Source organism: Rhodoblastus sp., from assembly GCF_019449565.1.
In the GTDB taxonomy this organism is placed as follows: Bacteria; Pseudomonadota; Alphaproteobacteria; order Rhizobiales; family Beijerinckiaceae; genus Rhodoblastus.
Map to the genome: position 1 here is coordinate 1 of NZ_JAGRPM010000020.1, position 55,009 is coordinate 55,009.

Annotated in this window: 58 protein-coding genes and 3 tRNA genes; 28 read left to right on the top strand and 33 right to left on the bottom strand. The window is 64.0% G+C overall.

Going from position 1 to position 55,009, the window contains the following annotated elements:
* Positions 1-153: 153 nt before the first annotated feature.
* Positions 154-1,596, bottom strand: a complete 1,443-nt coding sequence (locus tag QZ409_RS04260) for a M48 family metalloprotease (protein ID WP_296707339.1) — start codon at positions 1,594-1,596, stop codon at positions 154-156.
* A 103-nt stretch (positions 1,597-1,699) separates the two neighbouring features.
* Positions 1,700-2,554, bottom strand: a complete 855-nt coding sequence (locus QZ409_RS04265) for a hypothetical protein (protein WP_296707340.1) — start codon at positions 2,552-2,554, stop codon at positions 1,700-1,702.
* 72 nt (positions 2,555-2,626) lie between these two features.
* Here QZ409_RS04265 and QZ409_RS04270 point away from each other — a divergent pair.
* Positions 2,627-2,703: transfer RNA gene (locus QZ409_RS04270), tRNA-Arg, on the top strand.
* Positions 2,704-2,721: 18 nt separating this feature from the next.
* On the opposite strand, the gene QZ409_RS04275 is transcribed toward QZ409_RS04270, so the two are convergent.
* The 4 genes from QZ409_RS04275 to QZ409_RS04290 form a co-directional block, all read right to left on the bottom strand.
* Entirely contained in the window at positions 2,722-3,249 is a 528-nt protein-coding gene (locus tag QZ409_RS04275; RefSeq protein WP_296707341.1) for a hypothetical protein, read from the bottom strand.
* A gap of 79 nt (positions 3,250-3,328) precedes the next feature.
* A complete protein-coding gene (locus QZ409_RS04280; protein WP_296707342.1) occupies positions 3,329-4,384 on the bottom strand; it encodes an HAD family hydrolase in 1,056 nt (351 codons plus the stop codon).
* A 59-nt stretch (positions 4,385-4,443) separates the two neighbouring features.
* Positions 4,444-5,166, bottom strand: a complete 723-nt coding sequence (locus QZ409_RS04285; protein ID WP_296707343.1) for a 2'-5' RNA ligase family protein — start codon at positions 5,164-5,166, stop codon at positions 4,444-4,446.
* Between the two features lie 155 nt (positions 5,167-5,321).
* On the bottom strand, positions 5,322-5,972 hold the full coding sequence (locus QZ409_RS04290; RefSeq protein ID WP_296707344.1) for a MarC family protein: 651 nt from the start codon (positions 5,970-5,972) through the stop codon (positions 5,322-5,324).
* Positions 5,973-6,165: 193 nt separating this feature from the next.
* Between QZ409_RS04290 and QZ409_RS04295 the strand changes: the two genes are divergently transcribed.
* The 3 genes from QZ409_RS04295 to draG are packed head-to-tail and all read left to right on the top strand — an operon-like array spanning position 6,166 to position 8,587.
* Positions 6,166-6,825 (top strand): 4'-phosphopantetheinyl transferase superfamily protein, encoded by a 660-nt coding sequence (locus QZ409_RS04295; RefSeq protein ID WP_296707345.1) that lies wholly within the window; start codon positions 6,166-6,168, stop codon positions 6,823-6,825.
* Between the two features lie 38 nt (positions 6,826-6,863).
* A complete protein-coding gene (locus tag QZ409_RS04300; protein WP_296707346.1) occupies positions 6,864-7,712 on the top strand; it encodes an NAD(+)--dinitrogen-reductase ADP-D-ribosyltransferase in 849 nt (282 codons plus the stop codon).
* Positions 7,709-8,587: an ADP-ribosyl-[dinitrogen reductase] hydrolase gene (draG, locus tag QZ409_RS04305; RefSeq protein ID WP_296707347.1), complete on the top strand. Its 879-nt coding sequence runs from the start codon at positions 7,709-7,711 to the stop codon at positions 8,585-8,587. Before QZ409_RS04300 ends, draG begins: the two co-directional genes overlap by 4 nt.
* Before the next feature lie 106 nt (positions 8,588-8,693).
* Here draG and hisG read toward each other — a convergent pair whose 3' ends face one another.
* From hisG to hisS, 3 genes are all read right to left on the bottom strand, one after another.
* Positions 8,694-9,662 (bottom strand): ATP phosphoribosyltransferase, encoded by a 969-nt coding sequence (gene hisG / locus QZ409_RS04310; protein ID WP_296707348.1) that lies wholly within the window; start codon positions 9,660-9,662, stop codon positions 8,694-8,696.
* A 1-nt stretch (position 9,663) separates the two neighbouring features.
* Positions 9,664-10,767, bottom strand: a complete 1,104-nt coding sequence (locus QZ409_RS04315) for an ATP phosphoribosyltransferase regulatory subunit (protein ID WP_296707349.1) — start codon at positions 10,765-10,767, stop codon at positions 9,664-9,666.
* Between the two features lie 93 nt (positions 10,768-10,860).
* Positions 10,861-12,360: a histidine--tRNA ligase gene (gene hisS / locus QZ409_RS04320; protein ID WP_296707350.1), complete on the bottom strand. Its 1,500-nt coding sequence runs from the start codon at positions 12,358-12,360 to the stop codon at positions 10,861-10,863.
* Between the two features lie 117 nt (positions 12,361-12,477).
* On the opposite strand from hisS, the gene QZ409_RS04325 reads away from it, so the two are divergent.
* Entirely contained in the window at positions 12,478-13,392 is a 915-nt protein-coding gene (locus QZ409_RS04325; RefSeq protein ID WP_296707351.1) for a TIGR01459 family HAD-type hydrolase, read from the top strand.
* 86 nt (positions 13,393-13,478) lie between these two features.
* A complete protein-coding gene (locus QZ409_RS04330) occupies positions 13,479-13,943 on the top strand; it encodes a MaoC family dehydratase (RefSeq protein ID WP_296707352.1) in 465 nt (154 codons plus the stop codon).
* A gap of 12 nt (positions 13,944-13,955) precedes the next feature.
* Here QZ409_RS04330 and QZ409_RS04335 read toward each other — a convergent pair whose 3' ends face one another.
* Complete coding sequence (locus tag QZ409_RS04335; RefSeq protein ID WP_296707353.1) at positions 13,956-14,630, bottom strand: methyltransferase; 675 nt, start codon at positions 14,628-14,630, stop codon at positions 13,956-13,958.
* Positions 14,627-16,318 (bottom strand): AMP-binding protein, encoded by a 1,692-nt coding sequence (locus QZ409_RS04340; protein ID WP_296707354.1) that lies wholly within the window; start codon positions 16,316-16,318, stop codon positions 14,627-14,629. Before QZ409_RS04340 ends, QZ409_RS04335 begins: the two co-directional genes overlap by 4 nt.
* A gap of 186 nt (positions 16,319-16,504) precedes the next feature.
* On the opposite strand from QZ409_RS04340, the gene QZ409_RS04345 reads away from it, so the two are divergent.
* The 9 genes from QZ409_RS04345 (at position 16,505) to QZ409_RS04385 (ending at position 24,848) form a co-directional block, all read left to right on the top strand.
* Positions 16,505-16,897: an MAPEG family protein gene (locus QZ409_RS04345; protein WP_296707355.1), complete on the top strand. Its 393-nt coding sequence runs from the start codon at positions 16,505-16,507 to the stop codon at positions 16,895-16,897.
* Between the two features lie 287 nt (positions 16,898-17,184).
* On the top strand, positions 17,185-18,756 hold the full coding sequence (gene ffh / locus QZ409_RS04350; RefSeq protein WP_296707356.1) for a signal recognition particle protein: 1,572 nt from the start codon (positions 17,185-17,187) through the stop codon (positions 18,754-18,756).
* Positions 18,757-18,883: 127 nt separating this feature from the next.
* Positions 18,884-19,243, top strand: a complete 360-nt coding sequence (gene rpsP / locus QZ409_RS04355) for a 30S ribosomal protein S16 (RefSeq protein WP_296707357.1) — start codon at positions 18,884-18,886, stop codon at positions 19,241-19,243.
* A 75-nt stretch (positions 19,244-19,318) separates the two neighbouring features.
* Positions 19,319-19,840: a ribosome maturation factor RimM gene (rimM, locus tag QZ409_RS04360; RefSeq protein ID WP_296707358.1), complete on the top strand. Its 522-nt coding sequence runs from the start codon at positions 19,319-19,321 to the stop codon at positions 19,838-19,840.
* A gap of 2 nt (positions 19,841-19,842) precedes the next feature.
* Entirely contained in the window at positions 19,843-20,535 is a 693-nt protein-coding gene (gene trmD, locus QZ409_RS04365; protein WP_296707397.1) for a tRNA (guanosine(37)-N1)-methyltransferase TrmD, read from the top strand.
* Positions 20,536-20,584: 49 nt separating this feature from the next.
* Positions 20,585-20,660 (top strand) — tRNA-Thr (locus tag QZ409_RS04370).
* A gap of 499 nt (positions 20,661-21,159) precedes the next feature.
* Positions 21,160-22,458 carry a hypothetical protein gene (locus QZ409_RS04375; protein WP_296707359.1) on the top strand — a complete coding sequence of 433 codons (1,299 nt, stop codon included), beginning with the start codon at positions 21,160-21,162 and terminating at the stop codon, positions 22,456-22,458.
* A 5-nt stretch (positions 22,459-22,463) separates the two neighbouring features.
* Positions 22,464-23,738, top strand: a complete 1,275-nt coding sequence (locus tag QZ409_RS04380) for a glycosyltransferase (protein ID WP_296707398.1) — start codon at positions 22,464-22,466, stop codon at positions 23,736-23,738.
* 30 nt (positions 23,739-23,768) lie between these two features.
* Positions 23,769-24,848 (top strand): hypothetical protein, encoded by a 1,080-nt coding sequence (locus QZ409_RS04385; RefSeq protein ID WP_296707360.1) that lies wholly within the window; start codon positions 23,769-23,771, stop codon positions 24,846-24,848.
* Positions 24,849-24,987: 139 nt separating this feature from the next.
* Here the strand turns inward: QZ409_RS04385 and QZ409_RS04390 are convergent, their stop codons facing one another.
* Positions 24,988-25,197 carry a cold-shock protein gene (locus tag QZ409_RS04390; RefSeq protein ID WP_296707361.1) on the bottom strand — a complete coding sequence of 70 codons (210 nt, stop codon included), beginning with the start codon at positions 25,195-25,197 and terminating at the stop codon, positions 24,988-24,990.
* 61 nt (positions 25,198-25,258) lie between these two features.
* On the bottom strand, positions 25,259-25,495 hold the full coding sequence (locus tag QZ409_RS04395; RefSeq protein ID WP_296707362.1) for a hypothetical protein: 237 nt from the start codon (positions 25,493-25,495) through the stop codon (positions 25,259-25,261).
* Here QZ409_RS04395 and QZ409_RS04400 point away from each other — a divergent pair.
* A complete protein-coding gene (locus QZ409_RS04400) occupies positions 25,469-26,110 on the top strand; it encodes a hypothetical protein (RefSeq protein WP_296707363.1) in 642 nt (213 codons plus the stop codon). The genes QZ409_RS04395 and QZ409_RS04400 overlap by 27 nt on opposite strands.
* A gap of 1 nt (position 26,111) precedes the next feature.
* Here the strand turns inward: QZ409_RS04400 and hemN are convergent, their stop codons facing one another.
* The gene (hemN, locus tag QZ409_RS04405; protein ID WP_296707364.1) at positions 26,112-27,464 is read right to left on the bottom strand and encodes an oxygen-independent coproporphyrinogen III oxidase; all 1,353 of its coding nucleotides are present in this window, start codon (positions 27,462-27,464) and stop codon (positions 26,112-26,114) included.
* Positions 27,465-27,571: 107 nt separating this feature from the next.
* On the opposite strand from hemN, the gene QZ409_RS04410 reads away from it, so the two are divergent.
* From QZ409_RS04410 to cutA, 3 genes are read left to right on the top strand one after another with little or no spacing between them, the layout of a single operon-like run.
* Positions 27,572-28,525 (top strand): 2-hydroxyacid dehydrogenase, encoded by a 954-nt coding sequence (locus tag QZ409_RS04410; RefSeq protein ID WP_296707365.1) that lies wholly within the window; start codon positions 27,572-27,574, stop codon positions 28,523-28,525.
* Between the two features lie 57 nt (positions 28,526-28,582).
* Positions 28,583-29,656, top strand: a complete 1,074-nt coding sequence (gene hemH / locus QZ409_RS04415) for a ferrochelatase (protein ID WP_296707366.1) — start codon at positions 28,583-28,585, stop codon at positions 29,654-29,656.
* Positions 29,647-29,979 (top strand): divalent-cation tolerance protein CutA, encoded by a 333-nt coding sequence (gene cutA / locus QZ409_RS04420; RefSeq protein ID WP_296707367.1) that lies wholly within the window; start codon positions 29,647-29,649, stop codon positions 29,977-29,979. The genes hemH and cutA overlap by 10 nt, the downstream gene beginning before the upstream one ends.
* A 17-nt stretch (positions 29,980-29,996) precedes the next feature.
* On the opposite strand, the gene QZ409_RS04425 is transcribed toward cutA, so the two are convergent.
* A complete protein-coding gene (locus QZ409_RS04425; protein ID WP_296707368.1) occupies positions 29,997-30,608 on the bottom strand; it encodes a DUF938 domain-containing protein in 612 nt (203 codons plus the stop codon).
* Between the two features lie 105 nt (positions 30,609-30,713).
* Here QZ409_RS04425 and QZ409_RS04430 point away from each other — a divergent pair, with 105 nt between their 5' ends.
* Positions 30,714-31,556 carry an SDR family NAD(P)-dependent oxidoreductase gene (locus QZ409_RS04430; RefSeq protein WP_296707369.1) on the top strand — a complete coding sequence of 281 codons (843 nt, stop codon included), beginning with the start codon at positions 30,714-30,716 and terminating at the stop codon, positions 31,554-31,556.
* 177 nt (positions 31,557-31,733) lie between these two features.
* Here the strand turns inward: QZ409_RS04430 and QZ409_RS04435 are convergent, their stop codons facing one another.
* Positions 31,734-32,198 (bottom strand): hypothetical protein, encoded by a 465-nt coding sequence (locus QZ409_RS04435; protein ID WP_296707370.1) that lies wholly within the window; start codon positions 32,196-32,198, stop codon positions 31,734-31,736.
* Between the two features lie 232 nt (positions 32,199-32,430).
* Complete coding sequence (gene galE, locus QZ409_RS04440) at positions 32,431-33,423, bottom strand: UDP-glucose 4-epimerase GalE (protein ID WP_296707371.1); 993 nt, start codon at positions 33,421-33,423, stop codon at positions 32,431-32,433.
* 191 nt (positions 33,424-33,614) lie between these two features.
* Between galE and QZ409_RS04445 the strand changes: the two genes are divergently transcribed.
* Positions 33,615-34,505 (top strand): UTP--glucose-1-phosphate uridylyltransferase, encoded by an 891-nt coding sequence (locus QZ409_RS04445; RefSeq protein WP_296707372.1) that lies wholly within the window; start codon positions 33,615-33,617, stop codon positions 34,503-34,505.
* 18 nt (positions 34,506-34,523) lie between these two features.
* Here the strand turns inward: QZ409_RS04445 and QZ409_RS04450 are convergent, their stop codons facing one another.
* From QZ409_RS04450 to QZ409_RS04465, 4 genes are all read right to left on the bottom strand, one after another.
* Positions 34,524-36,242 (bottom strand): outer membrane beta-barrel protein, encoded by a 1,719-nt coding sequence (locus QZ409_RS04450; protein ID WP_296707373.1) that lies wholly within the window; start codon positions 36,240-36,242, stop codon positions 34,524-34,526.
* 119 nt (positions 36,243-36,361) lie between these two features.
* Entirely contained in the window at positions 36,362-37,456 is a 1,095-nt protein-coding gene (locus QZ409_RS04455) for an alkene reductase (protein ID WP_296707374.1), read from the bottom strand.
* 106 nt (positions 37,457-37,562) lie between these two features.
* The gene (locus QZ409_RS04460; RefSeq protein ID WP_283366780.1) at positions 37,563-37,805 is read right to left on the bottom strand and encodes a DUF2312 domain-containing protein; all 243 of its coding nucleotides are present in this window, start codon (positions 37,803-37,805) and stop codon (positions 37,563-37,565) included.
* A 61-nt stretch (positions 37,806-37,866) separates the two neighbouring features.
* Positions 37,867-38,706, bottom strand: coding sequence for an N-formylglutamate amidohydrolase (locus QZ409_RS04465; RefSeq protein WP_296707375.1), 840 nt, complete (start codon positions 38,704-38,706; stop codon positions 37,867-37,869).
* Positions 38,707-38,888: 182 nt separating this feature from the next.
* Here QZ409_RS04465 and QZ409_RS04470 point away from each other — a divergent pair, with 182 nt between their 5' ends.
* Positions 38,889-39,317, top strand: coding sequence for a DUF1036 domain-containing protein (locus QZ409_RS04470; RefSeq protein ID WP_296707376.1), 429 nt, complete (start codon positions 38,889-38,891; stop codon positions 39,315-39,317).
* A gap of 33 nt (positions 39,318-39,350) precedes the next feature.
* A complete protein-coding gene (pyk, locus tag QZ409_RS04475) occupies positions 39,351-40,790 on the top strand; it encodes a pyruvate kinase (RefSeq protein ID WP_296707377.1) in 1,440 nt (479 codons plus the stop codon).
* 26 nt (positions 40,791-40,816) lie between these two features.
* Here pyk and QZ409_RS04480 read toward each other — a convergent pair whose 3' ends face one another.
* The 9 genes from QZ409_RS04480 to QZ409_RS04520 all read right to left on the bottom strand — a co-directional run bounded on the left by QZ409_RS04480 (position 40,817) and on the right by QZ409_RS04520 (position 47,159).
* Entirely contained in the window at positions 40,817-41,527 is a 711-nt protein-coding gene (locus QZ409_RS04480) for a L,D-transpeptidase (RefSeq protein WP_296707378.1), read from the bottom strand.
* A 162-nt stretch (positions 41,528-41,689) separates the two neighbouring features.
* Positions 41,690-42,865, bottom strand: coding sequence for an acetylornithine deacetylase (gene argE, locus QZ409_RS04485; RefSeq protein WP_296707379.1), 1,176 nt, complete (start codon positions 42,863-42,865; stop codon positions 41,690-41,692).
* Between the two features lie 120 nt (positions 42,866-42,985).
* Positions 42,986-43,378: a Co2+/Mg2+ efflux protein ApaG gene (apaG, locus tag QZ409_RS04490; RefSeq protein ID WP_296707380.1), complete on the bottom strand. Its 393-nt coding sequence runs from the start codon at positions 43,376-43,378 to the stop codon at positions 42,986-42,988.
* A 103-nt stretch (positions 43,379-43,481) separates the two neighbouring features.
* Positions 43,482-43,703, bottom strand: a complete 222-nt coding sequence (locus QZ409_RS04495) for a hypothetical protein (protein WP_296707381.1) — start codon at positions 43,701-43,703, stop codon at positions 43,482-43,484.
* Positions 43,704-43,980: 277 nt separating this feature from the next.
* On the bottom strand, positions 43,981-45,186 hold the full coding sequence (locus QZ409_RS04500) for a DNA cytosine methyltransferase (RefSeq protein ID WP_296707382.1): 1,206 nt from the start codon (positions 45,184-45,186) through the stop codon (positions 43,981-43,983).
* Between the two features lie 45 nt (positions 45,187-45,231).
* Positions 45,232-45,519, bottom strand: a complete 288-nt coding sequence (locus tag QZ409_RS04505; RefSeq protein ID WP_296707383.1) for a hypothetical protein — start codon at positions 45,517-45,519, stop codon at positions 45,232-45,234.
* 86 nt (positions 45,520-45,605) lie between these two features.
* Positions 45,606-46,046: a DUF1178 family protein gene (locus tag QZ409_RS04510; protein ID WP_296707384.1), complete on the bottom strand. Its 441-nt coding sequence runs from the start codon at positions 46,044-46,046 to the stop codon at positions 45,606-45,608.
* Positions 46,043-46,312 carry a glutaredoxin 3 gene (gene grxC / locus QZ409_RS04515; protein WP_296707385.1) on the bottom strand — a complete coding sequence of 90 codons (270 nt, stop codon included), beginning with the start codon at positions 46,310-46,312 and terminating at the stop codon, positions 46,043-46,045. Before grxC ends, QZ409_RS04510 begins: the two co-directional genes overlap by 4 nt.
* Before the next feature lie 43 nt (positions 46,313-46,355).
* Positions 46,356-47,159 (bottom strand): ComF family protein, encoded by an 804-nt coding sequence (locus tag QZ409_RS04520; protein WP_296707386.1) that lies wholly within the window; start codon positions 47,157-47,159, stop codon positions 46,356-46,358.
* Positions 47,160-47,233: 74 nt separating this feature from the next.
* On the opposite strand from QZ409_RS04520, the gene QZ409_RS04525 reads away from it, so the two are divergent.
* Complete coding sequence (locus QZ409_RS04525; RefSeq protein WP_296707387.1) at positions 47,234-48,112, top strand: methyltransferase domain-containing protein; 879 nt, start codon at positions 47,234-47,236, stop codon at positions 48,110-48,112.
* On the opposite strand, the gene QZ409_RS04530 is transcribed toward QZ409_RS04525, so the two are convergent.
* The gene (locus QZ409_RS04530) at positions 48,109-48,543 is read right to left on the bottom strand and encodes a helix-turn-helix domain-containing protein (protein WP_296707388.1); all 435 of its coding nucleotides are present in this window, start codon (positions 48,541-48,543) and stop codon (positions 48,109-48,111) included. The two genes, QZ409_RS04525 and QZ409_RS04530, sit on opposite strands and share 4 nt — an antisense overlap.
* A gap of 95 nt (positions 48,544-48,638) precedes the next feature.
* Between QZ409_RS04530 and QZ409_RS04535 the strand changes: the two genes are divergently transcribed.
* The 3 genes from QZ409_RS04535 to QZ409_RS04545 all read left to right on the top strand — a co-directional run bounded on the left by QZ409_RS04535 (position 48,639) and on the right by QZ409_RS04545 (position 52,402).
* Positions 48,639-49,487, top strand: a complete 849-nt coding sequence (locus tag QZ409_RS04535) for an SDR family oxidoreductase (RefSeq protein WP_296707389.1) — start codon at positions 48,639-48,641, stop codon at positions 49,485-49,487.
* 194 nt (positions 49,488-49,681) lie between these two features.
* Entirely contained in the window at positions 49,682-50,050 is a 369-nt protein-coding gene (locus QZ409_RS04540; RefSeq protein WP_296707390.1) for a DUF2946 family protein, read from the top strand.
* Between the two features lie 57 nt (positions 50,051-50,107).
* Complete coding sequence (locus tag QZ409_RS04545) at positions 50,108-52,402, top strand: TonB-dependent receptor plug domain-containing protein (RefSeq protein ID WP_296707391.1); 2,295 nt, start codon at positions 50,108-50,110, stop codon at positions 52,400-52,402.
* 36 nt (positions 52,403-52,438) lie between these two features.
* Here the strand turns inward: QZ409_RS04545 and QZ409_RS04550 are convergent, their stop codons facing one another.
* On the bottom strand, positions 52,439-52,954 hold the full coding sequence (locus QZ409_RS04550; RefSeq protein WP_296707392.1) for a disulfide bond formation protein B: 516 nt from the start codon (positions 52,952-52,954) through the stop codon (positions 52,439-52,441).
* A gap of 3 nt (positions 52,955-52,957) precedes the next feature.
* Positions 52,958-53,539 (bottom strand): YqaA family protein, encoded by a 582-nt coding sequence (locus QZ409_RS04555; protein WP_296707393.1) that lies wholly within the window; start codon positions 53,537-53,539, stop codon positions 52,958-52,960.
* 234 nt (positions 53,540-53,773) lie between these two features.
* On the opposite strand from QZ409_RS04555, the gene QZ409_RS04560 reads away from it, so the two are divergent.
* Positions 53,774-53,858: transfer RNA gene (locus tag QZ409_RS04560), tRNA-Leu, on the top strand.
* Positions 53,859-55,009 lie beyond the last annotated feature (1,151 nt).

A 55,009-nucleotide genomic window follows, 5' to 3' on the forward strand; every position in this document is an offset into this window, starting at 1 on the left:
CAGGAGCGCGAAGGCCTCGACATCTCCGATCACGGCGAGCGCGCCTACAACTACTGAGCAAGCCATCCTGAGCAAGCCTCAGAACGCAAAACAAACAGGCGGCGGGCCAAAAGCCCGCCGCCTTTTTTATGGGGCCGAAGCCGGAATGAAAAATCAGTTGGCGACGATCTTGTAGGAATCGCCCGCCTTCAGCTGCTCGCCTTCGAGTCCGTTCAGCAGCTCGAACTGTTCGAGCGGCCGATCCGTAAGGACCATTTTCGCGGCAAGATTGGCTGCGGTGTCGGTTGGTCCAGCGACGGCGATGCGCAGGCGCAGCGGCAGCGACAGCTTTTCCTCGTCCGGCGTGATCGCGCGGAAGCTGTTGATCGACTCATCGAATTTTTTATTCGTCGCTTCGGTCAGATCCCGAACCGCGAAGATGATTCGATAAATGTCGTCGTGGAAGGAAATGACCGCGACGCGGAAATTCCATTCGCCCGCGCGGGCGTCCGCGAAAACTGCGGGAAGGCCGTTGACAGTTCCCGAGCGGATCGATGAGGTGAGCAGCCCGTCGATCCAGCCCGAAGTCAGATATTCCGTCAGGGTCTTGTCTTTCGGCGCACGCACGCTGTCGAAGCGCAAGGCCTCGGCGCCGCCGTCGGCTACGCCCAGCACGGCCTGGGCCGAGTTTTCCAGCGCGTAGCCTTCCGGCGCCTGAAAGGAAAAGCCGAGACGGGGATGGAGGAATTTATGGCCCCGAATCGCACCATCCTTGGGATCGTCGCCATAGGTCATGCCGTCGATCGCCGCCAGATATGGCGCGCGCGCCGCCTCGCCCACCCCGGGGGCGCCGATCTGCCGGGCGGCCTGCAGCGCCGCCGCGATGCGTTCCGGCGTCGAGGGATGCGTGGCGAGAATGTCGGGCTTCGATCCGTCCTTCTGTCCAATCAGCGCCGCGCGCATGCCGCTGGAGCGCGCCAGAGAATTGAGGAAGCGCGCGGCGCCGAAGGGATCGTAGCCAGCCCGCGCGATGACCGCGATGCCCATCCGGTCGGCGTCCAACTCCTGCTGGCGGGAATAGCCCGCGATGGTCTGGGCGGCGCTGGCCTGAACTTCTTCGCCCTTCTGCCGGTTCTGAATGACCCGGGCGGCCTGGGTGATGACCGCGGCGGTCTTCTCCTGTTCGGCCCGCAGAAAGGCGTGGCGCGCGGCGACATGGGCAATTTCATGGGCCATGACCGCCGCGACCTCGGACGTGTCATTGGCCAAGGCGAGCAGGCCGCGGGTCATGAAAAGGTCGCCCGTCGGCAAGGCGAAGGCGTTGACGACCGCCGAATTGAGGATGGTGACCCGATAGGGCTGGGTCGGCGTCTCGCTCGCCTTGGCGAGCCGGACCAGAACCTCGTTCAGATAGTTCTCGGCCTTGGGCCAGCGGTAATCGCCGCCATAGAGCGCGATCAGCTTCTTGCGTTCGATTTCATCCGGCGTGTCGCCCAGCGCCTTTGGCGCGGCGGTCGGTGGAGACGCCTGCGGCGTCGCCCCCTGGCGCTCAAGCGTGGCGCAGCCCGCAAGCAGCAGCAAGGCCGCGAGCTGCGGCAGGGCAAGACGAGCAGGCAAACGGCCCCTTCGCCGCCGCAGCAATTTGCGTCCGCCCGCCGCCATTACGCCCGCCGCTCAGGTTTTGCGTCCGCGCATTGGCGGGCGCTGCAATCAAATATTATCAATTCCGCTCCGGCGAATCCGCGCTTTTGACGCCCGCGCTCCGCAACGTCTCTTCAATAAACTCGATTTGCCCGGGATGAAACAGTTCGATTTGTGGCGAAGCTCCGATCTCGACGACGCCGCGAGCGCGGACGCGCCGATTGAGCAGCGTCGCGCCGGAAAAGCCCGCCCGTTCGAAGGCCGGAAGGTTGCGCCGGGCGATAACCAGCGACGCGCCGCCCCGCCGCCCGGCGAAATTGAGATAGAGGCGCGGATTTGTGCGCCCAACCGAGCGAATCTGGCCTTCGACAAGGGCCAATGTTCCCGCGCGGGTGAAAAAAGCCGCAGCATCCTCGGGCGCGAGTGGGGCGAAGGCGGGGTCGGCCCAGATCCCCAGTTTCGCCGCGCGCGCCTCCTGCTCGGCGGCCAGCACGCCGCCGCCGCAGGCGCCCGGCTCGGCGCTGGCCATGGCGAGCCCCGCCGCCGCAAGGGTCTCGTCAGCCGATTCGTTCTCGCCCTCGATAAATAGTCTTACCGGGAGACGGCCCCAACGGTCGGGGCCGGACAGCGGCAGGACGAGCAAGGTCTTGCCCGCGAGCAGCGCGGTCAGCTCGGCGACCACATTCTGCGGGCGTTTCGGCGCGGCGGGCGTCGCGCGGGGCGGTTCGAGCGTCGGGAAATAGATCAGCCGGCCATCGGCCAATACAAGATCGAGCCGCTCGCCGACACGGTCGAGCCGAGCCGGACCGAGCGCGCCGGAGGGGTCGCAGCCCGGCGTCGCGGCGGGGGCGGGAGACAAAGCGGCAAGCCAGAAAAGGGCGGCGAGCAAGGAGGACGGACGGCGCATTCGGCAGAGCGGGTTGTAACGATGCATGAGCTTAGCATCTTTGCGCGGCGCCCGGTTTTTTCGCGCAGAATTTTGTGATAGGCAGGGGCGCGATCATGCGTCCCGGTAGCTCAGCAGGATAGAGCAACGGTTTCCTAAACCGTAGGTCAGGGGTTCGAATCCCTTCCGGGACGCCATTTTCATTGCTAATTTGGTCAGGCGCGCATTTTCGCCCTGATCCAGAAAAACAACGCCCCGATCGCGAGGATCACGAGCGCTTCCAGGGAGAGAAGCAGCGCGGATTGTTCGACCCAGGCGGCGGCCGGCGCCGAGAGCGCCAGCAAGGCGCCCACCACGGCGATCCGCCAGGCGTTGGCATGCAATCCGGCCAGGAAGGTTGACAGGGCGAGCACGATCAGCAGCGCCAACCCGGTGGCGTTGTCGTTCAGGACGCCCCGAATTTGCGGCAGGAACAGCAGACGCATGGCGATGAAACAGGCCAGCCAGTGGATGGCCTGCGTCCTGATGAGCCGCATGTGGTCGCGGGAGTCGTCGCGCTGCTCCCAGCTGGCCAGAATGCAGACCAGCGCATAGGCGGGCGCCAGCAATTGCCAGTAGAGCAGGGTGGGGCCGCCGGAAAAATTATTGAGCGCCACGCCGATAAAGGCCCCAGCGAGCATAAGCGCGTAAGGCAATTCCGCGCGCAGCAAGCCGGGCGTCCTGGAGGTTTCGGCTTCACTCATCGCATTCGCCTTCCAAAATCTGCTTCCCGGAGAGTGTAGCGCCTTTTCCTGGATTGGGGGCGCATTCAGGGTGGATCGTCTATTCGAAGGCGAAGATTCGTTTCCAGTCGTCCTTCATGCTGATGACGAACCAGCCGTCTTTCTTCGCCTCATCATAGAGCGCCTGCGGGAATGTGCCGATCTTGCTGTCGGGCAGCCCCTGCGCCGGGCCATAGGCATATTCGCGTTTGGCGTCGTCGTGCAGCACGAGCATCGCCAGACGGGCGCCGTCGCCGGACTTGGCGTATTCCAGCATTTGCCGGTCGCCGGCCGAATTGCCAAAGGCGGCGCGCGGCCGGCGGCCGATCTCCAGATGAATGCCCTCCGGCTTGCCCGCGTTGTCGTCGTTCAGCAGCAGCTTTGGCTCCTTGGTCAGGATCGGCTTGCCGTTCTTGTCATAGCCGAATTTCGTCCCGAGCGCGCTACCGACCACCTGTTCTCGCGGGATTCCATAGACCTTCTCGGAATAGGTCCGCACGAAATCCTGTCCGCCCCCGGTGACGATGAAGGTCTTGTAACCATTGGCGCGGAACAAGGTCAGGACTTCCTGCATCGGCTGGTAGGTCAGTTCGGTGTAGGGACGTTTCCAGCGATGATCTTTGGCCTCGGCGATCCAGGCCTTCACATCGGCCTGGAACGCCTCGACGTCCATGCCGGTGAGGGTCGCCACAGCGATCTTTTCGAAGTCGTGCAGAGAAAGCTTGCCGATCTTCTCGAAGTCGCCCGTCAGCACGGTCTTGAAGGGCTCGACCTGCGCCAGTTCGGGTTTCGCCTTGACCACGGCCGGGACGCGGTCGAGGCAGAACGCCAGTTGGGAGTACATCGGCTGCTCGACCCACAGCGTGCCATCCTGATCGAAGGTCGCGATGCGCTCCTCAGGCGGCACGAAATCCTTGCTCGCCGGGTCGGTCGTGACGCGAATGAAATCGAGGATCGCCTGTTTCGCAGGGCCGTCGTTCCAGGATGGCAAGGCACTGGTTGCGTCCGCCGCTTGCGCCGAAGCCGGAAGCAACAGCCCGGAGAAGGCGGGCAGAACCGCCCATGCGGCGAGAAGGCTGCGACGGCTCATGCCGGCGAAAGGAAAGTTAGTCTTCATGGGTCGTCCCTCGACACGCGCCTTTCACAGCGCAGAGAAATGGGCTTCAAGCGTCGACCTTAGGGATGCAGCGTCAGCGCCTTGAGTTCCTTGCGCGCCGTGCCAAAACTGCCGAGTTGATAAACCGAGGCGCCGGCTGGCGAGAAGGTGAAGGTCTCGAACGGCTCCTTGAGCATTTCGTTCAGATAGGCTTCCGTGCCAACGCCAATCGTGACATGTGGGTTGAATTTGTCGCCGGCGGCGATCGTCGTGAAATAGCCGACATATTCGATCAGCGAATTTTGGATGTCGTGACCGTCTTCTGTACTGTAAAACGCTGCGGGCGTGCCTGTCTTTTCCGTATAGGGCGCAACTGCGTCAATCAGCTCATTTTGCAATCTGTGCAAATCTTTGGTCGGCTCGACGACGATGCCCGCCAGGCCAATCGGCGGCGACGGAATATAATAATACTTATAGGCCGTCAATTTCCATGTCGTCGGCTTTTCCTTGGCCATAACATCGTTCACGACGGCATAGACCTTGTCGAGGTCGGCAGTGCGGACGAATTGCTGCAGCATGGTGACATGCGCGTGGTGGGTCTCGTCGAGCGCAAATCCTTCCGGGAAAGCCTTGAGCAGCCGGGCGTTGGCCGCATGCGCGCGATCAACCGCCGTTGCGTCCGGCTCCAGCGCGATGTCGATGGCGGTGACCGGGATTTGCTGCGCGTTGGAAGGCTGTAACAGGCCGAGCAGGGACGCAAGACCGAAAGCAACGGTGGCAAAGCAGTTCCGATATTTTTGCATCGAAATCTCCATTCTGCAGGGCCGAGCAGCTATGTCATTCCACAAATGCGGCTTCCACAAGCGCCATTTCGCCAGCAAGCGCATAGAACGGCGAATTTAAAACGTGCTCCTAAAAAAGCGGCCCCTTTCGGGCTTCCCGCTCTCTCCTGCAGGCCTCAATGAAGACTGGTCATCCCATGCATCTGAAGCGCTTCGATGACTCCGTCGAAGGCCATTCCGATGCCCATCGCGGCGACGAAAAAGCCGACGATGCGCGTGGCTGCGTCGATCCCGCGCGGCCCAAGCTGCTGCTGCAGACGCTTGGCGCTGGAGAGGATCAGGTAGGTGACAGCCATGGTCGCCACCAAGGCCGCAGAGACCGCGATGAGGCCCGTCAATTCCGAGGCCGAATTCTTGACCTGCGATGTCATGCCCAGGATCGTCGCCATGGCGCCGGGCCCGAACATGATCGGCATGGCCAGAGGCACAAAGGCGGCGTCGCTCTGCTCGGCGCTTCCGCCTGAGTGTGGCGCGGCGCCGCCGCCAACCGAGGATGGCGACGAGAACAGCTCAAAGCCGAGACGGGTCAGAATGATGCCGCCGGCGATCCTGACCATGGCCAGCGGCACGCCGAATATCTTCAGCAGCAGGGTCCCGAAGATCAGGAAGAAAAACATCAGCATGAGCGCATAGAGGCACGACCGGAAGGCGAGCGAGCGCCGCGCCTTGTCATCCAGGCGCGCCGCGAAGCCGAGATAGACCGGCAACGCTTCGAAGGGATTGATGATCGCCAGCAAAGTGGTGAAGGTGGCGAGAAAAAGGGGCATGGAGAACGCTCTATTTGCAAAGGCGGCCGGACGAGCGCCGCGATGCCAGACTTAATGGGCTGATCGAAGGCGATGAAAACGACAACGCCTGTTCCACGCAAAGCTGGCTCTGCTTCTGATCTCGACAGTTGTCATATATTAGAAGATGAAAGTCACCTGCGCGCGGCTGAAAAGGCGGGAGTGCGAGTTTCCGATGGGCGCTGACAGCGACCTGATCCTGGATGTGATGGCTGCAATAGCCGAGCCCGGAATCTCCATCGCCCATCGCCTCATCTCGGCTGGCGATGAACGGGAGCTGCTCGCGTCCGAGGCGCTTCTTTTTCAAAAAGCGCGGCAAGAGTCGCAACGGCAGAGCGGCGCCGCGCGCGCAGTCGCGCGCGGGCTTTTGTCGGGGCGCGGTCATGCCGGCGCCGCGATACTGAAGTCGCCTTCCGGCGCGCCGATCTGGCCCGAGGGCGTTGTCGGCTCGCTGGCCCATGACGCGTGCGTGGCGATCGCCGCGATCGCCCGGGCGTGCGATTTCGTGGGCCTCGGGATCGACATTGAACCGGATGACGTTTTGCCGGCCGAAATGGTCGACCTCGTGGCGACGCCGGCCGAGCGATCCCGCTATGGCCGGAATTTCCTGTGCAGCCGGGCTCTTTTCGTGGCGAAGGAAGCTGTGTTCAAGGCCGTTCATCCACTCGACGGGGTCTTCCTCGACTTTCAGGATATCGAGGTCGATGTCGAAAGCCAGGTCGCATATGTGCGCCTGAGCCGGGCCGTCCGCGTCAAGGTGAAGGCGGGGGGCCAGGCTGCCGGCCAAGCCGCCCGCCATGTGGCGGCCTTGGCTTTCATCCCCTCAGGCGCCTGAGGGCGCCCGCGCAAAAGGGCTTGGCCCGGCGCGAGAAAATGCTATTGCAAAGCTCGAACCCTTCATCGGAGCGTGCGGCGGCCATGCGCTGGATCGGCCATTCGACCAATCTCGTCGGACTGCCGACCGAATTTCTCGCCAGTTGTGACTATAACGAGGCGCCGCTGCCGCTCCGCATTTCCGGCGTGCGCGAATTCAACCGCGACCTGTTTGAAATGCTGGCCGAGGCTGAAAGCGCTTCCGAGGCCGCGCGGGCCTTCACGCTCTATATGAACGCGATGTTCGGCATCGATCCCGAGCAGAAGGAAAACCCGGCGCCGGGCCGGCCGCGCCACTATCGCTCGTCCTTCCTGAAGCTGATCCGGGGCTGGGGCTTCGACTGCAATGGCGTCGAGGGCGCGGTATTGAAAGGCTGGGTGGAGAGCCGTTTCGGCCTGTTTCCGACCTTCCACAAGCAGCCGATCCGCCGCATTTGCAGCCCGGTCTGGACGACCTATGTCGAAGAGAAAATGTCGAGCCGATTCCACAATAATTCAATCCAGACCCAACTCGATCTGCTCTATGAATTCTGCCAATGGGCGCTGGCGAAATATTTCGCGCCTAACGCGACCCATGTGATCCTGCATCGCGGCGTCAATGCGCTGGAGGATCATTACATTTACGAGCGCCGGGGCGACGGGCGCGTGACGCTGCGCTTCAACAATCTCGTATCTTTTTCCAGCGAACGCGACGTGGCGAGCTGTTTCGGCGACACCATCCTGACCGTGCGCGCGCCGGTCGCCAAAATCCTGTTCTTCAATGATTTGCTGCCATCGCATGTCCTGAAAGGCGAGGGCGAATTTCTTGTCATCGGCGGCGATTACCACGCGGAGGCGCGCCGCCTGTGACTCGCGACTCCATCAGCCGCGACGACCGCGCGCTCGCCGCCTTCCTGGGGCTCGCCATCGGCGACGCCCTGGGCGCGACCGTCGAATTCATGACGCGCGGGGAGATTGCCGCCGCCTATGGCGTGCACAAGAAGATCATTGGCGGCGGCTGGCTGAAGCTGAAACCCGGCGATGTTACGGACGACACGCAAATGTCGCTGGCGCTTGGGCGTTCCTTGATCCGGCGCGGCGGCTTCGACGCCCGCGACGTGTGCGAGGAATTCGCCGTCTGGCTGCGCAGCCATCCGCCCGATGTCGGCAACACCTGCCGGCGCGGCATCCGCCGCTATATCGTTCACGGCACGGTTTGCGGCGCGTTTTCGGAAGGCGACGCCGGCAATGGCGCCGCCATGCGGCTGCTGCCGGTGGCGCTCGCGACTCTGTCCCGCCCGCAACTGACCGAGGATTGGACGCTCGGCCAGAGCCGCATCACCCATCATCATCCATTGTCGGATTCCGCCTGTCTGGCCTTGGCGCGCATGATCCATGTGCTGGTCGCGGGCGGCGGCAAACCGGGCGCCCGCGTGCTGGCCGATGAACTGATCGCGGCGGCGCCGGCTTTCCAGTTCACGTCCTATCGCGGCCTGACCTCGGCCTTCATCGTGGATACCATGCAGACGGCGCTGCATTGCTATTTCGGCGCCGAAAGCTTCGCGGATTGCGTGATCGCCACGGTCAATCAGGGCGGCGACGCCGACACGACGGGAGCGATCGCCGGAATGCTCGCCGGCGCGACCTATGGCCTCGCGGGGCTGCCGAGAGAATGGCTGGAGAGGCTGGACGGCGTCGTGGTCAGGGAAATCCGTGCCCAGGTTCCGGCGCTTCTGGCTTTATAGCATTGCCCTTGCGCCCGACATGTCGGGCGCAAGGGCGCCCGGCGGCATCAGCCGCCGCCGCGCCCGTCGGCGCGGAGTCCATTGACCTCTTCGACGGCCAATGGACTTACCGCTTCGCGTCGAGCCGTGACGTCAGCCGCTCATGGAGCGGATTGACGCGGGTGAAGACATAATCGACCGGTCGAACGACGACTTCCTCGGCGCCCTGACCGATCAGCCAGTCGGCCAAGGCCGGGGCCTGCGCTTTCGGCGCCGTGAAAATGGCGCGGCCATTGCCGCCGCGACGGCGGACTTTCGCGCCGAAGGCCAGGATTCCTTCTTCCAGCCCTTGCGGCTCCTGTTCGAGAACAGCGACGATTTCGCGGCTGTTGCGCGCCTCTTCCTCGGCGGCGATGCGCGATAGGATCTTGCGCGCCAACTCCCGTTGCATTGGCGACCATTCGGCGCCGAGCGAGGCGACCAGATTGGCCTCGGAGCGCAGGATCACGCCGTCGTCGAGCACTTTCAACCCGTTGGCGACAAGGGTCGCGCCGGTCGAAGTGATATCCACGATCAGCTCGGCCTGTCCGGCAGCCGGGGCGCCTTCGGTCGCGCCGAGGCTTTCGACAATGTGGTAGTCCGTCACGCCCCTGTCGCGGAAGAAAGCGCGGGTCGTGTTCACATATTTGGTCGCAACGCGCATGCGCTCGCCGCTCCGCGCGCGGAAGGCCGAGGCCACGTCTTCGAGATCGGCCATGGTGCGCACGTCGATCCAGGCCTGCGGGACAGCGACGACGACATTGGCGTGGCCGAAGCCCAGCGGCGTCAGCAGCGCGACCTTGCTCTCGGCTTGCGCCTCGCGCACCAGATCCTCGCCGGTGACGCCGAAATGGGCGGCGCCGGAGGCGAGATTCTTGACGATTTCCGAGGCCGACAGAAAGGCGACCTCGACATTGTCGACCCCTGTCAGGGCCCCGCGATAATCGCGCGCGCCGCGCCCGGTCGTCACGGTCAAGCCGGCGCGGGCGAAGAAGGCGTTGGCGTTTTCCTGCAACCGGCCCTTGGACGGAACGGCCAGAACGAGTTTGTCGCTCATCTTATTTCGCTCCGTTCAGCCGCTCGATCCAGATCGCGGCGCCGACGGCGGGAATATCCGCCTTGGCGCCGAGCGTGGACAGCAGCCGATCATAGCGCCCGCCGCCGATGGCGGGATCGCCCGGCTCGTCTCCGGCGGGCGACGCCTCGAACACAAAGCCGGTGTAATAATCCAGGTTGCGCGCGAAGGAGGCGGAAAAAGCCACGGAGTCCAGATCGACGCCGCGCGCCGCCATGAAGTTCAGACGCTGGTCGAAGCTTTCCATTTCCGCGCCGAGATCGACGTCCGCGGCCGCGAACAAGGCACGCAACTGGGCCGAGGCTTGGTCGGGCTGGCCTTCGATGGCGAAGAATTGCTCCAGCAACCCGCGCCGGCCGTCGTCGAGACCGGCGCTGGAGCGCAGGGCCGATTGTTCGAGGAAACGCTCGGCGATCTCGCCCGGGGTGCGTCCGCCCAGAGCCGAAATGCCGGCGATCTTGAGCAGGTCCTCGACCAGAGCGCGGGCGCCCGCCTTGTCGGCGCCGTCGAGCGCGGCGAGCACGCCGGAATGGTCGTCGCGCGCCGCGACCGGCGCGAGAATGTCGGCGATCTTCTGGCCCTTGGCGAGACCGCCGCGCAGGCGCCGTAGCCAGACCGGCGGCAGGCTCAGCTTTTCCAGCAAGGCCGCGAGCAGGCCGGCGTCGCCGATGCGAATGCGCCAGCCTTCCGACACGCCGCCCGCCGCCTCGAGCGCAAGGGCGAGAATTTCGGCGTCGGCGGCCTCGCGGTCGGCGCGGCCGAAGCTTTCCAGCCCCGCCTGCGGAAATTCCGGCGGGCGGCCTGAACGCTGGCGGAACACCGGCCCATAATAGCAGAAGGCCGCCGCCTCGCCGGCCTGCGCCGAGGCGAGATAGGCCAGCGAAACCGGAATGGTGAATTCCGGCCGCAGGCAATAATCGCCGCCGGCGCCGTCCGAGGTTTGCAGCAGGCGGCCGCGCATGTCTTCGCCCGACAGCGAAAGAAAGACCGAGGCCGGCTGCAGCACGGCGGGGTCGCGGCGCTGATAGCCCGCGGCTTCGAGCTTCTGCAGGAAAGCCTCGCCTTTTTGGTCCCGACCGCCGCTCATAACTGCTCCAAACTCGAAAATTCGCCACGAAGCACTAACAAAAGCGCGCAAGGCGCGCATCCCATTTCACCGTGAAGGGTGAACGGGAATTGCTTACAGGCCGTGGCGTTCGAGGATTTCCCGCACGGCGGCGACCAGATTGCCCTCGGAAACGGAAATCTGCGCGGGACGCGCCGCCTTCCATTCCTCGTTCGAGGCGATGGCCGAAGACGCCTGCGCGCCTTCGATCAGGTCCTTGATCTGCACTTCGCCGCGCTCGCGCTCGTTGGAGCCCTGAATGACCACGCAGGGACTCTTGCGGCGGTCGGCATATTTCATCTGCGCCTTCATGCCCGCCGCGCCAAGATAAAGCTCGGCCCGCACGCCGGACTCGCGCAGCCGCCCGACCAGCGCCTGGTAATGGGCGATCTGGTCGCGGTCCATGACCAGCACGACCACGGGGCCGTTATGCGGCGGCCTCGCGACGAGCGGCGATTTGATCGCCTTGAGCGCGGCATAGAGCCGCGACACGCCGATGGAAAAGCCGGTCGCGGGCGCGTCCTCGCCCCGGAATCGCGCCACCAGCCCGTCGTAACGGCCGCCGCCGCCGACCGAGCCGAAGCGGATCGGCTGGCCCTTGTCGTCGGTCGCCGCGATGGAGAGATCGGCCTCGAACACGGGGCCGGTGTAATATTCCAGTCCGCGCACGACCGAGGGATCGAGGCTGACGCGATTCTCGTTATAGCCGCCGGCCTTGGCGAGATCGTCGATGGCGCGCAGCTCCGCGACTCCCTCCATGCCGCGCGGGGAGGTCGCGACAATCTCCTCCAGCGCTTCCAGCGTCTGCGCGTTGTTGGAGCGCCGCGCCGCCGTGAAGGCCAGAACCTTGTCGATGGCCGCGGCGTCGAGGCCCGCTCCTTTTGTGAAATCGCCGGATTCGTCCTTGCGGCCGTGCCCGAGCAGGGCGTGGACGCCCTCCGGGCCGAGACGGTCCAGCTTGTCGATGGCGCGCAGCACGACCAGACGGCGACCGGCGTCTTCCGGCGCGCCGAGGCCGATGGCCTCCATCACGCCGTCGAGAATCTTGCGGTTATTGACCTTGATGCAATAGTCGCCACGCGCAATGCCGAGCTGTTCCAAAGTGTCGGCGGCCATCATGCAGAGTTCGGCGTCGGCGGCGGGGCTTGCGGACCCGATCGTGTCCGCGTCGAATTGCAGGAACTGGCGGAAGCGGCCCGGGCCGGGCTTTTCATTGCGGTAGACATAGCCGCCGCGATAGGAGCGGTAGGGCTTGGGCAGGCTCTCGAAATGTTCCGCGAAATGGCGGGCGAGCGGCGCCGTCAGGTCATAGCGCAGCGAAAGCCATTGCTCATCGTCGTCCTGGAAGGAAAACACGCCCTCGTTGGGCCGATCCTGGTCGGGCAGGAACTTGCCGAGCGCATCGGTATATTCCATGGCGGGCGTCTCGACCGCCTCGAAACCATAAAGTTCATAAATTCCTCGAATCGCCGCGAGCATGGCGTCGACGGCGGCGATTTCGTCGGCGCCGCGATCGGCGAGGCCGCGCGGCAGGCGCGCTTTGACATTGGGCGCCCCGGCTTTGTCTTGTGTCATGATGATTGTTCCATCCTTGCGCTTCTCTTATGCGCGGGCGCGGGCGCAGACAAGCCTTTGCGGCGGCGGTTCGTCGCGCGCCTTGACAGGACGGTCCCCGCGCTTTAGCCGCATGGCATGACCGGTAATTCGAAAAATCGCGAGTCGGCGGACGCTATCGCCCTGACCGGTCTCGCCCAGGCGCAGGACCGCTACTACGCCTTCCTGTGCGACATCTGGGGCGTGCTGCACAATGGCGAGCGCTCCTTCCCCGCCGCCTCCGAGGCTTTGCGTGAATTGCGCCGTCTCGGCAAGACCATAACCCTCATCACCAACGCCCCGCGCCCCAAGGGCGAAGTGGCGGAGCAGCTGGCTTCGCTCGGCGTCGGCGCCGATTGTTACGATTCCATCGTGACCTCGGGCGATGTCTGCGCCCACGCGATCGCCGCGCGCGCGCCCGGACGGCCCTATCATATCGGCCCGGAACGCGATCAGCCCGTTTTCGCCGCAGCCGCCGCGCTGACCTCGCATGATGTCGCTCCGGTCGCGCTGGAAGAGGCGGATTTCGCGGTCTGCACGGGCCTGAACGAGGATACGGTGGAAACCCCGGCCGATTACGAGGCCGTGCTCGCCGCATGCCGCGCGAAAAACCTGCCGATGATCTGCGCCAATCCGGACCTTGTGGTCTATCGCGGCGAACAGCTCGTCTATTGCGCCGGCGCGCTCGCCGAACGCTATGAGGCGCTGGGCGGCGTGGTCGAACAGGCCGGCAAGCCCTATGCGCCGATCTATCGCATGGCGATCGGCCTGCTGGAGCAGGCGCGCGGCAAGCCGCTGGACATCGACCGCATCCTTGCCATTGGCGACGCCATCCATACCGATATCGCCGGCGCGACGACCATGGGCCTCGACAGCCTGCTGGTCACGCAAGGCATTCATCGCGTCGAACTGCACGGCCCCGAAGCCGGCGCGCTCGACGCCGAGGCCTACAAGCAGTTCGTGGTAAGCCACGGCGTGACTCCGGTCTATCGGATCGCCCGCCTCGTCTGGTGACCACCCCATAATGGCCAATGGACATTTGCGCGCGGGGGCGTTTCTGTCGCGCCCGCCTGCAAGATTCAATAAGGGAAGCCAAAACGATGTCCGAGCCGTTCAAGACCTATTTTTTCGAGGATCTCAGCGTCGGCATGCGCGAATCCTTGATGAAGACTGTCATGAACGAGGATGTCGTAGGTTTCGCCGAATTGTCGGGCGACCATAACCCGATCCATCTCTCGGAACATTTCGCCAAAAAGACCCGCTTCGGCGAGCGTATCGCCCATGGCCTCTATACCGCCAGCCTGATCTCCGCCGTGCTTGGCATGTATCTGCCCGGCCCCGGCGCGGTCTATCTGCACCAGACCCTGAACTTCAAGGGCCCGGTCAAGATCGGCGATGTCGTGACCATCAGCGTCGAGGTCACCGAACTGGTCGAAAAGGGCCGCCGCTGCAAGCTGCATTGCGAGGCGACCGTGGACGGCAAGGTGGTGCTCGACGGCGAGGCGACCGTCATGGTTCCCGCGCGCGAAGCCAAGCCGCGCCCGACGGAAGCCGCCGCTGGTTAAAAGGCGGGCGCGCTAGGCGCCTTCGCGAAAACGCCAGACCTGGGCGCGCTTGATCTCGCAATCCTCCAGCGCGCGGGTCACCGGCACGCGATATTCCGCGATGGCCTCCAGCCGGTCGCGCGCGAGATAGGTGCGGCCCGGGTCGCCGATCAGCACGGCGGCGCCGCGTCCCCGCAAGGCGCCCAGCCAATCGGTGACGCTCAGCGCCATGTCGCGCTCATAGGACACGTCGCCTGCAAGGACGACGTCCCAGCCCTCGTCGCGGCCGATCAAATTTTCGATTCGGGCGTTGAGCGCCACCCCATTGGCTTGCGCGTTGAGACTCATGGCCGCGCGGGCGAATTCATCAATGTCGCAGCCTTCCGCAAGCGTCGCGCCGGCCCGCGCGGCGGCGATGGCGACAAGGCCCGAGCCCGAGGCGAAGTCGAGGACCCGCTTTCCGGCCACGGTTTCGGGATGATCGAGCAGATAGCGCGCCAGCGCCTGGCCGCCGGCCCAGGCAAAGGCCCAGAAGGGCGGCGGCAGGCCGATCTCACCCAGTTCCTCTTCGGTTTTCTGCCAAAGCTCCGTGGCCTCGTCGGCCAGATAAAGCGAGATTTCCGGCGCGTGCGGAACCGGCAGCAGCCGGGTTTGCGCGCGGATGAAGGCCTCTCGGTCAAGAATTTGCCGGTCGCGTCTTTCCGTCAATTTCCCAAACTGTCCTTCAGGCTGCGGCGTAAAACCTTGCCGACATTGGATTTCGGCAGTTCTTCGCGGAAGAAAAATTCACGCGGCACCTTATAGCCCGTAAGCCGCTCGCGGCAAAAAGCGCGCAGCTCGTTCTCCGTCAGCCCCTCCTCGCGCGGTACGACAAAGGCGATCACTTCCTCGCCGGTCGCGGCGAGGGGCCGGCCGATCACCGCCGCCTCGCGCACCTTGGGATGTTCGACCAGAATTTCCTCGACCTCATTGGGATAGACGTTGAAGCCCGAGACGATGATGATGTCCTTGAGACGGTCGACGATCTTGACCTGGCCGTCGGGCAGCATCACGGCGACGTCGCCGGTGCGGAAGAAGCCGTCCTTCGTCATGGCGGCCTCGGTCGCCATGGGCCGGTCCCAATAGCCGGCCATCACCTGCGGGCCGCGCGCGCAGATTTCCCCGGCCTCGCCCATAGGCACAGGTTCGCCGGCGGAATTGCGGATGGAAATTTCGGTCGAGGGCAAAGGATAGCCGACCGTGCCGGAAAATTCCTCCAGATCGGGACGGTTGGCGCAGAGAACGGGCGAGGTTTCCGACAGGCCATAGCCCTCGATGACCGCCTTTCCGGTGAGCTTCAGCCACTTGCGGGCGACCGCCTGCTGCATTGCCATGCCCCCGGCGGTGCTGAAGAGCAAAGAGCTGAAATCGACCTTTGCGATATCGGGATGGTCCGCGAGCACATTATAGAGCGTGTTCACGCCGGCGAAGATGTGGAAGCGGCTCCCGCGCAGGATCTTGACGAAGCCGGGGATGTCGCGCGGATTGGCGACGAGCAGGCAGGCGCCGCCGACGCGCATCTGGAACCAGAAACAGGTCGTCAGCGCGTAAATGTGATAGAGCGGCAGGGCGGTGACCATGACGGTCTTCTCGAAGCTGGACAGCTGCCCGCCAAACCAGGCGGCGCTTTGCTCGATATTGGCGACGAGATTGCGATGGAGCAGCATGGCGCCCTTGGCCGAGCCGGTGGTGCCGCCGGTATATTGAAGAACCGCGATGTCGTCCGCCGCCACATTGACCGCGCGCGGCGACTTCCCCCGCGTCGCGCGCAGCGCGGCGGAAAAGGCGATCGATTTGGGCAGATTGCATTTCGGGACCGCCTTTTTGACATGGCGCGAGACGAAATTGACGAGGACGCCCTTTGGCCCGAGCAGGTCGCCCGGCGCAATGAGTACGATGCGCTCCAGATTCAGGCGGTCGGCGACGGCGGCGACGGTCGCGGCGAAATTCTCCAGTACGAACAGAAAGCGCGGCGAGGCGTCGACAATCTGGAACTCCAGCTCGCGGGAGGTATAGAGCGGATTGACATTGACGACCGTTCCTCCCGCCTGCAACACGCCGAGCAGGATGGCGGGATAGGCCATCACATTGGGCGACATGATCGCGACGCGGTCGCCCTTGCCCAGTCCGGCGTCCTGTAGCCAGGCCGTCACCTGATCGGCCGCCGCTCCCAGCTGTTCATAGGTCAGGCGCGCGCCGAAACTTTCCAGCGCGACGCGCGCGCCATAAGCTGAACGGCTTCGCCGCCATAGGTCCACCAGGGTCGTATGGGGATCGGGCGCGATTTCGGCGGGAACGCCGTCCGGATAATGGGCGATCCAGGGGCGGGCGCCCACGAGCTCCTCGAAAATTTCCATGCGTCTCCTCCCCTCGCCGCTTTGCGCGGCTTGTTAGTTTACTTATGAACTAAATCACCCGCTTCTTGCAAGCCGGTTTATATTTGATCCCCGCCCGGATAGGATCGCGTCGGGCCAAGGCCTAGCATGATTGTAACCCGCCGGGTCGTCCATCATTTCTACCTGCGGGCGTCAGGGAGCCAAGCTGTGCATTTTACCGCTCTGATCACTCTCGCGTCGCTCCTTTTCTATGTCTATCTGGGCGTGGACGTCGCCAAGGCGCGTGTTCGCTGCAATGTCCGGGCGCCGGCCACGACCGGCGATCCTCTTTTCGAGCGCATTTATCGCGTGCAGATGAACACGTTGGAATGGCTGCCGATCTATATCCCCAGTCTCTGGCTGTTCGGCTTTTACGTCTCGGACCCCATCGCGGCGGTGGTTGGCGTGGTCTGGATCACTGGGCGCTATCTTTACAAGACGGGCTATGAGGAAGCGCCGGAAAAGCGCAGCCTCGGCTTCATGATCCAGGCGACGGCGACCGCCATATTGCTATTTGGCGCGACGATCGCGATCCTCTACCGCTTGGCTACGAGTCATTGAAGCGGACGGCCCTATGCGTGGATCCCGCCAAAATTGACTTCCAACCGGGCCGGGGTTAAAAGGCGCCTTCTCTTAAGTGAGACGATTTTTGCAGACGCCGACCCGCGCCGGACGCGGGAGGCCAACGCCCGGCAGCGCGACGCGCCCCCGGGCGCGTTTTGCTTTGTATCGGCTCGCCAGGGAAATCCTGCCTGCCCCCATCGGGGACGGGCGTCTTGCGACGCCCTTCGGCTGACGCGAGGGATCAGCAGGCCACTGATGTGGTCTGCGCACCGAAAGGAATGCAAATGTTCGAGGGCCTTTCCGAAAAGCTCTCCGGCATATTCGACGGCCTGACGCGGCGCGGCGCCCTCTCCGAGGAGGACGTCAACGTCGCCATGCGCGAAGTGCGGCGCGCCCTGCTTGAGGCGGACGTGGCCCTCGACGTCGTGCGCTCTTTCGTCGACAAGGCCCGCGCGCGCGCCGTTGGCGCGGAAGTGGTGAAATCGATCAAGCCCGGCCAGATGGTCGTCAAGATCGTCAATGACGTCCTGATCGAGACGTTGGGCTCTGACGCCGAACCGATTGATCTCAACGCCGCTCCGCCGGTTGCGATCATGATGGTCGGCCTGCAGGGCGCGGGCAAGACCACCACCACCGCCAAGATCGCCAAGCGCCTGACCGAACGTTTCAAGAAGCGGGTGCTGATGGCCTCGCTCGACGTGAAGCGTCCGGCCGCGCAGGAACAGCTCGCCATTCTCGGACGTCAGGTCGATGTCGCGACCCTGCCCATCGTCGCCGGCCAGACCCCGGTGCAGATCGCGCGGCGCGCGGAAGAGGCGGCCCGCCTGCAGGGCTATGACGTCGTCCTGCTCGACACGGCGGGCCGCACCCATATTGACGAGCCGCTGATGGCGGAAATGGCCGAGATCAAGGCCGCCTCCAATCCGCATGAAATCCTGCTGGTCGCCGACGCCCTGACCGGTCAGGACGCCGTCAATCTCGCCAAGAATTTCGACGAACGCGTCGGCATTACCGGCATTGTGCTGACCCGCGCCGATGGCGACGGACGCGGCGGCGCGGCCCTGTCGATGCGCGCGGTCACCGGCAAGCCGATCAAGCTGATCGGCACCGGCGAAAAGTTGGACGCGCTGGACGATTTCCATCCCCAGCGCATCGCCAACCGCATTCTCGGCATGGGCGACATTGTCGCGCTGGTCGAGAAGGCGGCGGAGACGATCGACGCCGAAAAGGCGCAGCGCATCGCCGACAAGATGCGCAAGGGCAAGTTCGACCTCGACGATCTGGCTGACCAGCTCGCGCAGGTGGACAAGCTCGGCGGCCTCGGCGGCATCATGGGCATGCTGCCCGGCATGGGCAAGATCAAGGAGCAGATGGCCGCCGCCAAGATCGACGGCAAGATGATCGCCCGCCAGCGCGCCATCATTCTCTCCATGACGCCGCAGGAACGCCGCAACCCGGACATCCTCAAGGCCTCGCGCAAAAAACGCATCGCCGCCGGCTCCGGCGCGAAGGTCGAGGACGTCAACAAACTGCTGAAGCAGCACCGCACCATGGCCGACATGATGAAATCGCTCGGCGGCGCCAAGCGCGGGCCGATGGCGCAAATGGCGCAGATGTTCGGCCTCGGCGGCGGCATGCCCCAGCCCTCGCCCGAACAGATCGCCGAATTGCAGAACAAGTTCGGCGGCGGCGCCGGCATGGGCGCGGGCATACCGCAAAACCCGCCGCCCGGCGCCTTCCCGCCCAAGCCGAGCCTGCCCGGCTTGCCGGGACTGCCGGGGGCCAAGCCGGGATTGCGGGGGCTACCCGGGCTTCCGGGCCTTGGCGGCCTGAATCCGTTCGGGAAGAAGAAATGAATTTTGCCTCACGGCGCGTCCGTGGGGTTCGGAACTGCCGGAAGAGGGGCCGGCCGTTTTTTCGTTGAAAACTACGCCCGCTCCTCGGCGAAAACCTCCCGCAAGGGACTGATCCAAGGAAGATAAAATGTCGTTGAAAATTCGTCTGTCGCGCGGCGGCGCCAAGAAGCGTCCGTTCTACCGCGTTGTCGTCGCCGACGCCCGTTCGCCGCGTGACGGCCGCTTCATCGAGAAGCTCGGCACCTTCGACCCGCTGGCCCCGAAGGATTCGGAAATCCGCCTCATTCTCGACGTCGAGAAGGCCAAAGAATGGCTCGGCAAGGGCGCGCAGCCGACCGACCGCGTCGCCCGACTGCTGGACGGCGTTGGCGCGATCAAGCGCGAGCCGCGCAACAATCCGGAAAAGGCCCAGCCGAAGAAGAAGGCTCAGGAGCGCGCCGCCGCCGCCGCTGCCGCCGCCGAAAAGGCCGCCGCCGCTTCGGAATAATCTCGCCACGGTGGGAATTCGGGGCGCCGCCGCTATGTTCGCGGCGGCGCCTCTTTGCGTTTGAGGGGCGAGGCGATGGACGAAAAAGTTCTGGTCGGCGTATTCGGCGCGCCCCATGGCGTGCGCGGCGAAATGCGGCTCAAATCCTACATGCAGGATCCGCTGGACATCGCCGATCACGGCCCGCTTAGCGACGCCGCCGACCGCGCATATGAAATCACCGCCGCCCGCCTGCTCAAGGACGATGTGCTTGTCGTGCGCGTGAAGGGCGTGGCTGACCGCGACGCCGCGCAAAAACTGACCAATGAAAAGCTGTTTCTCTCGCGCGCAAATCTGCCGCCGCCGGAGGAAGACGAATTCTATTGCCGCGACCTGATCGGGTTGCGCGCCGAGACGCCGGAAGGCGTCCTGATTGGCACCATCGTCGCCGTTCCCAATTATGGAGCCGGCGACATTCTGGAGATCGCCCCGCCCGCCGGCGAAACCGTGCTGTTTCCTTTCACGCGCGCCATTGTCCCCGAGGTGGATCTCGCCGGGGGCAAGGTGATCGTCGTTCCGCCCGTCGAGACCGACGGCGAACCGCGCGTGGACGAATGACGATGTGGTCGGCCAGCATCTTCACGCTTTATCCGGAAATGTTCCCGGGGCCGCTCGGTCACTCCATGGCCGGGACCGCGCTTGAAAAAGGCCTGTGGGCGCTGGAGGCGAAAAACATCCGAGAGCATGGATTGGGGCGCCACCGCGCGGTGGATGACACGCCGGCGGGCGGCGGCCCGGGCATGGTGTTGCGCGCGGACGTGCTCGCGGCGAGCCTCGACGCCGGTCTGACGCCAGACGATCCGCGCCCGCGCCTGCTGATGAGCCCGCGCGGAACGCCTCTGACGCAGAAAATGGTGCGCGCCTTCGCAGGCGGCCCCGGGCTGGTCATTGTCTGCGGGCGATTCGAGGGCGTGGACGAAAGGGTGATCGAGGGCAGGGGGCTCACCGAAGTGTCGGTGGGCGATTACATTCTTTCAGGCGGCGAGATCGCGGCGTTGACCCTGCTGGACTCCTGCGTGCGGCTGCTGCCCGGGGTGATGGGCAAGGACGAATCCGGCGCCGAGGAGAGCTTTGAGGGTGGGTTGCTCGAATATCCGCATTACACCCGCCCGCGCGAGTGGGAGGGACGGACGATCCCCGAAACGCTGCTCTCCGGCGATCACGCCCGTATCGCGCGCTGGCGGCGCGAGCAGGCGGAAAAGCTGACGCGCGAGCGGAGGCCTGACCTTGCGAGAAAAGCGGACGAGGCGTGATCGCGCCTTGCCAAAGGCGCGCAATCTGCTAAGAGGACCGCAGCTTTTCGCCGCAATAGCTCAGCTGGTAGAGCACCTCATTCGTAATGAGGGGGTCGGGGGTTCGAATCCCTCTTGCGGCACCACTTCTCTCTTTGTCCGACCCTGCCTTGGCGCGCGCCAGCCGCGCTGGCAGCGATTGCGTTTTGGCGAAGCGGGAGTCGGTCGCCATGTCGCCTTTTCTGCCCTTCAATAGAACGCTGATCTTTTTTTCTCGCGCCTAAAAACAGCAATGAATTCGGGCGTTAAGGATGAGTTTAATACATAAAATGACGCAACGATATGTCAACACATCCGCTGATAACGTTACGGCGTGAAATGAACCTGTGGCGTTCGCGAGAACGGAAACGTCGTCGACAAATCTCAGATCTGCCCGGCTTGCACTGTTGGCCGGGCGTTTGCCGGAACCGATGATGGAGGGGGCTCGCCGGGTACCGCGTCGATGTAGCGTTGGTCAGTGTATAGATGAGTAAAGCGATTCATCTTGCGAGGCAGGATTTTCCAACGACGGCGGTCGTCGATATTTCTGCTCGCACGGAGTCCTCAGGGCCCAGCCCACCGCATGACGCCAGCGAGCCGGAGTCTGTGCGCCGTCAGGCTCCGATCCGGCTTTCGGGCGTTCCCGGCCGGCTCAATGAGACGGTCCTTCCGGACGGGGCTTGCTTCGCCAATCCGAACGAATCGCCTGACATCGTCCTGCTGACGGAGACCAACGCCGCGGCCTTGCTGGCGCGGCGCCTCGGCCGCGGCCCCGCCGCGATTCTCCCCATCATAGATGCGACCTGCGGCGGACGCGGAACGCGGGACCATCGCCGCGCCGACGTCATGATCGACCGCGCCGGGCAGCGCGAGATCGACGAGGCTGTCGAGATGTTGCGCCCCGCCGTGCGGCGGCTGCGTTCCCTGCCACGCGACGTGATCGAAACTGAAGACCGTCGCCTGATGCTGCTGGTGCGCCTGTTCGTGCGCGACCGCGCTATGACGCCGCGAAGCGAGGTCGGCGCCCGCGAAACCTTCGTTTATGACGACGAGGTCGCGATACCGGGCGCGGCCGCGCTCGCGGTGGAGTTGGCCAGCCAGGGCCTGATGGAGCGCAAATTCTTCGACAAGACCAATGTCTGCCCGCATTGCGCCTCGGCGCGGATGACGGTGCGCGAATATTGTTCGAGCTGCGGCGGCGCCAATATTGTCGAGGAGCCGATCGTCCATCATTTGAAATGCGCTTGCCAGGGGCCCGAGCGCGACTTTCGGCGCGGCGGGGAACTGGTCTGCCCGAAATGCCTGCAACAATTGAAGAATTTCAGCGTCGATTACGATCGCCCGGGGTCGATTGGCGTCTGCCAATCCTGCAGTCACCTTTCCACCGAGCATAAGGTCGGCTTTCTCTGCCTGGATTGCGACTCGCGCATTGACGCGCGACACATCGACAGCAAGACCATCTATTCCTACGGCCTCACTGCCGCCGGACGCGCCTGCGTGACCAGCGGCGCGCCGCTCCCGCAAGCCGACGATCTCTCGATCGGCGGAAGGGTCCGCGCCTTCGCGCGGCGCCACGCCGCGCGCGAGCAGCCCTGCAGCATTCTATTCGTTCGTTTGCACAGGCCCCCGGAATTGCCGGACAGCGCCGACGCCTGGCGGCAGACCTGCGCTTTTTTCGATCAGATCATGCGGGAATGTTTCACGCCTGAAACGGAGATCATCGCGGCCGCCCCTGTCTGGCTGTCCCTGCTCGGATGCGACCTCAAATCGGAGGTCGAGCGGCACCTGCCAGATATTCGCCAAAGGCTCGAACGGCATCTCACTCTGGCGCCCAAGATCGAACTCGCCGTCTTTTCGCCTGACGAAATTCCGGGAATCTTGGTGCGGCCGAGAAGAGTTGCGTGAGCGCGATGGAACTCTTCGACAATGTCTGGCGTCTGCTCGGCTCCCTGTCGGGATGGTCGTTTTTCGCGATGTTCGGCATGGTGCTGCTGACGGACGCGCCTCGTTTTTTTATTGGGATTCAGGCCACGGCGGCCGCCTTCATCCTGCGCGACCATCGGCCTTACGGCCCACTCCCGCCGCTTCCGCCCGTCTCGATCCTGCTGGCCGGCCATAATGAGGAAGACGCCATCGAGAAATGCGTCCGGTCGCTGCGAAAACAGAGTTTCCATGGCTTCGAAATCGTCTGCGTCGATGATGGATCCAGCGACCGGACCTTTTCGATCATGCGGAGCTTGCAGAGCGAGGGGCTGGTGCAGTCGATCGCTCGCCTGCAGTTGCGCGGCGGCAAGGCGGCGGCCCTCAATCTCGCGGCGCGCATGGCGCATGGCGAGATTTTTGTCGTCACGGACTGCGATTGTTCATTCGAACCCAACGCCATCGAGGAATTGCTGCGCCCCCTTGGCGGGAACGCGTCCGTCGGGGCGGTGTCGGGCAATATCCTGGTGCGCAACTGGCGTCGTTCGGTGACCACCGCGATTCAGGCGATCGAATATCTCATCTCCATTTCGCTCGGCAAGACCTACTCGGGCGCGCTCGATCAGGTGTCGTGTATTTCAGGCGCCTTTGGCGCCTTCCGACGCAGTGCATGGATTGCGCAGGGCGGGATGGACACTGGCGGCGAGGATTTTGACTTCACGATAAGGCTGAGGCTCGCCGGCTACAAAATCGAATTTGCGCGCCACGCGATTTGCTACACCGACGTGCCTGAAAGTCCGTTCGCCCTGTTGCGTCAGCGGAGCCGCTGGGAACGGGACGCCTACTGGATACGGTTTCGCAAATATCGCCGGCTATTCAATCCTTTCGAGCAATCCTTTCGCTGGCGCGAGGCGGCCCACCAATGGGACTTCCTGCTGTTTACCGCATTGCCGGCCCTCGCTTTTCCCTTCTATCTGGGATGGCTGTTCGCCACATTCGGCGTCAACGGCGCGACGACCTTGCTTGTGGCAGTCTCCATCGCACTTTTCGGGTTCGACCTCGCTTGTTTCGTCGCCGCGACCCTTGTCACGGGGCGTCCGGAGTATCTGCATCTTCTGCCGTTTGTCCCGATCTACGGCCTGTTTCAGATCTATGTGATGAAACTCCATCGGCTTTACGCTTACGCCACCGAGGCGGTCGCTTCCTTGTCCCTGACAGACAATTACGTGCCCAAAAAAGTCCGCGATCTGAATGATTGGCGATGAACCCGCGCGCGGGAGACAGAGTAAAAAACGATGGCGATCCATTCCCTCCGTCCTGAGTTCCGGCCCGACAATGCGCAGAATCAGGTGCGCGCCAGCCAGACCCTCGCCCGCCGGCTTTATGTCTTCGGGCTCAGCGCGGGCGCCTTGTGGGTGGTGTACCTTTTTATCGGCTCCCTCGTCCTGCTGGACGCGAGCGGATTGGTCGTGCAGGAGCGCGAGATCGTCACCCAACCCTTCGACGCGCAGGTGCTTTCCTTTGCCGCGAAGCCGGGACAGAAGGTGGCGGCGGGCCAGCCACTCGGCAATGTCGTTTCGACCCAGATGCTGGACCTGATTTCCAGCCTCGTCACACGCAAGGCGCAGCTCGAGGCGCGGCAGACGCAAATTGCGACGCGGCTCGCCGCCATTGAGACGACGCTGCCTTCGGCGGAAAGCCGAAGCCGCACGGCGAAGGCCGCACAGGCGCAGATCGAGAAAGCGGTCGCCTCCGGCTTTTCGACCCGGGTGCGTCAGGCCGAGGCGACCCGCGACTCCTATGACGCCGCGCGCGAGGTCGAAGCCTTGCGCTCCGAACGCAGCGCGCTCGAAAGCGAGCGCGGCATGGCGAAATTGAATCTGACCCATCTCGCCGACGCGCTGGACCGCGCGCAAGCGACCTATCGCGGCGGTGTCGTCGCGAGCCCCGTCGAGGGCACGCTCGGCGCCAAGGTCGCGGAGCCCGGCGCCGTCATGTCCCATGGCGAAGTCATGGCGGACGTTTATCACGGCGCCAAATATGTGCTGGCCTATCTGCCGACCAATCGCATGTATGGGATCGCGCACGGTGAGAAAGTGATCGTGACGGATGGCGTGAATCGCGAAAGCGGCCGGGTCGAGCGGATCGAGACGATCACCGACCGGGCGCCGGCTGAATTCCAGTCCAATCTGAGCGGCGTGGACCGCAACCAGGTCGCGCGCATCGTCTTCGACGAACCCACGCAGTTTCCACTGATGGCGAAGATCAAGGTGATCGGACCCTATGGCCTGTCGAGCGTTCTCGACGGCGCGCGCTGGGCCATGGCGTCCTGGCGTGGCGAAGCCACGGCCGCGCCCGTCCAGACGGCGCGTTAACGGGTCCGGCGACAGAATCCGCCGCTGATAAATTCAGTGGCGGCAAAAATAAAAAAGGCCGGGCGAACCCGACCTTCTCCTAAACGCCTCGATGGCCTACGCCAGTACATCCGTGGTCACGGACCAGAAGCATTATTCGTTACGCAGCCTGAAGATTCTCAGCCGCGCTCTTGCCGCTACGGTTGTCCTTGACAACGTCGAAGCTGAGCTTCTGGCCTTCCACGATCGTGCGCAGACCAGCGCGCTCGACAGCGGAGATGTGGACGAAAACGTCCGCGCCGCCATCGTCGGGCTGGATGAAGCCGAAGCCCTTGGTCGAATTGAAGAACTTGACGGTTCCGATAGTCATGACGATTTCCTTTTGATCGGTCACGGTAGATGCCCAGCCGCGCTGACGCGCGGCAGGCGGTTCAGGTCGATTTTGGGAGAGGAAGATCGTCAGCGGCGCCATTGGCGCGAAAACAAAGTTCAGCAGCAAGATCGATGGCGCACATATAGCGTCGAATTGTGGCCACTGCAAGACCGCGATCCACTTTATGCTTTATATGCCGATGACCGGTCCGTTTGCCATTTTTGCGCTTCCATTTGGCGCGGCGAAGAAAATCAGTTTTAATCGTTCCATGCAGGCGCTTCGCTTTATTTTCCATTTCGCTTTCTCGGCTCGCGGTCTCGCGGTTCGCGGTCTTGCACTTCTTGGCCTCGTGGTTATTGGCCTCGCGGCGCCCTCGCGCGCCGCGCCGCCCGACAGGAGCGTGGCGGGGCCGGTCGCGGCCGAGGCGCGGCAGAAGGCGCTCACCGAATTATTCGCGAAATTGCGGCGGGCGCCGGACGCCCAGACCGCCGCGCAGATCCGTGGCTTCATCGTCCGGCTATGGGGACATTCCGGCTCGGCTACCGGCGACCTGCTGATGGCCCGGGCGGAAAGCCTGATGAAAGGCGCAAAGGGGCCGGAGGCGGCGGCCCTGCTCGACCGCATCGTGGCGCTCTACCCCGACTGGACGCTGGGCTGGCGGCGGCGGGCGCAATCCGCCGTGCTTCAGGGCGACAGCGAAGGCGCTATGCTTGACCTAGACCACGCCTTGGGCGTCGAGTCGCGCGATTTCATGGCGATGCGCGAGCTGGCGTCGCTGATGCGCGCTCTTGGGCGCAATGTCCCGGCGCTGGAACTGCTGCGCCGCGCGCTGGAGATTGACCCGCAGAACGACCCGCTGCGCCGCGAGGCTGAACAGCTCGAACAGCAGATCGAGGGCAACAGGATATAGTCTACACCGCCACGCTGTGGCGGGCGGCGCGGGTCGGCAGATAGGCGTCGAACGCGGCCGCGACAAGGCGCATGAAGGGGCGCCCGGCCTCCGTGATCGAGACCCGACGCCCCTCCTGCGTCGCAACGCCCTCCCGGATCAGTTGCGCCAAATCCGCCTCAGCCGCGTCGAAACCCGCGACGTCGCCCAGCATGTTTTCCGCGATCACGCCATAATCGACGGAAAAATCGCACATCAGCCGCTCGATGACCGCCGCGCGGGCGCGATCGTCGCGCGTCAGCGCGATTCCCTTCACGGTGGCGAAGCGCCCGGCCTCAATGGCGCGCCGCCACGAACCGACATCCGCCGCGTTCTGGACATAGCCTTGGGGCAACTTTCCGATTGACGAAGCGCCGAAAGGCAGCAGAGCCTCGGCCTGGTCCACCGTATAGCCCTGGAAATTGCGCCGCAGATTGCCGGCCCGAAGCGCGACGGCCATCGGGTCGTCGGGCAACGCGAAATGATCGAGGCCGATGGCGACATAGCCCCGGTCGGCCAGGGTCCTGCGTGCGGTCGCGGCCTGGCGCAACCGCTCCGCCGCGCCGGGCAGGGCGGCGGCGTCGATCAGTTTCTGCCTCTTGGCGAACCAGGGCGCATGGGCGTAGCCGAAAATGGCGAGCCGGCTCGGGGCGAGCGACGCCGCAAGTTCGGCGGTGTTGACCACGTCTTCCTCGGTCTGGAAGGGCAGGCCATACATCAGGTCGAGATTGATGGCGCGGAAGCCCGCGACGCGCAGCAGGCCGACGGCGCGCTCGACGACCTCGAAGGGTTGGATGCGGCCAATGGCCTTCTGCACATGGGGGTTAAAATCCTGCACGCCGAGGCTGACGCGGTTGAAGCCCGCTCGCGCCAGGGCGAGGGCGAGATCGCCGTCGACATGACGCGGATCGAGTTCGATCGAGATCTCGGCGTCCGGAACGAAATTGAAATGGCCGCGCAGCGAGTCGGTGAGCGCGCGCAGCCGGGCGCCGCCCAGCAGGCCCGGCGTGCCGCCGCCCCAATGGGCGTGGACCACCTCGCGCGCGGGTGATGCCTTGGCGACCATGTCGATTTCGCGCGCAAGGGTCTCGGCATAGGCTTCGAGCGGCTCGTTCTTGCGCGTGGCGCGGGTGTGGCAGCCGCAATAGGTGCACAGCTCGCGACAAAAAGGCACGTGGAGGTAAAGCGAGAGGCGCGTGTCCGCCCGCAAGCGGCCGAGCCATTCGGCGAACTGGTCCGGCCCCACCGCATCGGAGAAATGCGGCGCGGTAGGATAGCTCGTGTAGCGAGGGACCGACTTCTCGGCGAGGACCAGATTTGACGGAAGTGCGCTCATCTGAACTTTTTCTCATCGATGGTCGAGACAGACCTTGATGCGGATCAATGAACGGGATGAATGTTGGCGGCGCGCGGCCATGCACGATCGCCGCCCCGGAGGCTCCCATGCCGTCATCCTTCCCCGGTTTTCGCGTGCTCGTCCCTTTTCCCTTGCCGGCGGGCGGGCTGGCGCGGCTGACGAAAACCTTCGATGCGCTGAAGCTCTGGGAGGCCGCCGACCGCGCGGCGGCCCTGCGCGCGGCGGCGCCGGATATTCGCGGCGTCGCCTCGACCGGCGCGCAAAAAATCGACGCCGGTTTTCTCGACCTTTTCCCAAAACTCGAAATCGTCGCCAATCTCGGCGTCGGCTATGACCACATCGATGTCGCGGCGGCGCGAGCGCGGGGGGTCATGGTGACCAACACGCCGGGCGTCCTCGTCGATGAGGTCGCGGATGCGACGATGGGGCTGCTGCTCTGCGCGGTTCGGCAATTGCCTCAAGCCGATTCCTTCGTGCGGCGCGGCGACTGGATGAGGGGTCCGTTCCCGTTGTCCGCCTCGCTCAAGGGCCGTGTGCTGGGCGTGCTCGGACTGGGCGATATCGGCCTCGCCATCGCGCGGCGAGCCGAGGCCTTCGGCCTGAAGATCGCCTATCACAATCGCAGCCGCCGCGACGATGTTCCCTATGCCTACGCCGCTTCGCCGGTGGAATTGGCGCAAGCCTGCGACATTCTCGTCGTGGCCGCGCCGGGTGGGCCGCAGACGCGCCATATTGTCGGGGCGCGGGTGCTGGAGGCGCTGGGGCCGCAAGGAATTCTCGTCAATATCGCGCGTGGATCGCTGGTCGATACAGAGGCCCTCATCGCGGCCTTGCGGGAGGGGAAGATCCAAACCGCCGCGCTCGACGTATTCGAGACGGAGCCCGACGTTCCCGCGGAATTGCGCGCGATGTCGCAGGTCGTTCTGGCGCCTCACATCGGCTCCGCTTCGGTCGCGACGCGCGAGGCGATGGCCGATCTCGTGGTTGAAAACCTGACGTCCTGGGCGTCGGGCGCGGGGGCCGTGACGCCGGTGGCGTGATTGCGCTCGTCGCCGGGGGCCGGGCAGGCTAGAACAGGGGCTCAATCGGGATTTTCCATGTCTTCAGCGCTTTCGCCTTTCTCGCCCCCCGCCCATCCCCCCGTCGCTTTCGGCAAGATCGGGGTCCTGTTGGTCAATCTCGGCACGCCGGACGGCACCAGCTATTGGCCGATGCGCCGCTATCTTGCCGAATTCCTGTCCGACCGCCGCGTGATCGAGGTTCCGCGCGCGTTGTGGCTGCCGCTGCTGCATCTGGTGATTCTCACCACCCGACCGGCGCGCAAGGGCAAGGATTATGAGACGATATGGAACAAGGAGCGCAACGAAGGGCCGCTCAAGACGATCACGCGCGCGCAGGCGGAAAAGCTCGCGCAACATATCGCGGGCGGCGCCCTTAACAACGCTGGCGGCGTCTTCGGAACTGACGGCGGGAAGATCGTGGTGGACTGGGCCATGCGCTATGGCCAGCCCTCGGTCGCCTCGCGCATCGCCGCGCTTCAGGCGCAGGGCTGCAACCGGCTGCTGGTCGTGCCGCTCTATCCGCAATATTGTGCGGCGACCAACGCCACCGTCGCCGATTGCGCCTTCGACGCGCTGAAGGCCCTGCGCTGGCAGCCCACGCTCCGCATCGCCGCGCCCTTCTATGATCGCTCTTCCTATATCGACGCTTTGGCGAAATCCTTGCGCGACGGGCTGGCGAAGCTGGATTTCGAACCCGAGCGGATCGTCGTCTCCTGGCACGGCATTCCGCAGGCCTATTTCGACAAGGGCGATCCCTATTTCTGTCATTGCGCCAAGACCACGCGGTTGCTCGCCGAAGCGACGGGGCTTGGCGAAAAAATGCTGATGACCTTCCAGTCGCGGCTGGGGCCGAAGGAGTGGCTCAAGCCCTATACGATCGAAACGGTGAAGGCTCTGCCCACGCAGGGCGTCAAGAAAATCGTCGTGATCGCGCCGGGCTTTGTCGCCGATTGTCTTGAAACGCTTGAGGAACTGGCCGTCGAGAACCGCCACGCCTTTCTGGAGGCCGGCGGCGAGCATTTCGCCGTATTGCCATGTCTGAACGATAGCATCGAGGGAATCGATGTGATCGCCGATGTCGTGCGGACGGAGGTTTCGGGATGGATATGAGCGCATTCTGCGTCGTGCAGACGACGATCGACGACGAGGTCCGGGCGGAGGATATCGCCGAGGCCCTGATCGAGCGCAAACTTGCGGCCTGCGTGCAGATCGCGCCGGTGACCAGCCATTATGTCTGGCGAGGCGCGCCCGTGAAGGAGAAGGAATTCCTGCTCGCGGCCAAGGCGCGCGTGGCGGATTTTGATCAGATCGCCGCCGTCCTGCGCGAATTGCATTCCTATCAGACGCCGGAAATCATCGCCTTGCCGATCCTGACCGGCGACGCCGCCTATCTCGACTGGGCGCGGCAGGCGACGGAGCGCGCGGACGGCTGACCGCCGCCTGCGGCTTTTCAGGGAACGTCGCGGCGGCGGAAGATTACGCTGAGATTGTTTGACGGCATTTCAATGATCTCAGGCCAGCCGAAGCCGGCGATCTCGCCGCAGGCGGCGACCGCTTCGAGATCGCGCACGCCCCACACGCCATCCTGCGCGCGCAGGCTCGCGTCAAAGGCTTCATTGCTCTCCGCGGTATGGGCGCCATTGCGCTTGAATGGCCCGTAAAGATAGAGCGGCGCGCCCGGCGGCAGGATCGTTCTTGCACCTGCGAACAGGCCTTCGGTCGCGGCCCAGGGCGAAATATGGATCATGTTGAGGCAGATCAGCGCATCGGCCCTTTCGACCGGCCAGTGCGGCGACGCGGCGTCGAGATCGAGCGGCGGGCGCACATTGGCGACGCCGGAGGCAGCGATCCATGCTGCGATGCTGGCGCGCGCGCTGGCGCCGGGGTCTGTGGGGAGGAAGGTCAGCTTTGGCAATTGCGCGGCGAAATGAACGATATGTTCGCCGGAGCCGCTGGCGATCTCGAGCGCCAGCCCCTCCTCGGGCAGGATTGCGCGCAGTACGGAAAGAATCGGATCGCGGTTGCGGCGGGTCGCGGGCGCATAGAGGCGGGGGTCATCCATGCGGGCATTATCGCCTGAACGCCGCCCGATGGAAACGGCTGTTTCCGCATTGCAACGCAAACGCCCGAGCTTAAGATTAAGGGCCCCAATGGGTGGAGGCAGCGTTTGAGCAGAAGTGGCCCCGTTCTCATCACCGGCTGTTCGAGCGGCGTCGGCCACGCCGCCGCGAAGTTGTTTCGCGCCGCCGGGTTTGAAACCTTCGCCACGGCGCGAGATCCCGCCGCGCTGGACGATCTACGCGCCCTCGGCTGCCATGTGCTGGCCCTCGATGTCACAGACGAAGAGGCGCGCCGCGCCGCCGTCTCGGCGGTCGAGAGGGAATTCGGCGCGGTCGGCGTGCTGGTGAACAACGCCGGCTATGGCCAATATGGCCCCCTCGAGGAAATCTCGCTCGATATCCTGCGGCGGCAGTTCGAGACCAATGTATTCGGCGGGCTGCGGCTGTCGCAGCTGGTCCTGCCGGGGATGCGCCGCGCCGGCGCGGGTCGCATCGTCACTGTGAGTTCGGTGGCGGGCCGCGTCGCCGTGCTAGGGGGCGGCGCCTATCACGCCTCCAAATTCGCTTTGGAGGCGCTCGCCGACGCCTTGCGGCCCGAAGTCGAACCCTTCGGCGTCAAGGTGGTGAATGTGCTGCCGGGGCCGATCGCCACCAATTTCGAGGCGACGCTGCTGAAGTCCATCCCCGACGGCGGCGAGGACAGCCCCTATGCGGCGTTCCGGAAAAATCTCGCCCGGCGCATGCATGAATTCCTCGATCCACGCGGCTTCGGCGTCATGACCGCCGAGCATGTCGCGCGCGTCGTGCTGAAGGCGGCCACGGCGGCGCGTCCCCGCACGCGCTATAATGTCGGCTTCCTCGCCCGTTTCGGCCCGCTCGGCCGCGCGCTGACGCCGGACCGGATCGTTGATTTCGTGACGCGCCGCGACGTGTCAGGTCGGGGCGGGTGATTCCAGCCTGTCTGGGGCCGAGCGCCCGACCAGCATTCCGACGTTTCCCCAAGCGGCGAAGCGACCAAAAACGGACCGAGACGTTAGGGAAGAGGAATTGTTGCTTGGCGCGGATCACAGAGGTTTGGCAGGAATCGGCGGGGAGCCGCCGTTAAAATTGGCCTTGGTCGGATCAGACTATGGCTCGATCTGTTTGACTCGTAATTCGCCACCAAAGCGCTGACGCAGTCTATCGATTGGTTCCGGATGGTCGCTGTAAATTTCAACGTACGTTGTGTCGAAAGCGCGCAGTTCAACCACTGAATTTGCCGCCAGTCTCGCCATCGGGGTGTAGGCTGTGATGGGCTCAGCAGTTCTTTCGGGCCAATTGGAGCCTTCTATGGCAATAAAGACGCCATCAAGAAGTTGCCGGGTTGCACGTACCCGCTCAACTAGATCGCCAATATTGGCGACTGCTTTCCAGTAGTCTGTCACGTAGGTCTCAAGCGCGGGGTCATTCGCATCTATTGCGGCGGCATACCATGTGCATCTGGACAGCTCCGGCGTCCTCGCCAGCGCATCGAGCACTGACGCAATCTGCGGCCCGGTGCATACGTATTCGTCGCCGTCGATATCACTGCCCTGTAGCATAAGAACGCGCATTTAAGACTCAGTCGATAGTCCGCGTTCGCTAGGCAATTCGACAATTTTACGATCGAACTTGCGGTAACGGAGTCAATCCCCGAAAGGGCAGCGAACGCCTAAAACGACGAACAAGTCGAAGCGTGTAGAACTTTTCGAGCACACTCGTGCAAGGCGCTATGGCCACTTCAGATCCGGGTTCAGAAATCTCCGGGTTCGGCTAATCTGGGTGCCACGCGTCAGGCGTGAGCGGTCATGTCGCCTCTTTCTCCGCCAGCAGCTTCTTCTCCCAGGCCAAAGCCTGTCGCACAATTTCTTCGAGATTATCGTGGATGGGAGCCCAGCCGAGCTTTTCCCGCGCCCGTTCATTGGCCGCGACAATGGCCGCCGGATCGCCCGCGCGGCGTCCCGAAATCTTCACGTCGAAATTGACGCCGGAGATGCGCTTCACCGTATCGATCACTTCCAGCACCGAATAGCCGCGCTTGTAGCCGCAATTGCAGGTCAGGCTCTCGCCTCCAGCGCGCAAATGGTTCAGCGCGGCCATATGGGCGCGGGCGAGATCGGTGACCTGGATATAGTCGCGCAGGCAGGAGCCGTCGGGTGTGGGGTAATCCACGCCATAAACCTCCATGCCCGGGCGCATGCCCAGCGCCGCTTGCACGGCGACCTTGATCAGATGGGTGGCGTTGGGGCTGGATTGGCCGGTACGGCCCTTGGGATCGGCGCCCGCGACGTTGAAATAGCGCAAGGCGACATAGCGCAGGTCATGGGCGCGGGAAACGTCCTCCAGCATCCACTCGACCATGAGCTTCGAGCGGCCATAGGGCGAAACCGGCTTCAGGCTCTCATCCTCGGTGACCGGGTTCTGGTCCGGCTCGCCATAGACGGCGGCGGTGGAGGAGAAGATGAACTGCTTGACGCCCTGTTCGACCGCGCAAGAGAGCAGGCTGCGGGCGGAGGCGGTGTTGTTGAGATAATAGCCGAGCGGATCGGCCACCGATTCGGGCACGATGATCTTGGCCGCGAAATGGATGATCGCCTCAATGGCGCGGCTTGAAAGCATATCGCTGACAAGGGCCTCATCGCCAAAGTCGCCGATGATCAGCTCGGCCTGCGGCGGGACGGAGGCGCGCCGTCCCGTCGAAAGATTGTCGAGCACGACGACCTTTTCGCCGGCGTCCAGCAGTTCGAGCACCATATGCGAGCCGATATAGCCGGCGCCGCCAGTCACGAGAACGGTCATCCAACGTCCTTTTTCGAATTCCGCCCGTGCCGGGCGGAGCGGGGCAGTTTTAAATCAAAAAATGCCTAATGCGAAGCAGTCCCGGTCGGAAAGGCTAATTCCAACTTTCTTGGCGTAACCGGCCCGGCGGTGATAAGAACCTGCCGGCCCAGCCGTTATCTTCCATCACTTCTCAGCGAAGCGGATGTTCCATGCAGAAAAAGCGAATTCGTAAAGCTGTCTTCCCTGTCGCGGGCCTTGGCACGCGCGTGCTGCCCGCCACCAAGACCGTTCCGAAGGAAATGCTGACCGTGGTCGATCGCCCGGTGCTGCAACATTGCGTCGAGGAGGCGCGCGAAGCGGGCATTGAGCATTTCGTCTTCGTCACCGGCCGCAACAAGGCGGTGATCGAGGATCATTTCGACATCGCCTATGAGATGGAAGAAACCTTGCAGCGCCGCGGCAAGCTCAAGGAGCTGGAAGGCCTGATGGCCGATCTCCCGGCGGCCGGCGCGACCAGCTTCACCCGCCAACAGTCGCCGCTCGGCCTCGGCCACGCCGTATGGTGCGCCCGCGACATTATTGGCGACGAGCCCTTCGCCGTGCTGCTGCCCGATATGATCACCCTGCCGGGCCCGGGCGGCAAGCGCTGCCTGCAGCAATGTCTCGACACCTATAACGAGCATGGCGGCAATGTCATCGCGGTTGAGCAGGTCCCGATGGAAGAGACCCATCAATATGGCGTCGTCGCCAAGGGCCAGGATTTCGGCTCCTCCTTCGAGATCGCCGGCATGGTCGAAAAGCCCGCCAAGGGGACCTCGCCATCGAATTACATCATTTCCGGCCGCTATGTGCTGGAGCCGGAGATCTTCGACCTGCTTGCCAAGGGCCAGAAGGGCGCCGGCGGCGAGATCCAGCTCACCGATTCGATGATCGAACTGGCCAAGACTCAAAAATTCTTCGCCCGTCATTTCGACGGCAAAACCTATGACACCGGCTCGAAGATCGGGTTCCTCGCCGCCAATGTCGCCTTCGCGCTGGCGCGCCCGGACATCGAGCCGGGCTTCCGCGCCGAGTTGAAGCGAATCGTTGGGACCTTGTGACGAACCGCCCTGCGCCTCTCACTGCTGGAGGCGCAGGCCAACCGTCATGATATTGGCGGTATAGTCGGAGCCCGCCTGGTTGGACGTCATGCGCTGGAAGGCATAGGCGCCCTTGAGGACGATGCTGCGGGTCAGATTATATTCCGCCTTCAGCCCCGCCGAATAATAGGTCTGAACCAGCGACGCGCCGGGATAGTTTTCGGTCTGGATTCCGGCCGTGGCGGTGATGGTGAGGTCGCGCCCCAGGGCGTGCGCGACTTCCAGCGTCCCGGTGCGGGTGATCGTCCCCGAAGCGCCGGCCACTGTCGTCTCGTCCATCGTGGTCAGAGTGCGCAGGGTCACCTTGGTCAGCGGCGTGGCGGTCCACACCAGCGAAATGTCGAACACCGGGCCGCGCAGATTGGCCAGGCGCGGGTCCTGATAATTGCGGTCGGCATAGCCTGCCGAGGCGGAGCCGACCAGCAGGCGGGTCAATTCGAAGGTCGAGCCCACGCTCACGGCGGCGCCGACCGAATTGCGCGCATAGCCCGAAGTGCCATAGGTCGTGTCGTGGATGCGCTCGTCCACGACGCCCTCGACGAAGGGCTTTACTCCCGGCGTGAGTTCATAGCTGGCGCGAAGGGTCGCGCCATAATCGTCATAGGAATCGCGCGACAGATATTGCGTCGAGCCGTCGGCGAAATGGGCGTCGGCCCAATAATTCCGCTCGAAGGAGCCGCGCAGGGTCACTTCCGTGCGGTTGAAGACCTGGCTGACGCCGAGGCCTCCGCCATAGGTCGCGACGAGCGGGCGCGAGGCCAGCTGGGTTGAGGCGCCATTGTTGTAGAGATTGGGCGACGATTGGTACTGGGTCGAAAGCGTGTAATTGCCGTCGATATTGATTTTTGTGTCGCGCGCGACGTCGAGGCGCGTCAGGAACTTGCCCGTTCCATCCGGCGCATTGGCGCTGGATTGGTTGAAATAATCATTATAGCCCAGCCGCATTTCGCCGGCGAAACTGTGGTTCGACCAATCCGAGACGCCCGCAAGCCCAATTTCCTCGCGCAGGAATGTCGAGCCGCGCAGGTTGCCCGAGCCGGTCGAGGCCTGGTTGGGATTGGAATTATAGCCGAAACTGGTCTCCGAATAGGCATGGGCGCGCAATGGGCCGGCGTCGAAGCCGATTGGCGCGAAGGGCTCGAGGTCGATTTTCGGTTTCGGGCGATGCGGAATCTGCGCGGGCAGGGCCGTGGTCGGCGACGGCGCGAGCAAGGCCGGGTCCGTGGTTTCTGTGCGCAGGCCGAGCGCGTTCCGGCGACGGGCCTCGGCCGACGTGGGATAGGCGGCGAGGTCCGGCAGCGGATGGGCGAAAGTCTTCCTGTTCGATTTCGTCGCCGGCTTGAACGGGCGCGGCTTGCCGTAATTGGCGGCGGAGGCGGCAGGCCGGGGAATCGCCGTATCGGGATAATAAGCGTCGGGCAGCGGCGTCGTCGTCGAAGGCGTCGCGCCGGGGAGAGAAGGGGCGCCGGAGCCGGGCCGCGCGGAGGGCGCGGCGTCCTGCGTCAGCGCGGGATCATGGGTCGTGGGCCGGAAGTCCGCGCTCTGCGCCCATGCGGCGCTCGAAAGCGCCGCAAGCACCACGCCGGAAAGAGCGACGCCAGCCAGGGCGAGCGAGGGCGGGCGCGCGCGCGCCTCGCCCGGATCGCGGAGCGATCGCGCGCAAAGGATGACGGTCTCGCGACGCGGTTCGACGGACAAGCTCTGGCCTCGCGGGGCGGCGGAACGGGCCGCCGCAACTAAAGGCCAGCGTTAGGCTCTTATGGTTAATGGAGCCTTACATTTCGTGGTTAACCAAACCTTGCCCGCCGCCGCGACGCTCAAGCCGTGAGCGCGGGGTAATCGGTGTAACCCTCGGCCCCGCCGCCATAAAGCGTCTTCACGTCCAGCGCATTGAGCGGCGCGTCGCGGCGCAGGCGCTCGACAAGATCCGGGTTGGAGATGAAGGGCCGGCCGAAGGCGATGAGATCCGCCGCGCCGGTCGCCACCGCCTGTGTCGCCAGCGCGCGGTCGTAGGAATTATTGGCGACATAGGCGCCGTGGAAGGCCTTGCGCAAGGCGGCGAAATCGAATGGCGCGATGTCGCGCGGGCCGCCGGTCGCGCCTTCGACGATATGGATATAGCCAAGCTTGCGAGCGTCGAGCTGGCCGACGAGATAGTCGAACACGGCCTGGGGCGCGCTGTCGCTGACGTCATTGGCCGGGCTGACCGGCGAGAGGCGGATGCCGATGCGGCCCGGCGGCAGGATTTTCGCGATGGCGTCGACCACTTCGAGGGTCAGGCGGCTGCGGTTCTCGATCGAGCCGCCATAGGCGTCCGTGCGATGGTTGGAGCCGTCCTTCTGAAACTGGTCGAGGAGATAGCCGTTGGCGGCGTGAATTTCGACGCCGTCGAAGCCGGCTTCCTTCGCCCGCTCGGCGGCGCGGGCGTAATCCGCGACAATGCCGGGGATTTCGCTCAGCTCCAGCGCGCGCGGCTCGGAAGTCTCGACGAAGCCGCTGGCGACGAAGGTCTTGGAATTGGCGCGGATGGCGGAAGGCGCCACAGCGGCGGCGCCTTCCGCCTGAAGCGAGACATGCGAGATACGTCCGACATGCCAGAGCTGGATGAAAATCTTAGCCCCAGCCTCATGCACCGCGTCATTGATTCGGCGCCAGCCGCGCGCCTGCTCGTCGGTATAGATGCCGGGGGTGTGAATGTAGCCCTGACCCTGCTGCGAAATCTGCGAGGCCTCGGTCACGATCAGGCCCGCGCTGGCGCGCTGGCGGTAATATTCGACCATCAGATCGTTGGGCGCGTCGGTTCCGGGCGTGGCGCGATTGCGCGTCAGTGGCGCCATGACGATGCGATTGGCGAGGGTGAGGTCGCCGAGCTGGTAAGGCTGGAACAATTTATCGGCGTGATGGACGGACATGAAGGCGCTCCTGGCTGAAATTCAGTCAGGAGCTAAGCATGGCGTCGCGGCGCCGCAATGACCCGCGACGCTCCGCCGCGGCAAGACCGCCTATGCAAAAACGAAATCAGCCCTCGCCGAGCGCCGAGAGATAGAGGTCGAGGATTTCTTCCTCCTCGCGCCGCTTGGTTTCGTCCTGTTTGCGGATCGAGACGATTTTCCGCATGATTTTCGCGTCATAGCCATTGCCCTTGGCTTCGGCATAGACGTCCTTGATATCGTCCGCGAGCGCCTTCTTCTCTTCTTCGAGCCGTTCGATACGTTCGATGAAAGATTTCAAATGGCCGCCGTCGAGCGTGCTGGTGCTCATTGTCCGCCTGTGTTCTGTTTGGGAAATTGGGCCCCTGAATTGGACCAGAGCGGCGCCGTCGTCAAGCGGGCGCGCCGATCGGGAGGTCCGGATCGACGCGCGAGCCGAAATATTCCACCCTCTTGGTGTCCTCATCGCCAAGGATCGGCGGAAGGATACGCGCGAGCAGCATGGCCCAGGCCTCGCATTGCTCCGGGGTCTCGACGAGGTCCTGCCGGATCTCGATCAGAGCGCCGGGCAACCCGCGCCGGGTCGAATGCTCATACATGCTGTCGCCGATCAGGGCGCCGTCATAGGGCTCGTTATCGCCGACGATGAGGTTTTCCGCCTGCAAGGCCTCTGTCAGCAGTCTGGCGAGGCGGGGGTCCTGGTCCCACAAAATGCCCACCTGCCAGGGCCGCGAGCAGCCCTTGAAACAGGGCGTGAAGGAATGGATTCCCACCAGCAGGGGCGTCAGGCCGCGCGTCAGGACCGTATCGACAAGCTCCGCGCCTGCGCGGCGATAGGGCCGCCAGTAATGTTCGATTCGCCGGGAAATTTCGTCGGCGCCGATGCGGGCGTTGCCGGGAATGAGCGCGCCGTCGGAAATGCGCATGACCAGTGTGGGGTCATCTTCGCCGCGATTGGGATCGATGAGCAGGCGGGAGAACAGGGCAAGCGCCGCCGAGGCGCCGGTCAGCGCCGCGAGCCGCCGCGTCACCTGCTCTGCGCCGATGTCATAGGCGATGTGGCGCTGGAGCGAATCGGGCGGCAGTCCAAGATCGCCATAGGCCGGCGGCAGCGCGTTGCGCGCATGGTCGCAGAACAGGATCAGGCGCTGCTCCGCCGACCCCGCGATCAGGTCGAGGGGCCGGAAGGCGTCGTCGACGCGGGCGGGAGAGTCGTTGGTGAGTTTTTTCAAGGGGCGCCGCAAAATCTTGCTTCTAAATTAAATCTAATGCAAAGCGCATCGACGCGGTCAAGCAATGTGTTTAAAACATTTTTCGACGCCCCGGCGTCACGCCTTGGGCGCCGCGTTTCACAGTTTGTCGGGGCGATTCACACCAATTCGGGGCGATTCACACAAGTTGGGGAAGGAGCGCGATGAGCAGGGCGCTTAAGTTTTCATGGCCGGCGGCCGTCTTCATTCTGGCCGCCGCGCAAACCGCGCCCGCCCGCGCCGATTTCCGCCTTTGCAACAACACCAGTTCGCGCGTCAGCGTCGCCATCGCCTATACCACTGGGGCGAATTGGGTGAGCGAGGGCTGGTGGAACGTCAAGGCCAGCAATTGCGAGACCCTTTTGCGCGGGCCTCTCGCCGCCCAATATTATTACATCTACGCGATGGACGAGCGCGGCGGCGAATGGAAGGGCAAAGCCTTCATGTGCACGCGCGACCGCGAGTTCCGCATCGACGGCCGCGAGGATTGCTTCGTGCGCGGCTTCGACCGGTCGGGCTTTTTTGAGGTCGATACGGGCAAGGACGCCAAGAACTGGACGGTGCAGCTGACCGATCCCGGCCCACAGCGATGAACGATAACCAACGAAAAAATCAGAGGGAACCCCATGAACAGGCGCAGCCGCCGATGTAAGATCCTGGCCACGCTCGGCCCGGCCTCCAATGACGAGGCCTCGATCGACAAGCTCTGGCGCGCCGGCGCCGATGTGTTCCGCATCAATATGAGCCACGCCAATCCCGAGGCCATGCGCGAGACGGTCGCCATGATCCGGGCCGTCGAGGAGCGCGTCGGCCAGCCGATTGGCATTCTGGTCGATCTCCAGGGGCCGAAGCTGCGCGTCGGGACTTTTGCAGGCGGCGGCGTGGACCTTCTGGTCGGCCAGACTTTTTGCTTCGATTCCGATCCGACGCCCGGCGACGCCGAGCGCGTGTGCCTGCCGCATCCCGAAATCCTTTCGGCTTTGGCGCCCGGTCATAAATTGCTGATCGACGACGGCAAGCTGCGCCTGCATGTCATAGAGGCCACGGGCGATCGCGCCTTGGCGAAGGTCGATGTCGGCGGCCGGATTTCCAACCGCAAGGGCGTCAGCCTGCCGGACACGGAAATCGCCGTCGCGGCGATGACGCCGAAGGACCGGGTCGATCTCGAAGCGGCGGTCGAAACGGGCGTCGACTGGATCGCCTTGTCCTTCGTGCAGCGCGCCACCGACGTTTTGGAGGTCAAGCGCCTGACCGGCGACCGCGCCTTCGTCCTCGCCAAGATCGAAAAGCCGCAGGCCATCGCCCGGCTCGACGAGATCATGGCTGTCGCCGACGCCTTGATGGTGGCGCGCGGCGATCTCGGTGTGGAAATGCCGCTGGAGAAAGTGCCGGGCCTGCAGAAACGAATCACCCGCGAGGCGCGCCGGCTCGGCCGCCCGGTGGTGGTGGCGACGCAGATGCTGGAAAGCATGATTTCCTCGCCAGCGCCGACCCGCGCGGAAGTCTCGGACGTGGCGACCGCCGTCTATGAGGGCGGCGACGCCATCATGCTCTCGGCGGAAAGCGCGTCTGGCAAATATCCCTTCGAGGCGGTGACGATGATGAACCGCATCGCCGAGGAGGTCGAGCAGGACAATATCTATCGTTCGATCATCGCCGCCCAGCGCGCCGCGCCCGAGCGCACGGGCGCCGACGCGGTGGCCGTCGCGGCGCGCGACATGGCGGAAACGCTCGATCTCAAGGCGATCGTCGCCTGGACCTCGTCGGGCGCCACGGCCTTGCGCGTTGCGCGCGAGCGTCCGCGCGCGCCGATCCTGGCGCTCACGCCCATTCGCGACACGGCGCGACGGCTGACGGCGGTCTGGGGCGTGGAATCGGTCATCACGAAGGACGCCAACGACATGGACGACATGGCCAATCGCGCCTGCAAATTCGCCGTGCGCCAAGGCCTCGCCGCCGTGGGCGACCGCATCCTGATCATCGCGGGCGTGCCCTTCGGCACGCCCGGAGCGACCAATATGCTGCGCCTCGCCTTCATCGGCGAAGACGGGCTGAGGGCGGAATAGGGCCAGCCTCGTCTTGAGGTCGCAGGCTATGCCGGCAGGACGATCACCTTCGTCTTGACCGGCGTCCGTGAATAGAGGTCGATCATGTCCTGAGTGAGGAGGCCGGTACAGCCGCTCGTAACGCCGGTCCCGATTGTCTCGGGGTCGCTGGTGCTGTAGATCGTGTAAAGCGTGTAGACGCCGTCTCGATAGAGATGGAGCGTGCGGGCGCCGAGCGGATTGTCCAAACCTGGCGGCATGCCGCCGGCATATTTGCGCGCTTCCGGCTGACGCTGAATCATTTCCTTCGGCGGCGTCCAGATGGGCCATTCGGACTTGCGCCCGACATAGGCTTCACCGCTCCACAGGAACCCGGCGCGGCCGACATTGGCGCCATAGCGGGTGGCGTTTCCGTCGCCTTCGATGCGGTAAACATAGTAATGGCCGGGATCGACGATAATCGTGCCGGGCGCTTCTTTACTGTCGTAGCGCACGATCCTGCGATAATATTTCGGATCGATCTTGGCGACATCGACCGCCGGGATCGGGAATTTCTCGGTGGGGACCGGTCCGTAAAGCTTCGCCGCCTCGGCGCGGCTCATGCCGTCGGTCGTCTCGCAACCGCCGAGGGCCAGCGCGCCGAGACCCGCGGCAGAGCCGAGCAGAAACGACCGGCGGTCGAGACGCCCCGACTGAAGCCCAAGCCGAGACCCCTCGTTCTTTTCGCCGGCATCGGCAATTCCATCGTCCAAGGTCATGATTTTCGAATTTCCCATGTCCTGTCGCCCGACCAGAGAATTCTCGGGCATAAACCCGCTGAACACCTTTGCTGAACTGTGATTTACCGTCATGCGGCTCGACTCGCAAGCTCGGGCCTTCGGGCGCGGCGATCGCTGGCAGTTGCCAAGCGTCAGCGAATGCTAGATCGACATCTGGCCGGTCAGGCGCCGCAGGAAGGCGACGCCTTCGGCGAGCTGCGCGATATCGACATATTCATCGGGCTGATGGGCCTGATCGATGCTGCCAGGCCCGCAGATCACCGCCGGCAGACCGCCGAACTGGAATTGGCCAGCCTCCGTCGCATAGGGCACGGCGATGGTGTGATTGGCCTTGGCGAGCGCCATGGCCAGAGTGGAGGCCAATGAATCCGGCTCGGCGCGCAGGCCGGGCGCTTCGATCTCGACGAAGGTCTCGATTTTCGCATTCGGGAAGCCGCCAAAACGCTCGGCGGCGAGGGCGGTGCTGAAGGCTTCGAATTTTTCCAGCGCCTGATTTTGCGGGACATGCGGGAGCCCACGGAACTCCCAGTAGAATTCGCAATGCCGCGCCATGATGTTGCGCGCCGTGCCGCCCTGGATGATGCCGACATGGACAGTGGAAAAAGCCGGCTCGAACCGCCCCAACGGATCGCGCTCCGCCTGCAGCCCTACGCCGATCCGCTCCAGCGCGGCGACGAGCTCGCAGGCGATATGGACCGCGCTGACGCCGAGCCAGGGCTTGGACGAATGGGCCTCGTGGCCGGTGACGGAGGTGCGATAGGTTGCGATGCTCTTGTGGGCGTCGGCGACCTGCATCATGGTCGGCTCGCCGATCACGGCGAGCGCCGGGCGCGGCAGGTCGCGGCCGAAACGCGCGATGGTGTCGAGGCAGCCGGCGCAGGTCGTCTCTTCGTCATAGCTCAGCATTATGTGGATTGGTTTTTTGAGCGGCGCGGCGAGGAATTCCGGCGCCATCGCGAGGCAGATGGCGTCAAAGCCCTTCATGTCGCAAGTGCCGCGCCCGAACAGCCTTTCGCCCTCGCGGCGCAGCACGAAGGGGGGCGAGCTCCATTTCTGCCCGGTCACCGGCACGACATCGGTATGGCCCGACAGCACCACGCCGCCGTCCTGGTCCGGCCCGAATGTCACGAAAAGGGCGGCCTTGTCGCCCTCCGCATTGGGAATCCGCGTGAAGCGCGCGCCAAGACCGAGCAGATAATCCTCAACGAAATCAATCAGCGGCAGATTGCTGCGCGAGGATTCCGTATCGAAGGCCACCAGCCGGTCGAGCAGGGCGATGGCCCGGTCAAGGGTGGAATCTGCGGAAACATGCGTCATGAATCGAATTCCATCGGCGCCCTCGCGGCCTTCCACCTTAGCAGGTTATGCGCCAATCGGGGCGGCGCAAGTCCGCTCGGCGCCTAACGTGGCGAGGCGACAGCCGGATGACCGCCACGCTCAATTGAGGACGCGGCGCTCCATGGGGCTGTCGAGCGAGAAGGGCGGGATTTCCGCGTCGAACGCGCGGCCGTTCGCGTCAACCATGCGATAGGTCCCCGACATGAGGCCGGAGGACGTGGTCAATCCGCAGCCCGACGTATAGCTGAAGCTGGCGCCGGGTTCGATAATCGGCGTTTCGCCGACGACGCCGGGGCCTTGAACGGTCTCGACCCGCCCGTTGGCGTCTGTGATGCGCCAGGTGCGCTCCAGAAGTTGAACCTGCACGTCGCCGTGATTGGCGATCTCGATCGTATAGGTCCAGAAATAACGGTTGAGCGATCCATCGCTGCGCTCGGGCGCGAAGACGGGGATGGCGGTGATTTGGATTTCGTGGGTGATCGCGCGATACATGAGGCGAATTTGCCTTGGGACCGGCGCTGCGTCGAGCCTAATTTTTCGGCGCAGCGCTTTTTTTAGGCGGAACGGAGACGTTTAGGCCGCTAGGCGGCCGTTCTCACGCCGCCTGGCGGGCTTGGAGACTGCGCGCGGTAGAGACGCCGACGAGAACGACGATGCCGCCGGCCTCATTGGTCACGCGAATATGGCCGCCATGCGATTGGTCGGCGGCTACGGCGAGAATTTCACGCCAAAGGGCGCCGTTGTCGGACACACGCAGCGATTTGAGGTCGCGGCGGGCGCCGGTCGGGTCGATCATTTGGAAGTGATACAGGGTCATGGCGACCTCATCGTCGGCAAGTTTCTTTGCGACGTGCGCGGCTTAGCAAAATAATATGACGATCAGATTATATTAGCGCCAGGGCGCAGCATTTTTTGGGCCATTCTCGGGCTCTTATTGAGTATGAGGGTTTACGGAAGCTTAATGCCCTCGCTTTACGGCCAATTTGTGTAGAAAACAACAAATAAATTTGACGTTATTGTTTTGGCGTGAACCATTGAGAGTTCGCATTGCAACAATCTACTATTGCAATTGCGAGAAGCCAGCCGGCTAACGGCTATTCCGCGGCGGCCATCTTTTGGGCTGGCGGCGCGCGCAACAAAGGCTGCAGCAGATATTCGGCAAGATGGCGCACGACAGGGGCGCAGAGGCCGTCGCCGCATAATTTATAGGCGGCGCTGGCGCTTTTCGGAAGCACATAAGAGTCCGGCAGGCCCATTAGCCGGGCGGTTTCGCGGGACGAGAGCAGGCGGGTCCGAATCGTCTCGCCATGAACCTCGATCAGGGTCTGGCGGGAGCTGCCGCCGCCCGGCGTGCGCAAGCAACCCGCGACTCCGTCGAACCGGACCTCCGCCCGCTGGCGCTTCTGGCCGTTTTCGTCCGTTCGGGTCCGCCGATAGACGGCGCCGACCATGCGTCGCCCGCTGGCCTGGATGTCTGCGATCTTCTGGCGATGGGCCGGGGCCATCAGCGCCAGCAGGCGCGCGGTCGCTTCGGCCGGACGCCAGGGCGCGTCGGTTGGCGCATCTTCGAGCAGGTCGGCGAGTTCTGTGTTTCGGATGAGGGGCGCAGGCAGGCGCCACCAAACCCAATCGGCCGCTAATGCGACAGGAAGGGTGGCCTGGGCGGCGAGAAGCGCGGGCGAAGACCACAGAGGGTCCGGCGCGTCGGCGGTCAGGGACGCAAGTTGCGCCTGTGCGGCGAAGAGCGATTTGTCCAGCGCGACGAAAAACACGCGGGGGCGCGATTGCGGCGTGAACCAGCGGGCGTCGAGCGTCAGCGCGCCGACGCGATAGCCGATCCCATCCAGCGCGGCGACCAGGGCGCGGAAATCGCCCTTGCCATGCGAGGTCAGCACGCCGACGACATTTTCCAGCACGATGGCGCGCGGCGCGCGGCCGGCGGCGCGCAAAGCGCGCATCTTTTCATGGAACAGCCAGAAGGCGCCGCTGCGCGTCTTCACTTCGTCCGCGGCGGCGCCCATCCCCCGGCCGCCGCCGGCGAGGGAAAGGTCCTGGCAGGGAAAGGAGGCCCAGGCGAGATCGGCCCGATCGGGAAGATCCTGCGGGGAAATCGCGGCGAGGTCGCCGCCGACGAAATCCGCGTCGCCCCAGTTGGCGCGATAGGAGACCGCCTTGTCCGGATCGATGTCATTGGCGAAGAGGCAGGTCCAATCCGCGCCGAGTCCCGCGCGCGCCATGCCGCCGCCGGCGAAAAACTCATAGAAGGTCAGGTTTTGGAAGGTCAGGTTTTGTCGAGACATGGGACGACGAACAATGAGGCTGCGCGGACGAATCACATCTGTCATTCAGCTCACAATGGCGTAGGTTTCACCAGCGCCGCCGTCCCTCCGTCCCCAGAAAGCGGCGGAAAGTCCGGCGGCTTCCGCTTGCATCAGCACGCATTCGAAGGCGCGGCGTTCGGCTGTGGCGCGCTTCTCGCCGCCGTCATATTCGATCAGCGCCGCGCGTTCCTCGTAAAGCTCGCGCCAGTCTTCCGGCAGTTGGTCGAGCTGGTCACGCCAGTCGGCGCGCAGCGGCCGTGCGCCGCCAGCATGGACCCTGAGAGGAACCGAGAGAGACAGGCCTTGCGCCATTCGCGCCTCCGAGCCAAATTTTCACTGTAAATGTTCCTATTTTGTTCTCTCATAAAAAGCAAGCGGAAAAATTCGGCGCTGCGTTGTCAACCCCGGTCTTCTGGCAAAATCGGCATGGGCAGGATGGAGACGCCTTCTTCCATCAGGTCGCGCGCCTCCTCCAGCGAGGCCTGGCCGCGGATCGGGCGCACTGGCGCCGCGCCGTCGTGAATCCGGCGCGCTTCCTGTGGGAATTCAGCGCCGACGTCCACCGTGGCGGCGACGATCTTGGCGTGAAGCTCATGCGCCATCGTCCGCAATTCGCGGTCGCTTTCGCCGAGCAGCGCGACGTTCTGCTTTACCGGCGCCGCCGCTGTGCGCTTCTTGCGGGCGACGGCCGGAGCCATCACCGCCTTGCTGACTTTCGTCACATTGCAATGCGGGCAGGAGACGAGATCGTTCTCGATCTGGAAATCATAGGAATCATTGCTGGCGAACCAGCTTTCGAATTCATGGCTGTTTTCGCAGACGAGGGAAAAGCGGATCATGGCGCGACCCGATCCGTCAGAAGAGGGTCAAGTTCGCCGGCGAACTCCAGCGCGTAGAGGTCGTCGCAGCCGCCGATATGGCGGTCGCCGATGAAAATTTGCGGCACGGTCCTGCCGCCGCCGGAGCGCGCGGTCATTTCGGCGCGTTTGGGCGGGTCGAAATCCACCGGGATTTCCTCGAAGCGCGCGCCCTTCTCCATCAGCAGCGCCTTGGCGCGCATGCAATAGGGACAGGTCGCAGTGGTATAGATTACGATCTTGGGCATGGGCTGTTCTAATTCGGACCGCGTGCGCGGGCAATGGAAACCTTCACGATTCCGTTACGACTCGCGCGAAAACCAGCGCGTCGACACGTTTCGCCCCCGCCCGCAGCAATATGCGCGCCGCGGCGTTGAGCGTCGCCCCCGAGGTCATCACATCATCCACCAGCACGATCACGCGGCCTTCGGCCTCGATCCGCCGCGCGACGGGAACGTCGAAGGCGCCCTGGATGTTCCTGGCGCGCAAGCGTCGGGTCAGGCCAACCTGCGGCGGCGTGGGTTTGATGCGGATCAACAGTTCGGTTTCGACGGGCACAGCCGAGACCTTGCTTACGGCGGCGGCGAGCGCGGCGGCCTGATTGAAACGTCGGCGGGCGAGGCGGGTCCAATGCAGCGGAATGGGTATGAGCAGATCGGCGTCGCGGAGCAGTTCTTCGCCGGCTCGGGCCATCCAGAGGCCCATCGGCGCCGCCAACTCGCCGCGATCGCCATATTTCAGACGGTGGACGAGCTGGCGGGCTGGCCCGTCCTCGAAGCGGGCGACCGCGCGGACGCGCTGGAACACGGGCGGGTCAGCCAGCGCGGCCGGCGAGAGGATGCGGCCGCTTTCCCCGGCGGCGAGATCAATCTCGAACGGCGTTCCGAGCCGCTCGCAAAAGGGACGCTCGATGAAGCGCATCGCGCTCCAGCAGGCCGGACACAACCCGCCATGCGCGGCAATGGCGCGGCGGCAGGCGAGGCAGGAGGGCGGATAAAGCAGGTCGAGCGCGATCCCGCCCGCCCTTTTCAGGGCGCGCGCGCTGTGGCGAAGCCAGGTCGGCGTCTGGAGCAGCGAGGGATCGAACCGCAACATGGCTCGATCCTAACGGTTCGCTTTTTCGCGCGCAAAATTTTGACGGCGTGCGGCGTAGGGGGCATAAGGACTGCGTGTCGAACCCGCCGCTCATTTTCGATCGCGCCTTGTGGCGCAAACGCCTGACGCGCGCGCTGCGCGCGGAAAATCCTTGCGATTTCGTGGTGACGCGCGTGGCGGAGGATCTGGCTTTCCGCCTCTCGACCGTCAGCCGCCCCTTTCCGCGCGCGCTCGATCTCGGGTCGCCGCATCCGGCCATAGCCCAGGCCATGGCCGCGCCCGGACGGCTGCTGGTGCGCGCCGCGCCGGTCGAGGCGGCTTTGGGCGAAGAGGGGCTGCGGCTGGTCGCGGATGACGAGGCTTTGCCATTTGCGCCACAAAGCTTCGATCTCGTGGTCAGCGCGCTCAATCTGCACTTCGCCAATGACGTGCCCGGCGTATTCGCGCAAGCCCGCCGCGCTTTGGCGCCGGACGGATTGTTGCTCGCCGCGCTCGTCGGCGGCCAGACGCTGGCGGAATTGCGCGCCTGTCTCGCCCAGGCGCAGGAGGAGATCGAAGGCGGCGCCAGCCCGCGCGTCGCGCCTTTCGCCGATCTGCGCGATCTCGGCGGCCTGTTGCAGCGCGCCGGCCTCGCCTTGCCGGTGACCGATTGCGACGCCTTCACCGTCCGCTATCGCGACGTCTTCGGCTTGATGCGCGACCTACGTTCCATGGGCGCGACCAATGTGCTCGCCGCCGGGGCGCGCCGGCCGCTGCGCCGCGACGTGCTGTTGCGCATGGCGGCGATCTATGCGGAGAAATTTGCCGATCCGGACGGCAAGATCCGCGCGAGCTTCGAGATCATCTGGGCCTCGGGCTGGGCGCCGCATGAAAGCCAGCAGAAGCCGCTGGCGCCCGGCTCGGCTCAGGCCAGGCTCAGCGAGGCGCTCGGCGACAAGAGCGGCGACATTTAGCGCGCCGCGCGAGGCCGGGATGGGGCTTTCGCTTCCACGGGAGCGGCGGCGCTCCAGCCGGCGGAAATCTGCGGAATGCGGGTCTCGATCCAGTCCGCCAGCGCGGCGACTTTGTCGGCCGCCTCCTGCCCCAGCGGGGTGAGGCTGTATTCGACATGGGGAGGCACGACATCAAAGGCCTTCCGATCGACCATCCCGTCGGCCTCCAGCCATTGCAGCGTCTGCGCGAGCATTCTTTCGCTGACGCCGCCGATCTTCCTGCGCAATGCGCTGAAGCGATGCGCGTCGCCTTGAAGCGCGATGAGGACGAGTACGCCCCAGCGGCTGGTCAGGTGCTTGAGCACTTCCCGCGAGGGGCATGCCGCAATCATCAGGTCGCCACGCTGGAACTGCTGCGAGAGCGTCCGGGCGTCATTTGGCAGGTCCGACATCATTTTTCTCATACTTACATTTTTGTGCGTACTTACGAAAAGTATGCCTCATACCTAAAATAGCCTTGTCCGCTTTAAGGAACAAGGAGACCATCATGACATTCGCGGTTACCGGCGCATCGGGCCAGTTGGGCCGCATCGTCGTTGAAAAACTAAAATCAAAGGTCGGCCCGTCCGAAATCGTCGCCCTTGCGCGCGATCCCGGCAAGATCGCCGATCTCGCCGTGTCCGCCCGCGCGGCTGATTATGATCGGCCAGACACGTTCGACGCGGCTTTGCGCGGCGTCGACCGGCTCCTCCTGATCTCGTCGAGCGAAATCGGAAAAAGGCAGGTCCAGCACGCCAATGTCATCGAGGCGGCCCAGAGAGCCGGCGTCAGGAAAATCATCTACACCAGCCTGCTGCATGCGGATGTGTCGCCGCTGGACCTCGCCATAGAGCACAGGGCCACGGAAGACCGCCTTCGCGCATCGGGAGTCCCTTTCGTCATTCTCAGGAACGGCTGGTATACCGAGAATTACACCGGCTCCATCGGCGCGGCTCTGGCCGGGGGCGCCTTCATCGGCAGCGCGGGAGACGGCAAAATTTCGTCGGCATCGCGGAGCGATTACGCCGAAGCCGCCGTCGTCGCCCTGACGGGAGAGGCGGCGCCCGATGCGATTTACGAACTCGCGGGCGATGACGCCTATACCCTGACCGAGCTTGCGGCGGAAATTTCGAGGCAAGCGGGCAAGGTCATCCCATACAGGAATCTCGAACCCGCCGATTATGCGGCGGCCTTGACCGGCTTCGGCCTGCCCGCCGATTTCGCCAAAGTCATTGCGGGGTGGGATTACGGCGCCTCGCAGGGCGCCCTTTTCGACGACGGCCATCAATTGTCGAAACTGATCGGCAGGCCGACGACGCCTCTGGCCGAAACCGTGGCGCAAGCCCTCAAGGCCTGAGCCTCGTCACCCGCCCGGAGGGGATTCGCGAGACTCCTCTCCGTCGGTCTTTCCCGTCCCCGGTGTGGCGGATTTGCCGCGGCGCGATGTGAAAGAGGGCCGCGCCCGAAGACAGCGACAACTTGCCCGTTGCCGCAAACATGGCGATGCCTTAGCCACAATTCATGGCAAAGGTCTGGAAAGAGCGGGGTTATTTGCGTGCGATCGCGTTTGCGGCGCTCGCCTATATTCTTGCGCTCGCGCCGGTCCTCTCGTCCCGCCTCCAGCCCGGCGGCGGCCTCGAAGCCGGGCTGAACGGCTCCGGCGCCTGGACGATCTGCGCCCTGGATGGGTCGGTTTCCGATCGCGATCACGATGGCGGTCGCCCCGCCGGTCATGGTCACGAACATTGCGCCCTGTGCTGGACCTTTGCGGCGCCGCTTGCGTCGCCAATGGCCGCGACGGGCTTCTCGGCTCCTTACCGCGTCGCCGTCGCGCCCGATTTTCCGACAGCCGTCCTTTCGCTGCGCCTTTCCGGCTGGGCAACCAGCTGGTCGGCGCGCGCGCCGCCTTTCGTCGCTTGATCCGCCGCGAGGATTTAGCTCCTCGCCTGACGTTTTCAAGCCTCGAAAGACCTCATCATGTCGAAAATCGCGTCCTGCCTGCTGGCGGGCGTCGCGCTCATGCCTTTTGCCGCGCGCGCCCAGCAAGCCCCTTCTTTGCCTAATATCGATGTCTATGCGGACCGCTATTCTTCCCAATCTTCTTCCGAAGACGGCCAGTCCTCACGCGAGGGCAAGTCCACGCTCAACGCTACGATTATCTCCCGCGACGCCATCGCAACCCGCGCCCCGGCCACCAATGATACGGCGCTTATGCTGTCCGGCGCGCCGGGCGTCAGCTTTTATCAGGCCGGTCCGGTTTCGAGCCTGCCGGTGATCCACGGCCTCAATGACGACCGCAATGTCGTCGTGCTTGGCGGCGTGCCGATCAGCTCCGCCTGCGCCAACCACATGAACCCGCCTTTGTCCTATATCGACCCGGTCGCCATCGGCTCGGTCGAAGTGCTGACGGTCAATGTGCCGGTGAGCAAGGGGGGCGATTCGATCGGCGGCTCGATCATCGTCAAGCCGCGCGATCCCGTCTTCGCCGGCGCCCCGGCGCCCGCCGTCGTGAAGGGCGCAGCGCTCACCGCGGTCGAGGGACCGGCGCCCATCCTGTGGCCGCTCAGCCCCGGCGTCGTCGCCTCGGGATCGGTTTCGACCTACTACCGCTCGAATGGCGACGGCCTGAGCGTGTCGGGCCACGCCAATGTGGCGACCGATCATTTCAGCCTGCAATATGACGGCGCCTGGAGCAAAGCCGGCAATTATAACGCCGGCGACGGCTCGGTCGTGCGCTCGACGGGCTATGAGGCGCAGAACCAGTCCGCCACCCTGGCCTATCGCAACGAGGATCAGCTCCTCGCTTTCCACTATGCGTTCCAGAACATTCCCTATCAGGGCTTCGTCAATCAATACATGGACATGCTGGGGAATCTCGGCAACACCTTCGACCTGTCCTACAAGGGCGGCTTCGCCTGGGGCCGACTGGAAGCCAGCGCCTATTATCATCTGACCCAGCACTACATGAACTTCCTGGAGGACCGGGTCGGCTATGTCACGACGCCGCAGACCGGCATGCCGATGTATGTGAACGGCCAGGATTACGGCTACAAGCTCAAGGCCGAAATCATCGCGAGCCAGATCGATCTGGTGCGCGTCGGCAATGAGCTGCACATGCAGACGCTCAACGAATGGTGGCCGCCCGTCCAGTCCTCCGGCATGGGCATGGGGGACATGGGTATGAGCGGCATGAGCATGATGTGCTGCTCGACCTTCGTGAACGTCAATAACGGCCAGCGTAACGTCCTGAGCACTTATGCCGAATGGGAACGCCGCTGGACCAATCAATGGTCGACGCTCGTTGGCCTGCGCAATGACACGGTGTGGATGAACGCGGGCGACGTCCAGGGCTACAACACAATGATGTATGGCAAGAACGCGGCGGCGTTCAACGCCCAGGATCATGCAAAGACGGACATTAATTTCGACGCCACGGCGCTCGTGCGTTATTTTGTGGACCCGTCCGCGCAATATGAATTCGGTTATACGCGCAAGACGCGTTCGCCGAGCATTTACGAACGCTATGCCTGGTCCACCAATGCGATGGCCGCCTCGATGATCGGCTGGTTTGGCGACGGCAACGGCTATGTCGGCAATCTCGACCTGAAACCGGAGGTCGCGCATACGATCGCCGCGACGGCGCATTGGAGCGATCCGGCGCAAAAGGCCTGGGACGTGAAGCTGACGCCTTATTACAGCTATGTGCAGGACTATATCGACGTCGACAAGATCGGCACGATCGGCTCCGGCCCCAACGCGACCAATCTGCTGCGCTTCGCCAATCACAATGCCGAACTCTACGGCTTCGATATTTCGGGACGCGCCCTGATCGCCCATACGGCGGATTATGGCGACTTCTCGATCTCCGGCGTCGGCGGCTATGTGCGCGGCAGGCGTACCGACACGTCCATGAATCTTTATCATATGATGCCGCTGAACGGGAAAGCCGCTCTCGAAAACGCCATCGTCATTTTCGGCGGGCGCCTGACCAGCACGGCGGAAGTGCAGGCGGCGGCGGCCAAAACGCTTGTCCAGTCCGTGCGTCTCGAACCGACGACGCCGGCCTATGCGATCGTCAATCTGCGGACGTCCTTCGAATACCGGAACCTGCGCTTCGATCTGGGCGTCGAGAACCTCGCCAACCAGATGTATTACAACCCGCTCGGCGGCATCGACATCGCCGACTGGAACGCGGGGGCGAACGCCCTGCTCCATACGCCGGTCGCGGCGGTGGGCCGCACCATCTATGGCGGCGTCACCGCCAGGTTCTGAGAACAGAAGCCCGGCGCCGGTCGTCCGGCGCCGGGCTCAGCTCTTTTTCGGCGCCGTTGCGCCCAGTGCCGCGACCAAGGCGATTCCGGCGGAAACCAGCACGTTCCAATCAGCCAGCGACAGGCCGAGGATGCGCAGCGAGACCTCGTCGCAGCGTATGATGCGCGTGGTCTCCATCTGCCGGCGGAAATCTTCCATCGAAGCCGGCTTGACGAAATCGCCGGTGCAATCGGTCGGCCCGGGCCAGAATTTCCATTCGACGCCGGCATGATAGCCGCCAACGACCGCGCTGGCGACGAAGATGACGGCAAGAAGGGCAAGGAGCAGCCGCGCCGCGTAGGGCGGCGCATTGCGGGCCAGGAAAATCGCCGCCGTGGCCAGCGGCAGCGCCGCGTAATAGGGATAGCGCTGTTTCAGGCATAATTCGCAAGGCTCGAAGCCGAGCGACTGGAACGTCCAGGCGCCCGCGAGCGTGACAGCCGCGCCAAGCAATACCAAAGCGGCGGCGGGCAGGGGCTGCAAAAGAGATCGAAGCTGCGCGAATTTCGTCATGGGTTACACCAGATGGGCGGCGGCCCAGAAGCCGAACACGATGATCGCCAGCAGGATCACGACGAACCAGGCGAAATGCTTGTCCATCCAGACCCGGACCGTGTCGCCGTAGCGATTCATCGCCGCCGCGACCAGGAAGAAGCGCGCGCCGCGCGTGATCGCGGCGAGCAGGATGAACAGAGGCAGATTATAGCCGAGCAGGCCGCTGACGATGGTGACGAGCTTGAAGGGAATGGGCGTGAGGCCCTTCACCAGAATGAAGGCCCAGCCCCATTGCGCGTAAAACTCCCGCAGGGCGCCGATGCGCGGCCCATAGCCATAAAGCGCGATGATGTGATGGCCGATCGTATCGTAGAGCAAGGCCCCGATGGCATAGCCGAGGATGCCGCCCAGCACCGAGGCGATGGTGCAGACCAGCGCATAGAACCAGGCCTTCTGCGGCTTGGCCAGCGACATGGGCAGCAGGATGAGATCGGGCGGGAGCGGAAAGAACGAGCTTTCGGCGAAAGCGATTCCGGCGAGGGCCAGAGTCGCATGGCGGCTTTCGGCCAGCGACAACGTCCAGTCATAAAGCCTTTTGAACATCCGAATCCGATCCGTTGCGAACGCGCGGGTTGTAGCACTTTCGCTCAGCCTCGGCCAAGGCGAGCTTGCCCGTCTTGTCCCCAATGTCCGTGTTTGATCTTTTCCGGGGCCAGCGCGCCCGTTCGGCGCGGATCGAAAATCCCGGTCAAAAATGCGGAATCGCGCCCTCGCGGCGATTGACGGGACGAAGTTGCACGCTATGATCCGCGCCGCTTCGGGGCTTCGGCCCGCGATGCCCCTGTGGCGGAATTGGTAGACGCGCTCGACTCAAAATCGAGTTCCGCAAGGAGTGCTGGTTCGATCCCGGCCAGGGGCACCATTCCTGAACAGAATTGCGAACCTTTTTTGGTTTTGGCTTTCCGCCGACGGCTGCGGTGAGGTTATCGTTCGATCCGACGATACGGATCACACCTTCGCCGACGATCACGGCGTCCACGACGGCGCCGAGATAGGCTTTCCGCGCTGCGGTTTCGCCGTTTAGCAGCCGGTCTCTGGCAAGGCGGGTGAACTCCTCGATGGCGGCAGGGTCGATCGTAGCGGGAACGGCCGCCGACCGCCGGGCATAATCCAGCGCCTCCTTGGTGCGGTCGCGCGATTCCCGCAACGAATCGATTCGCCCTTTAAGCGTCGGCTCCGAGGTGTCGATCACGCCATCTTCGATCGCCTTATACAATCTGTTCAGCCGCGCCTCAGCTTCAGCGGCGTCGCGGGCAAGCTCGATCATGCGGTTGTTGGCAGAAGCTTGGCGTTCAGTCTGGCGTTGTAAAATCCCCGACAGAATCGCTGTCACCCGTTCGGGCGTGAGAAGCCTGTCGACAAGCGCCTCGGTGACCAGTTTGTCCGCCGTTGGCCTCGGAACTCGCCGATTGCAGCAGACGGCGTCACCGGCGCGATGACGACCCTGCTTCGTTGACTGAATGCATTTGTAGTAAGTGTAGGTAGTCCCTGTTCGGGATGTTCCCGTTGCGGTTGTAAGCGCGTGGGAGGGGTTACAGTCGCAACGGATGAGGCCACCAAGCAGTGAAGGGCCGGAATCCAGGCGTGGCCCACGGATTGCCGGTGCCCGGGACACCATCAGGGCTTGCACGTCGGAAAAAGTTTGCTGGTCAATGATTTCAGGCACATCGTAGGTGATGAGGTTCTTGCCGGTCTTGCGCTGCCCTGTTTCGGGATCGATTGGATTATATTCGCGCGTTCCGGTGTAGGCGGAGCGCGTGAGGATTTCATGGACGGTTCCGGTTCCGAATTGATTCCCGGCGCGCGACCGAAAGCCCTTCGCATTGAGCCACATGGCGATTTTTTTCGTGCCCAGCGGACCCGAAGCGCCGTCCCCTTTACGGGCTAATTCATAGCATTTGCGGACAATTTCGGCCTCAGCCGGCTCGATCGCCAGGCGTTTTTTCTGCTTTTTACCGATAAGCTCGGCGTCAACTGATTTATAGCCAAAAGGAATTATGCCGCCGTTAGAAT

Coding starts and splice junctions, on each gene's coding strand:
- QZ409_RS04265 (WP_296707340.1), bottom strand. CDS start 2,554: ATGCATCGTTACAACCCGCTCTGCCGAATGCGCCGTCCGTCCTCCTTG.
- QZ409_RS04275 (WP_296707341.1), bottom strand. CDS start 3,249: ATGAGTGAAGCCGAAACCTCCAGGACGCCCGGCTTGCTGCGCGCGGAA.
- QZ409_RS04280 (WP_296707342.1), bottom strand. CDS start 4,384: ATGAAGACTAACTTTCCTTTCGCCGGCATGAGCCGTCGCAGCCTTCTC.
- QZ409_RS04285 (WP_296707343.1), bottom strand. CDS start 5,166: ATGCAAAAATATCGGAACTGCTTTGCCACCGTTGCTTTCGGTCTTGCG.
- QZ409_RS04290 (WP_296707344.1), bottom strand. CDS start 5,972: ATGCCCCTTTTTCTCGCCACCTTCACCACTTTGCTGGCGATCATCAAT.
- QZ409_RS04295 (WP_296707345.1), top strand. CDS start 6,166: ATGGGCGCTGACAGCGACCTGATCCTGGATGTGATGGCTGCAATAGCC.
- QZ409_RS04300 (WP_296707346.1), top strand. CDS start 6,864: ATGCTATTGCAAAGCTCGAACCCTTCATCGGAGCGTGCGGCGGCCATG.
- hisG (WP_296707348.1), bottom strand. CDS start 9,662: ATGAGCGACAAACTCGTTCTGGCCGTTCCGTCCAAGGGCCGGTTGCAG.
- QZ409_RS04315 (WP_296707349.1), bottom strand. CDS start 10,767: ATGAGCGGCGGTCGGGACCAAAAAGGCGAGGCTTTCCTGCAGAAGCTC.
- hisS (WP_296707350.1), bottom strand. CDS start 12,360: ATGACACAAGACAAAGCCGGGGCGCCCAATGTCAAAGCGCGCCTGCCG.
- QZ409_RS04325 (WP_296707351.1), top strand. CDS start 12,478: ATGACCGGTAATTCGAAAAATCGCGAGTCGGCGGACGCTATCGCCCTG.
- QZ409_RS04330 (WP_296707352.1), top strand. CDS start 13,479: ATGTCCGAGCCGTTCAAGACCTATTTTTTCGAGGATCTCAGCGTCGGC.
- QZ409_RS04340 (WP_296707354.1), bottom strand. CDS start 16,318: ATGGAAATTTTCGAGGAGCTCGTGGGCGCCCGCCCCTGGATCGCCCAT.
- ffh (WP_296707356.1), top strand. CDS start 17,185: ATGTTCGAGGGCCTTTCCGAAAAGCTCTCCGGCATATTCGACGGCCTG.
- rpsP (WP_296707357.1), top strand. CDS start 18,884: ATGTCGTTGAAAATTCGTCTGTCGCGCGGCGGCGCCAAGAAGCGTCCG.
- rimM (WP_296707358.1), top strand. CDS start 19,319: ATGGACGAAAAAGTTCTGGTCGGCGTATTCGGCGCGCCCCATGGCGTG.
- trmD (WP_296707397.1), top strand. CDS start 19,843: ATGTGGTCGGCCAGCATCTTCACGCTTTATCCGGAAATGTTCCCGGGG.
- QZ409_RS04380 (WP_296707398.1), top strand. CDS start 22,464: ATGGAACTCTTCGACAATGTCTGGCGTCTGCTCGGCTCCCTGTCGGGA.
- QZ409_RS04385 (WP_296707360.1), top strand. CDS start 23,769: ATGGCGATCCATTCCCTCCGTCCTGAGTTCCGGCCCGACAATGCGCAG.
- QZ409_RS04390 (WP_296707361.1), bottom strand. CDS start 25,197: ATGACTATCGGAACCGTCAAGTTCTTCAATTCGACCAAGGGCTTCGGC.
- QZ409_RS04400 (WP_296707363.1), top strand. CDS start 25,469: ATGCAGGCGCTTCGCTTTATTTTCCATTTCGCTTTCTCGGCTCGCGGT.
- QZ409_RS04395 (WP_296707362.1), bottom strand. CDS start 25,495: ATGGAAAATAAAGCGAAGCGCCTGCATGGAACGATTAAAACTGATTTT.
- hemN (WP_296707364.1), bottom strand. CDS start 27,464: ATGAGCGCACTTCCGTCAAATCTGGTCCTCGCCGAGAAGTCGGTCCCT.
- QZ409_RS04410 (WP_296707365.1), top strand. CDS start 27,572: ATGCCGTCATCCTTCCCCGGTTTTCGCGTGCTCGTCCCTTTTCCCTTG.
- hemH (WP_296707366.1), top strand. CDS start 28,583: ATGTCTTCAGCGCTTTCGCCTTTCTCGCCCCCCGCCCATCCCCCCGTC.
- cutA (WP_296707367.1), top strand. CDS start 29,647: ATGGATATGAGCGCATTCTGCGTCGTGCAGACGACGATCGACGACGAG.
- QZ409_RS04425 (WP_296707368.1), bottom strand. CDS start 30,608: ATGGATGACCCCCGCCTCTATGCGCCCGCGACCCGCCGCAACCGCGAT.
- QZ409_RS04435 (WP_296707370.1), bottom strand. CDS start 32,198: ATGCGCGTTCTTATGCTACAGGGCAGTGATATCGACGGCGACGAATAC.
- galE (WP_296707371.1), bottom strand. CDS start 33,423: ATGACCGTTCTCGTGACTGGCGGCGCCGGCTATATCGGCTCGCATATG.
- QZ409_RS04445 (WP_296707372.1), top strand. CDS start 33,615: ATGCAGAAAAAGCGAATTCGTAAAGCTGTCTTCCCTGTCGCGGGCCTT.
- QZ409_RS04455 (WP_296707374.1), bottom strand. CDS start 37,456: ATGTCCGTCCATCACGCCGATAAATTGTTCCAGCCTTACCAGCTCGGC.
- QZ409_RS04460 (WP_283366780.1), bottom strand. CDS start 37,805: ATGAGCACCAGCACGCTCGACGGCGGCCATTTGAAATCTTTCATCGAA.
- QZ409_RS04470 (WP_296707376.1), top strand. CDS start 38,889: ATGAGCAGGGCGCTTAAGTTTTCATGGCCGGCGGCCGTCTTCATTCTG.
- pyk (WP_296707377.1), top strand. CDS start 39,351: ATGAACAGGCGCAGCCGCCGATGTAAGATCCTGGCCACGCTCGGCCCG.
- QZ409_RS04480 (WP_296707378.1), bottom strand. CDS start 41,527: ATGACCTTGGACGATGGAATTGCCGATGCCGGCGAAAAGAACGAGGGG.
- argE (WP_296707379.1), bottom strand. CDS start 42,865: ATGACGCATGTTTCCGCAGATTCCACCCTTGACCGGGCCATCGCCCTG.
- apaG (WP_296707380.1), bottom strand. CDS start 43,378: ATGTATCGCGCGATCACCCACGAAATCCAAATCACCGCCATCCCCGTC.
- QZ409_RS04495 (WP_296707381.1), bottom strand. CDS start 43,703: ATGACCCTGTATCACTTCCAAATGATCGACCCGACCGGCGCCCGCCGC.
- QZ409_RS04500 (WP_296707382.1), bottom strand. CDS start 45,186: ATGTCTCGACAAAACCTGACCTTCCAAAACCTGACCTTCTATGAGTTT.
- QZ409_RS04505 (WP_296707383.1), bottom strand. CDS start 45,519: ATGGCGCAAGGCCTGTCTCTCTCGGTTCCTCTCAGGGTCCATGCTGGC.
- QZ409_RS04510 (WP_296707384.1), bottom strand. CDS start 46,046: ATGATCCGCTTTTCCCTCGTCTGCGAAAACAGCCATGAATTCGAAAGC.
- grxC (WP_296707385.1), bottom strand. CDS start 46,312: ATGCCCAAGATCGTAATCTATACCACTGCGACCTGTCCCTATTGCATG.
- QZ409_RS04520 (WP_296707386.1), bottom strand. CDS start 47,159: ATGTTGCGGTTCGATCCCTCGCTGCTCCAGACGCCGACCTGGCTTCGC.
- QZ409_RS04530 (WP_296707388.1), bottom strand. CDS start 48,543: ATGTCGGACCTGCCAAATGACGCCCGGACGCTCTCGCAGCAGTTCCAG.
- QZ409_RS04535 (WP_296707389.1), top strand. CDS start 48,639: ATGACATTCGCGGTTACCGGCGCATCGGGCCAGTTGGGCCGCATCGTC.
- QZ409_RS04545 (WP_296707391.1), top strand. CDS start 50,108: ATGTCGAAAATCGCGTCCTGCCTGCTGGCGGGCGTCGCGCTCATGCCT.
- QZ409_RS04550 (WP_296707392.1), bottom strand. CDS start 52,954: ATGACGAAATTCGCGCAGCTTCGATCTCTTTTGCAGCCCCTGCCCGCC.
- QZ409_RS04555 (WP_296707393.1), bottom strand. CDS start 53,539: ATGTTCAAAAGGCTTTATGACTGGACGTTGTCGCTGGCCGAAAGCCGC.